The 55,319-nt window shown below is 60.2% G+C and carries 52 protein-coding genes, 4 tRNA genes and 3 rRNA genes; 41 read left to right on the forward strand and 18 right to left on the reverse strand.

Annotated elements, in window-relative coordinates; all coding sequences use genetic code 11:
- Nucleotides 1-200: 200 nt before the first annotated feature.
- The 6 genes from uppS to SZ63_RS03345 form a co-directional block, all read right to left on the reverse strand.
- Complete coding sequence (gene uppS, locus SZ63_RS03320) at nt 201-980, reverse strand: polyprenyl diphosphate synthase (RefSeq protein ID WP_048181179.1); 780 nt, start codon at nt 978-980, stop codon at nt 201-203.
- Complete coding sequence (locus SZ63_RS03325; RefSeq protein ID WP_048181182.1) at nt 980-2,005, reverse strand: radical SAM protein; 1,026 nt, start codon at nt 2,003-2,005, stop codon at nt 980-982. The genes uppS and SZ63_RS03325 overlap by 1 nt, the downstream gene beginning before the upstream one ends.
- 155 nt (nt 2,006-2,160) lie before the next feature.
- On the reverse strand, nt 2,161-3,321 hold the full coding sequence (locus SZ63_RS03330; RefSeq protein ID WP_048181185.1) for a KamA family radical SAM protein: 1,161 nt from the start codon (nt 3,319-3,321) through the stop codon (nt 2,161-2,163).
- A 281-nt stretch (nt 3,322-3,602) separates the two neighbouring features.
- Nucleotides 3,603-3,980 (reverse strand): Zn-ribbon domain-containing protein, encoded by a 378-nt coding sequence (locus SZ63_RS03335; RefSeq protein ID WP_048181189.1) that lies wholly within the window; start codon nt 3,978-3,980, stop codon nt 3,603-3,605.
- Between the two features lie 20 nt (nt 3,981-4,000).
- Entirely contained in the window at nt 4,001-4,369 is a 369-nt protein-coding gene (locus SZ63_RS03340) for a DUF2073 domain-containing protein (RefSeq protein WP_048183498.1), read from the reverse strand.
- Between the two features lie 5 nt (nt 4,370-4,374).
- Entirely contained in the window at nt 4,375-5,016 is a 642-nt protein-coding gene (locus SZ63_RS03345) for an Era-like GTP-binding protein (protein WP_048181192.1), read from the reverse strand.
- 210 nt (nt 5,017-5,226) lie between these two features.
- Between SZ63_RS03345 and SZ63_RS03350 the strand changes: the two genes are divergently transcribed.
- The 6 genes from SZ63_RS03350 (at nt 5,227) to SZ63_RS12875 (ending at nt 10,305) form a co-directional block, all read left to right on the forward strand.
- Nucleotides 5,227-5,790, forward strand: a complete 564-nt coding sequence (locus SZ63_RS03350) for a CBS domain-containing protein (protein WP_048181194.1) — start codon at nt 5,227-5,229, stop codon at nt 5,788-5,790.
- Nucleotides 5,787-6,542 (forward strand): CBS domain-containing protein, encoded by a 756-nt coding sequence (locus SZ63_RS03355; protein WP_048181196.1) that lies wholly within the window; start codon nt 5,787-5,789, stop codon nt 6,540-6,542. Before SZ63_RS03350 ends, SZ63_RS03355 begins: the two co-directional genes overlap by 4 nt.
- Nucleotides 6,543-6,581: 39 nt before the next feature.
- Nucleotides 6,582-7,529 carry a CBS domain-containing protein gene (locus SZ63_RS03360; protein WP_048181199.1) on the forward strand — a complete coding sequence of 316 codons (948 nt, stop codon included), beginning with the start codon at nt 6,582-6,584 and terminating at the stop codon, nt 7,527-7,529.
- 7 nt (nt 7,530-7,536) lie between these two features.
- The gene (locus SZ63_RS03365; protein ID WP_048181203.1) at nt 7,537-8,376 is read left to right on the forward strand and encodes a CBS domain-containing protein; all 840 of its coding nucleotides are present in this window, start codon (nt 7,537-7,539) and stop codon (nt 8,374-8,376) included.
- Complete coding sequence (locus SZ63_RS03370) at nt 8,373-9,155, forward strand: CBS domain-containing protein (protein ID WP_048181207.1); 783 nt, start codon at nt 8,373-8,375, stop codon at nt 9,153-9,155. Before SZ63_RS03365 ends, SZ63_RS03370 begins: the two co-directional genes overlap by 4 nt.
- A 520-nt stretch (nt 9,156-9,675) precedes the next feature.
- On the forward strand, nt 9,676-10,305 hold the full coding sequence (locus tag SZ63_RS12875) for a hypothetical protein (RefSeq protein ID WP_156168347.1): 630 nt from the start codon (nt 9,676-9,678) through the stop codon (nt 10,303-10,305).
- A 749-nt stretch (nt 10,306-11,054) separates the two neighbouring features.
- Here the strand turns inward: SZ63_RS12875 and SZ63_RS12880 are convergent.
- Complete coding sequence (locus SZ63_RS12880) at nt 11,055-12,110, reverse strand: hypothetical protein (RefSeq protein ID WP_156168349.1); 1,056 nt, start codon at nt 12,108-12,110, stop codon at nt 11,055-11,057.
- A 39-nt stretch (nt 12,111-12,149) separates the two neighbouring features.
- Between SZ63_RS12880 and SZ63_RS03380 the strand changes: the two genes are divergently transcribed.
- The 26 genes from SZ63_RS03380 (at nt 12,150) to SZ63_RS03500 (ending at nt 31,867) form a co-directional block, all read left to right on the forward strand.
- A complete protein-coding gene (locus tag SZ63_RS03380; protein ID WP_048181214.1) occupies nt 12,150-13,115 on the forward strand; it encodes a deoxyhypusine synthase in 966 nt (321 codons plus the stop codon).
- Nucleotides 13,116-13,229: 114 nt separating this feature from the next.
- Nucleotides 13,230-13,314, forward strand: a tRNA-Ser gene (locus SZ63_RS03385).
- 34 nt (nt 13,315-13,348) lie between these two features.
- On the forward strand, nt 13,349-13,798 hold the full coding sequence (locus SZ63_RS03390; RefSeq protein ID WP_048181217.1) for a 30S ribosomal protein S13: 450 nt from the start codon (nt 13,349-13,351) through the stop codon (nt 13,796-13,798).
- A gap of 11 nt (nt 13,799-13,809) precedes the next feature.
- Nucleotides 13,810-14,358, forward strand: coding sequence for a 30S ribosomal protein S4 (locus SZ63_RS03395; protein WP_048181220.1), 549 nt, complete (start codon nt 13,810-13,812; stop codon nt 14,356-14,358).
- A gap of 4 nt (nt 14,359-14,362) precedes the next feature.
- A complete protein-coding gene (locus tag SZ63_RS03400) occupies nt 14,363-14,752 on the forward strand; it encodes a 30S ribosomal protein S11 (RefSeq protein WP_011844637.1) in 390 nt (129 codons plus the stop codon).
- On the forward strand, nt 14,752-15,582 hold the full coding sequence (locus tag SZ63_RS03405) for a DNA-directed RNA polymerase subunit D (protein ID WP_048181225.1): 831 nt from the start codon (nt 14,752-14,754) through the stop codon (nt 15,580-15,582). Before SZ63_RS03400 ends, SZ63_RS03405 begins: the two co-directional genes overlap by 1 nt.
- Nucleotides 15,579-15,947, forward strand: a complete 369-nt coding sequence (locus SZ63_RS03410) for a 50S ribosomal protein L18e (protein WP_048181228.1) — start codon at nt 15,579-15,581, stop codon at nt 15,945-15,947. Before SZ63_RS03405 ends, SZ63_RS03410 begins: the two co-directional genes overlap by 4 nt.
- Nucleotides 15,948-15,952: 5 nt before the next feature.
- Nucleotides 15,953-16,375, forward strand: coding sequence for a 50S ribosomal protein L13 (locus SZ63_RS03415; protein ID WP_048181231.1), 423 nt, complete (start codon nt 15,953-15,955; stop codon nt 16,373-16,375).
- Between the two features lie 13 nt (nt 16,376-16,388).
- Entirely contained in the window at nt 16,389-16,790 is a 402-nt protein-coding gene (locus SZ63_RS03420) for a 30S ribosomal protein S9 (RefSeq protein WP_048181234.1), read from the forward strand.
- Between the two features lie 34 nt (nt 16,791-16,824).
- A complete protein-coding gene (locus SZ63_RS03425) occupies nt 16,825-17,013 on the forward strand; it encodes a DNA-directed RNA polymerase subunit N (RefSeq protein ID WP_048181237.1) in 189 nt (62 codons plus the stop codon).
- A tRNA-Pro gene (locus tag SZ63_RS03430) sits at nt 17,014-17,087 on the forward strand.
- A gap of 30 nt (nt 17,088-17,117) precedes the next feature.
- Nucleotides 17,118-17,285, forward strand: coding sequence for a DNA-directed RNA polymerase subunit K (locus SZ63_RS12605; RefSeq protein ID WP_082122632.1), 168 nt, complete (start codon nt 17,118-17,120; stop codon nt 17,283-17,285).
- A 7-nt stretch (nt 17,286-17,292) separates the two neighbouring features.
- Entirely contained in the window at nt 17,293-18,480 is a 1,188-nt protein-coding gene (gene eno, locus SZ63_RS03435; protein ID WP_048181240.1) for a phosphopyruvate hydratase, read from the forward strand.
- A gap of 1 nt (nt 18,481) precedes the next feature.
- Complete coding sequence (gene rpsB, locus SZ63_RS03440; RefSeq protein WP_082122633.1) at nt 18,482-19,090, forward strand: 30S ribosomal protein S2; 609 nt, start codon at nt 18,482-18,484, stop codon at nt 19,088-19,090.
- A 27-nt stretch (nt 19,091-19,117) separates the two neighbouring features.
- Complete coding sequence (gene amrB, locus SZ63_RS03445) at nt 19,118-19,906, forward strand: AmmeMemoRadiSam system protein B (RefSeq protein ID WP_048181243.1); 789 nt, start codon at nt 19,118-19,120, stop codon at nt 19,904-19,906.
- Nucleotides 19,907-20,776 (forward strand): mevalonate kinase, encoded by an 870-nt coding sequence (mvk, locus tag SZ63_RS03450; RefSeq protein WP_048181246.1) that lies wholly within the window; start codon nt 19,907-19,909, stop codon nt 20,774-20,776.
- Entirely contained in the window at nt 20,769-21,527 is a 759-nt protein-coding gene (locus tag SZ63_RS03455) for an isopentenyl phosphate kinase (RefSeq protein ID WP_048181249.1), read from the forward strand. Before mvk ends, SZ63_RS03455 begins: the two co-directional genes overlap by 8 nt.
- A 3-nt stretch (nt 21,528-21,530) precedes the next feature.
- Nucleotides 21,531-22,583 carry a type 2 isopentenyl-diphosphate Delta-isomerase gene (gene fni, locus SZ63_RS03460; RefSeq protein ID WP_048181252.1) on the forward strand — a complete coding sequence of 351 codons (1,053 nt, stop codon included), beginning with the start codon at nt 21,531-21,533 and terminating at the stop codon, nt 22,581-22,583.
- Nucleotides 22,584-22,615: 32 nt separating this feature from the next.
- Complete coding sequence (locus SZ63_RS03465) at nt 22,616-23,953, forward strand: RNase J family beta-CASP ribonuclease (protein WP_048181256.1); 1,338 nt, start codon at nt 22,616-22,618, stop codon at nt 23,951-23,953.
- A gap of 10 nt (nt 23,954-23,963) precedes the next feature.
- The gene (locus tag SZ63_RS03470; protein WP_048181261.1) at nt 23,964-24,929 is read left to right on the forward strand and encodes a polyprenyl synthetase family protein; all 966 of its coding nucleotides are present in this window, start codon (nt 23,964-23,966) and stop codon (nt 24,927-24,929) included.
- A gap of 4 nt (nt 24,930-24,933) precedes the next feature.
- Entirely contained in the window at nt 24,934-26,619 is a 1,686-nt protein-coding gene (locus tag SZ63_RS03475; RefSeq protein WP_048181266.1) for a glutamate--tRNA ligase, read from the forward strand.
- A 923-nt stretch (nt 26,620-27,542) separates the two neighbouring features.
- The gene (locus SZ63_RS03480; RefSeq protein WP_143706466.1) at nt 27,543-28,043 is read left to right on the forward strand and encodes a DUF2178 domain-containing protein; all 501 of its coding nucleotides are present in this window, start codon (nt 27,543-27,545) and stop codon (nt 28,041-28,043) included.
- A complete protein-coding gene (locus SZ63_RS03485; RefSeq protein ID WP_011844654.1) occupies nt 28,027-28,236 on the forward strand; it encodes a helix-turn-helix transcriptional regulator in 210 nt (69 codons plus the stop codon). Before SZ63_RS03480 ends, SZ63_RS03485 begins: the two co-directional genes overlap by 17 nt.
- A gap of 414 nt (nt 28,237-28,650) precedes the next feature.
- Nucleotides 28,651-29,943 carry a COG1361 S-layer family protein gene (locus SZ63_RS03490; RefSeq protein WP_048181275.1) on the forward strand — a complete coding sequence of 431 codons (1,293 nt, stop codon included), beginning with the start codon at nt 28,651-28,653 and terminating at the stop codon, nt 29,941-29,943.
- A 17-nt stretch (nt 29,944-29,960) separates the two neighbouring features.
- Nucleotides 29,961-30,632 (forward strand): ABC transporter ATP-binding protein, encoded by a 672-nt coding sequence (locus SZ63_RS03495; protein ID WP_011844656.1) that lies wholly within the window; start codon nt 29,961-29,963, stop codon nt 30,630-30,632.
- The gene (locus tag SZ63_RS03500; protein ID WP_048181283.1) at nt 30,629-31,867 is read left to right on the forward strand and encodes an ABC transporter permease; all 1,239 of its coding nucleotides are present in this window, start codon (nt 30,629-30,631) and stop codon (nt 31,865-31,867) included. Before SZ63_RS03495 ends, SZ63_RS03500 begins: the two co-directional genes overlap by 4 nt.
- A gap of 61 nt (nt 31,868-31,928) precedes the next feature.
- On the opposite strand, the gene SZ63_RS03505 is transcribed toward SZ63_RS03500, so the two are convergent.
- Nucleotides 31,929-32,570 (reverse strand): tetratricopeptide repeat protein, encoded by a 642-nt coding sequence (locus SZ63_RS03505; protein WP_048181287.1) that lies wholly within the window; start codon nt 32,568-32,570, stop codon nt 31,929-31,931.
- Between the two features lie 87 nt (nt 32,571-32,657).
- On the opposite strand from SZ63_RS03505, the gene SZ63_RS03510 reads away from it, so the two are divergent.
- Nucleotides 32,658-33,164 carry a flavodoxin domain-containing protein gene (locus SZ63_RS03510; RefSeq protein WP_048181293.1) on the forward strand — a complete coding sequence of 169 codons (507 nt, stop codon included), beginning with the start codon at nt 32,658-32,660 and terminating at the stop codon, nt 33,162-33,164.
- A 123-nt stretch (nt 33,165-33,287) separates the two neighbouring features.
- Nucleotides 33,288-34,805: an MBL fold metallo-hydrolase gene (locus SZ63_RS03515; RefSeq protein ID WP_048183512.1), complete on the forward strand. Its 1,518-nt coding sequence runs from the start codon at nt 33,288-33,290 to the stop codon at nt 34,803-34,805.
- On the opposite strand, the gene SZ63_RS03520 is transcribed toward SZ63_RS03515, so the two are convergent.
- Nucleotides 34,802-36,112: an APC family permease gene (locus tag SZ63_RS03520; RefSeq protein WP_048181298.1), complete on the reverse strand. Its 1,311-nt coding sequence runs from the start codon at nt 36,110-36,112 to the stop codon at nt 34,802-34,804. The two genes, SZ63_RS03515 and SZ63_RS03520, sit on opposite strands and share 4 nt — an antisense overlap.
- 192 nt (nt 36,113-36,304) lie before the next feature.
- Between SZ63_RS03520 and SZ63_RS03525 the strand changes: the two genes are divergently transcribed.
- The 3 genes from SZ63_RS03525 to SZ63_RS03535 all read left to right on the forward strand — a co-directional run bounded on the left by SZ63_RS03525 (nt 36,305) and on the right by SZ63_RS03535 (nt 39,214).
- A complete protein-coding gene (locus SZ63_RS03525) occupies nt 36,305-36,754 on the forward strand; it encodes a hemerythrin domain-containing protein (protein WP_048181301.1) in 450 nt (149 codons plus the stop codon).
- A 104-nt stretch (nt 36,755-36,858) separates the two neighbouring features.
- On the forward strand, nt 36,859-37,296 hold the full coding sequence (locus tag SZ63_RS03530) for a hemerythrin domain-containing protein (protein WP_048181304.1): 438 nt from the start codon (nt 36,859-36,861) through the stop codon (nt 37,294-37,296).
- A 154-nt stretch (nt 37,297-37,450) separates the two neighbouring features.
- A complete protein-coding gene (locus SZ63_RS03535) occupies nt 37,451-39,214 on the forward strand; it encodes a formylmethanofuran dehydrogenase subunit B (protein ID WP_048181307.1) in 1,764 nt (587 codons plus the stop codon).
- Between the two features lie 410 nt (nt 39,215-39,624).
- On the opposite strand, the gene rrf is transcribed toward SZ63_RS03535, so the two are convergent.
- The 8 genes from rrf to SZ63_RS03575 form a co-directional block, all read right to left on the reverse strand.
- Nucleotides 39,625-39,746, reverse strand: a 5S ribosomal RNA gene (rrf, locus tag SZ63_RS03540).
- Nucleotides 39,747-39,835: 89 nt separating this feature from the next.
- Nucleotides 39,836-39,907 (reverse strand) — tRNA-Cys (locus SZ63_RS03545).
- Nucleotides 39,908-40,015: 108 nt separating this feature from the next.
- Nucleotides 40,016-42,941: ribosomal RNA gene (locus tag SZ63_RS03550) — 23S ribosomal RNA — on the reverse strand.
- Nucleotides 42,942-43,065: 124 nt separating this feature from the next.
- Nucleotides 43,066-43,138, reverse strand: a tRNA-Ala gene (locus SZ63_RS03555).
- A gap of 68 nt (nt 43,139-43,206) precedes the next feature.
- Nucleotides 43,207-44,673 (reverse strand): 16S ribosomal RNA (locus SZ63_RS03560).
- The 16S, 23S and 5S rRNA genes sit together here with 2 tRNA genes alongside, the layout of an rRNA operon.
- Before the next feature lie 1,040 nt (nt 44,674-45,713).
- Nucleotides 45,714-46,466 (reverse strand): segregation/condensation protein A, encoded by a 753-nt coding sequence (locus SZ63_RS03565; protein ID WP_048181310.1) that lies wholly within the window; start codon nt 46,464-46,466, stop codon nt 45,714-45,716.
- The gene (smc, locus tag SZ63_RS03570) at nt 46,459-49,902 is read right to left on the reverse strand and encodes a chromosome segregation protein SMC (RefSeq protein WP_048181313.1); all 3,444 of its coding nucleotides are present in this window, start codon (nt 49,900-49,902) and stop codon (nt 46,459-46,461) included. Before smc ends, SZ63_RS03565 begins: the two co-directional genes overlap by 8 nt.
- Nucleotides 49,903-49,920: 18 nt before the next feature.
- Nucleotides 49,921-50,556 (reverse strand): DUF7518 family protein, encoded by a 636-nt coding sequence (locus SZ63_RS03575; protein WP_048181315.1) that lies wholly within the window; start codon nt 50,554-50,556, stop codon nt 49,921-49,923.
- Nucleotides 50,557-50,814: 258 nt separating this feature from the next.
- On the opposite strand from SZ63_RS03575, the gene glyA reads away from it, so the two are divergent.
- From glyA to cofE, 4 genes are read left to right on the forward strand one after another with little or no spacing between them, the layout of a single operon-like run.
- Nucleotides 50,815-52,086, forward strand: coding sequence for a serine hydroxymethyltransferase (glyA, locus tag SZ63_RS03580; RefSeq protein ID WP_048181318.1), 1,272 nt, complete (start codon nt 50,815-50,817; stop codon nt 52,084-52,086).
- Entirely contained in the window at nt 52,083-52,931 is an 849-nt protein-coding gene (gene folD / locus SZ63_RS03585; RefSeq protein ID WP_048181323.1) for a bifunctional methylenetetrahydrofolate dehydrogenase/methenyltetrahydrofolate cyclohydrolase FolD, read from the forward strand. The genes glyA and folD overlap by 4 nt, the downstream gene beginning before the upstream one ends.
- Nucleotides 52,910-53,722, forward strand: a complete 813-nt coding sequence (gene folP, locus SZ63_RS03590; protein ID WP_048181328.1) for a dihydropteroate synthase — start codon at nt 52,910-52,912, stop codon at nt 53,720-53,722. Before folD ends, folP begins: the two co-directional genes overlap by 22 nt.
- A complete protein-coding gene (cofE, locus tag SZ63_RS03595; RefSeq protein ID WP_048181332.1) occupies nt 53,719-54,525 on the forward strand; it encodes a coenzyme F420-0:L-glutamate ligase in 807 nt (268 codons plus the stop codon). The genes folP and cofE overlap by 4 nt, the downstream gene beginning before the upstream one ends.
- On the opposite strand, the gene cofC is transcribed toward cofE, so the two are convergent.
- Complete coding sequence (gene cofC, locus SZ63_RS03600) at nt 54,451-55,098, reverse strand: 2-phospho-L-lactate guanylyltransferase (RefSeq protein ID WP_048181338.1); 648 nt, start codon at nt 55,096-55,098, stop codon at nt 54,451-54,453. The two genes, cofE and cofC, sit on opposite strands and share 75 nt — an antisense overlap.
- Nucleotides 55,099-55,319: the final 221 nt, after the last annotated feature.

The following is a 55,319-nucleotide window of genomic DNA, read 5'->3' on the forward strand; positions in this document are numbered from 1 at the left end:
GCGACGTTCCCGCAGGGAAAGGAGTTCGAGCACCGTCAGGTGCGAGTAGCGACGTTCCCGCAGGGAAAGGAGTTCGAGCACCGTCAGGTGCAACCGGCCATGCGTGCCCCGCCAGGGGCAGGGAACTTGAGAAGCCGTCAGGCGCTGGGGCAGGAGCCTGCCTCAAATCGGCTCAAATAACCCAATTACACAGTTACCAATCAGCCCCGCCGGGCCACGCGCTCTTTCAGGCGCATGCGCTGGTCGTAGACCCGCATCGCCCGCAGAAGGTCGATCTTCCTGAACGCCGGCCAGAAGGGGGCGCAGAAATAGACGGCCGACTCGTGGCCGTTCGCGAGCCAGGGGAGGAAGTTCGAGGTCCGGTAATCGTTGCCGGTACGGATGATCAGGTCGACGGGGGGTATGGGCGCTCCCCGGTTGAGGTGGGCTTCGACGGTCGCGGGGTCGATGGCCCCCGGGTCGATGACACCCTGCCTGACCTCCCCGAGGAGCGACCGGGCGGCGTGCACGATCTCGTTCCGGCCGCCGTAGGCGAGCGCGATGTTGATGAAGTAGTCGCCGTAGTCCCGGGTCGCCTCCTCCGCCGCATCGATGGTCGCGAGAAGGTCCTCGGGGAGGAGGGAACGATCGCCGATCATCTGCACCCGAATGCGATTTCTGCGCACCCGTTCGTCTTTGAGGATCGCGGCGAACTTCTCCCGGAAGAGGAGAAAGAGCGACTCAAGCTCGGCGCTGTCTCTCCGGAAGTTCTCGGTGGAGAAGGTGTAGAGCGTAATGTGCTGCACGCCGAGCTCGCACGCCCAGTCGAGAACCTGCTCCGTCGCATCCGCCCCGAGCCGGTGGCCGATCGCCGTATCGAGCCCCTGCTCCCGGGCATACCGGCGGTTCCCGTCCTGGATCACCGCGACGTGCCGGGGAATGTGCTTCACCTGCCACTTCAGGTAATGCTCGTAGAGGGGTTCAATTCCCGATCGCAACATCAGAGCGGCGTCACCTCGACCACCATGCCGCCGTTCGGGTAACGCTCGACGACGTATTTCCTGCCCGGCAGCCCGGCACCGTGCTCGGCAAGCACCCACCACGCCATCTCGATCCGCCCCTCACAGACTGCATACTCATCTTCATCAAACTCCTCCAGGAACCCTTCGACGGCACCCTCCGGCTCGAGCACCCCGTATACGACGGTTCCGTCATCCGTCACCTCCTCGAACGGACGCGCAGTATTGGCAGCGATCCGCTTTAACCGTTCCCGTAACTGGACAGAGTCCTTGAAGACCGACGAACAGAAGTGGACTTTCGGGTCGCCGGCGAGTTTCTCCGCCCACTGGCGGGCACCCTTCACGGCGTTGTGCATTCCGTCGTCGAGTTCGAACCCGCGTTCGCGCATGGCGGCGGCGCAGGTCTCGCCCCACTCCAGCTCGTTGATGTTGAGGAAGTCGAGGAGCGGGAGGGCGGCGGCAAGGTCCTCGATTCCCGGGAGCGCCGGCACCTCGATGCCGATGAGGAAGCCCATCCGCCGGGCGAGGACGGCTGATTCGGCGAAGTCGGTCTCGGTGATTGAGGGCCAGACCTCATGGGGCGGGTGCAGCCGGAGCTCGTCGACCAGCCCCTGCAGGCGCCGGAGCACGGCTTCGTCCGGCGCAAGGCCAGTGTAGAGGTGGATCTGGTGATCCGGGCCGAAGTGCTCCTTGAGAGCGCGACAGTACTCCACCACCCGGTCGATCTCGAGCAGCGGTTCGCCACCGGTGACGCCGGTCCCGAGAGCGCTCATGCTCTCCGCAACCTCGATGGCTTCGGACGGCGACGAGACCTGCCGTTCGTTTGCAAACACCACGTCCCGGCCTTTTCGCTCACGCGAGAGCGGGCAGTACCAGCAGGTGCGGCGACACCGGCCGGTCACGAAAAGGACCATCTTTGCTCCCTGGTGGCAGAGGACGCATCCCGGAGAGAGGAACGGCCTGCCGGGGGATACTCCCGACTCCTGCGGCATAGCTGTAGTATTCATGGGATGGCGGAAGTGAAAAGGTTTGACGGTGGCGCCGGGGGGAAGAGGTGCAGATAACTCCCATCGGATCGCTGCGCCCGAATACAGCAGGAAATTGGTATCTCGCGAGACGGGGCACGGCGGTAGGAAGAAACAGGGTCGCCCCAAGAGCCTGTCTACGCCAGGTCCTGTGGCTCCCTCACCCTTCCTTCATCCACCAGTTCCGTGTAGTCGTCGAACCAGTAGGCCTCCGGGTTGCTCTTATAGACCATGAACCGCCCGAGATCCTCCGGATTTGCCGCCTGGTTGTACTTGAAGTAGGTGTACCTGTCCGTCTTCCCGAGAACCTCGATCTTCCCGGCCTCATGAGATATCACGAACCGGGCCCGCTTCGCAAGCCCCGAGCAGATCGTGCGGGCCTGCTCGAATATCCGGTAGGACTCCTCCACCGGCACCGCGAACGTCCTGTTGCCGATCGCCGGACGGCACTGGAAGACGTAGTAAGGGTTCGCGCCGATGAACGAAAGTTTGTCGAAGAGTGCGGCAAGCACCTCCGGGTCGTCGTTGATGCCGCGGATCAGGGGCGTCTGGTTCATCACGACCGCTCCGGCGTCCTGCAGGAGAGCAACCGCCCGGCATGCGGCATCGGTCAGTTCCCTCGGGTGGTTGAACTGCGCCATGATGTAGATCCGCTTCTCGTCCATGCTGTAGTCCCGGATCATGTCGAGCAGCGCAGGATCGTTGATGATCCGGAACGGATTGTATGCAGGCATCTTCGTGCCGATCCGGATGATCTCGACGTGCTCGATCTCCCGGATCTGCCGGACGATATCGAGCAGCCGGCCGGTCTCGAGAACCAGGGGATCGCCCCCCGTGAGAAGGACGTTCGTGATCTCCGGGTGATCCCGGATGTAGGCAAGCCCCGCGGAGATGTCCTTGTTCACCTCGCGCGCTTCCTCGATGAAGAGGCGCTTGCGGAAACAGTAGCGGCAGAGGCCGCCGCAGATGTCGCTCACGAGCAGGAGGGCGGTTTCGCGATATTTATGCTGCAGCCCCGGAGCCCGGGTATACCGGTGCTCCGACGACGGGTCGAGATGCCCCCAGGGTTCGAGTTCCTCGACGGTCGGCACGATCAGCCGACGGATAGGGTCGGCCGGGTCATCCCAGTCGATCAGCGAGAGGTAGTAGTCGTTCGCACGGAACGCGAAGAGATCGGTCACCTCCGCAAGGCGGGCGCGCTCCTCCGGACCGATGCCGGGAACCGAATCGAGCGATGTGACGTAGATCGGGTTTTTGGCGCTCCCGATCGTGTTTCGGATATCGTATGTCGTGTTCATGGAGTACCTCCCGGCCGACACTCTCCAGTGCAGGATACAATCCGCCAACTGTCGGGGACAGGTGCATGAGAGCAGAGATCGAGAATGAAATCCGATCTACGCAAAGGGTTCATGAGAGTTTCATGTTCTCATGCAGGAAACCGTCGCTCCGACATGTGTCATTGAGTGTCGGATTACGTGTTGTACCTCAAAAGGGTTCTTAGGATATTTATATCTTCGGTTGGGGGCGCAATGCTGCAAAGGCAGCGCTTGCTCCCCTATTAAAACCAATAGATCTCGTATCACTTCTTCTTCTTGGCCATGGAGAGGATATCCACAACGTATTTTCCTTCTTTTTCCAGTCCGACGACGACCTCGTCCGACCGGGCCAGTTTCTCGATATTCAGTTCGTACGAACCCGGGCCGAGGATACGGATGCTCTCGATACGTTCGAAGACCTCGATCTCCTCTTTTTTCCGTTGACCCTGCTTGACCTCGAGCACTTCCTCGCCCGTCTCCCGGGCGATCTCGTCGATGCTCTTCTCCTTCAGCACATCGTCGTGCCGTTCGGCCTCACGGATGTAGAGAAACTTCTTCCCGCCGCAGCTCGGGCATCCTTTCAGTATCTTCGTCGAACCGTCTTCGAACTCTCTGCCGCATTGTGTACACTTGTGAGGCATAAATCACCTCTGATACCCGTTCATCTCGACGAGGAGACCCATGCGCTGATGAGATCCTTCTCCTTCTTGAGCGTCTTGAGCTGGTTGGCGGGCCCGATCACGGTCAACCGGGTCTCGGAGCGTTTCCCCCCGAGAAGTTTCGCCAGGAACCCGTTTCCGGCATCCCTGATCGGATAGGTCTCCATCTCGATCCCGGAGAATCCGTCCGGCGCGATCTCCCGCATCGTGATCTCGATGAGCTTGCTCTGCTCGTCCGGCGCGAGCCCCTTCTCCAGGATAACGATGTTTCCTTCCATAACGTCATCGAGGATCAGGCGGATCTTCTCCATCGCGGTGAGACGATCGAGACGTTCCGCGGAAATCAGGTCGATTTGTACACCCTGTATCATCTCCATCACCCGAAATATGACGTCATCTGCTCGTACAACTCTTCCACGTTGTTTCCTTCGAGACCCGATATGGCAATCACGGGGTGCTGGGGAAACGCACTCTTGATCCGCGCGGGAGACGCGTCGGGAAGATCGTTTTTGTTTGCAACGATCAGGACCGGGAGTTTCCGGCTCTCGATGATCCCGACAAGCATGATGTTCACCTGCTGGAACGGGTCCAGCGTGGAGTCGAGCATGTAGATGACGCCGTCGATATCCTCGCGGAGCCAGTGCATCGCCTCGGCGACACCCTCGGTCGCCTCCCGTGCCCGCTTGACCGCCTCCTCCTTCTCGATGCCGAACTCGATGAACTCGTTGTAGTCGATCTTGGTCGTCACGCCCGGCGTATCGACGATATCGATGGTGATCGAACTGCCGTTCTGGCCCGTGATGGTGATATCCTCTTTGCGCCGGACACGCCGGGTTTCGTGAGGTACCTCGCTGACCGGGCCGACCGCATCGCCGACCCAATCCCGCACAATCCGGTTCGCAAGCGTCGTCTTGCCGGCGTTGGGAGGGCCGTATATCCCGATGCGGCAGGTCCGCTTCTTAAAGAGCGCCTTCAATAGCCCCGAGATCTTTCTTTTCGTACGAACTAAGAATGTCATTAAGCTCCCTCAGGTAGGCCGATTTGCCTATACTTAAGTGAGTTGTGGCACTCACAAATAAATATAATTATATGTTCCGTCAGGCGCATTCTCTCCATTTTGAAGACAAACAACATTCCCGGAGTGAGAGAATTCTTTTATACTGTTGAAACCTAGATAGACTTGCACCTGGAGAATTGGCTCTAATTGCGGCCAGATTAGGAGAATCCCATGATGAATAATAGCGATGCCATCCGCTTCGAGACACGCATACCAGTCAGGGAGGTCATGCAGAGCCATCCGACGACCATCGATGTTGGTGAGACTGTCGCCCGGGCGGCGCAGATCATGTGCCGCGATGAAGTCGGCAGTTGCATTGTGCTGCAGAACAACCTGCCCACCGGGATCGTCACGGAGGAGGATATCAACTGCAAAGTCGTGGCTAAAGACTTGAAGCCGGGTGATATTCACGTCAGCGAGATCATGAGCACGCCCCTGATCACAATCGGTGCCGACAAGCTGGTCGGGGATGCCGCGGCAATGATGGTGAAGCACCGTGTCCGCAGGCTCCCCGTCGTCGAAGACCAGATGGTCATCGGGATCGTGACTGTTCGGGACATCCTCACCGTCGCGGCCGAAGTGAACGAACTGCTGGCGGACCTCATAGAAATCAACCGCGAAGAGGAGTATGCCATGGGTGTCTGCGACCGGTGCGGGAACATCTCCGACGACTTATCAAGGGTCGACAACCTTATGCTCTGCCCCGCCTGTCGGGAGGAGGAGCAGTTGCTATGAAGGTTGCCTCGGACCTGATGGTGGAGATTCCCACCCTGCATTACGACGATTACGTCACAAAAGCACGGAGCATCCTCCGGGACGACGTCTTTCGCGAACTCTACATCGTGGACGAAAAGAACCGCCTGAGAGGGTATCTCGACATCTCCGACGTCCTGCGAGTCATGGACACCAAATCGAACGTCACGATCAAAGGGTTCGTCCGGGAGGCGGCCCGGGTCTCCCGGGATACCCCCCTTGCAGAGGTAGGCGTCGCTATAATGAATGCCCGCACAAACAGCGCTGCGGTAGTCAACGAAGACGGTGTATACCAGGGAGGGGTGCTCTTCTCCGAACTCTTCCCCGTCCTGATCTCCCGTCGCACCATCCCCGGCAGGGTCGAGGACGCCATGTCGCGAGAGCCCGTCACCTGCACACCGGACGAACCCATACACCGCATCTACAGCCTGATCATCGCGAGCGGATTTACCGCGTTTCCGGTGGTGCAGAAGAAAGAGACTATCGGCATAGTCTCCCGCCGGGATCTCCTGCGCGCCGGGAACGTCCGCATATCGGTGAAGAACCAGGCGGACACCACCGTCGAGCGGGTGATGACGACGCCCGTCATCTCGGTGACGCCGGACGACACGATAGCAGCGGCGAGCCGGCTGATGGTCGAACACGACGTCAGCATGCTCCCGGTAATCGGCGAGAAAAAGCGGCTCGTCGGCGTTATCGACCGTCATGACGTTCTCAGCGGCCGGTTGCCCTGAGAGCGGTTCCGGATACTACGATTCCAGAGGAGTGATATCATGCAACCGAACCCCAATAACTCGGATAAAAAACCGGCCGACAGGCTCCTGAAGATGCCGGGCAGACGCGAACGCGGGCCGGTCGATTTCAAGACAAAGATCGCCGGGTATGAAGGCGAGATCATGGCGATCGCCACGAGAGATGTCGTCGTGGCGCAGCAGACGACCACGATCATCCAGGCAGTCGGGATCATGACCCGGGAAGGGTTCCGCAGGCTGCCGGTCGTCGACGCGGGGACGCGCCATCTCCGGGGGATCGTAACCGTCGGCGACATCATCAACTTCATGGGCGGCGGCGACAAGTTCAACCTCGTTCAGGTGAAGCACGGAGGGAACTTCCTTGCGGCCATCAACGAGGGGCTCCGCGAGATCATGACCCCGCACCTGGTCACCATGCCCGTAACCGGCGCCATCGCCGACGCGGTCGAGATCATCGTCAACAAAAACATCGGCGGCATCCCCATCACCGACACCGACGGGGAACTGAAGGGTATCGTGACCGAGCGCGACGTGATGAAGGTGCTCACCACCGAGCACTCGGGCCGCAAGGCGGAGGATATTATGAAACCTTCGGTACGCGTCACCAGCCCCGACACCTCGATCGGCAATGTCTGCCGGGAGATGGTGCGATGCCGGTTCAGGCGCCTTCCGGTCGTTACAGACGACGTTCTCTGCGGGATCGTTACCGCCACCGATATCATGAGTTATCTCGGGAAGGGCAAGGCTTTCGAGCAACTGACGACTGGGGACTCCGCCGAGGTCATGGGAGCGCCGGTGCGGTCCCTCCTTTCAGGGGAACTTCACACCATCACGCCCGACCGGAACATCCACGACATTGCTCTCGAGATGATCCGGCGGCGTGTCGGGGCGCTCCCGGTCATAGAAGACTCGCACCTTGTCGGCCTCGTGACGGAATACGACCTTGTGAAAGCATTTTCTGAGGAGTGATGCGAAGATGCGTGCCATTGACGTGATGGCGTCTCCGGTGTACGTCGTTGCACCGGGGGATAACGTCGCCTATGCGCGAAACCTTATGCTCAAACACCGGGTGTCGAGGCTGCCCGTCATGGAAGGAGACGAACTCCGGGGCATCCTCACCAAGAAGGATATCGCTTACCGGCTCAGGCAGACGGAACCGATGTGGCGGCGGCGCCCGATCGACCGGATTCCGGTCAGCATCCTGATGGCACCGGAGCCGATCACGATCGCGCCGGAGACCAGCATCCGCGATATCGCGGCCATCATGCTCGATCGGGACATCTCCGGGATTCCCGTGGTCAACGAAGGAAAGGTGAGCGGCATCGTCACCAAACTGGATCTGATGCGTTCGGCCCATATCCGCGGGCTCACCGCAAAGGTCGACGAGATCATGGAGGATGCAGTCACGGTCAACCGGTATCACTCGCTCGACCACATCATCGACACGATAAAGGGAAAAAACGATAAACTTATTGTCGTAAACGACAATGGAAGCCTTGCCGGCATAATTACGGAGAGTAACCTCGCATTTTACGAGTATCTGGACGAGCGGATGAACCTGCCCAAAAAGGATGTTACTCACCTCAGAAAAGAGGGGCCGGCGGGGCAGAAACGCTTCAGATACGTCGTCGAGGTATCGGCAGTTGCGGAAGACATCATGAGCCGCCCGGTCATTACCGTATCCCCCGATGCATCCCTCCAGGATGCCGTCGGGCTGATGCTGGAGCACCAGATCAACAGCCTCGTCGTCGTGGAGAACGGTGATATCCGCGGTATGCTCAAGAGAGATGATATCATCAAGGAAGTGGCAAAATGAGCGACAGATTTCAAGTACTCGTCAAAGACGTGATGGCGAAACCGATCACCATCGCGAAGTCCGCCTTTGTCAGCGAAGCGCTCGATAAGATGCTTGGCGAAGGCGTCGATCCGCTTATCGTGACCAACAACGGCACGGTCATCGGAACGACGTCTCGCGCGGCAATCGCCGAGACGCTCGGGAGCAGGAAGACCCAGGCGCTGAAGGCCACATCCATTCATGTCGCGAACACGGTCGAAGAGAACTTCACCTCCGCGTATCCCGACCAGAGCATCGACGTTCTGGTGCCGCTGCTCCAGCACTACAAGCTGGTCGTGGTCTTTGATGCCGAGCACCGCCTGATCGGGCAGGTGACGGCGGGCGACCTCTTGAAGGTGCTCCGCCCGGCGGGCGGCATCCTCGACGTCATGGAACCGGCGCACACCATCCAGGGCGAGGAACGCGCCGTCCATCTCCGCCGCAGAATGCTCGACCACGAGATCGACCGGTTCATCGTAGAGGACGGGGACGCCGTCCTCGGCATCGTCACGGAGACCGACGTCGCAAAGGCGCTTCACGCGCTGAAGGATATCGTGGAGGGGACCCACCAGGACTACCGGATCAGAAATCTCCTCGTGCGGGATATCATGACCACGCCGCTCATCTCGGTGGACGCGGACACGGACGTCTCCGACGTCATCGACCTGATGCTCAAGAAGAACATCAGTTCCGTCCCGATCCGGCAGAACAACAGGATCACGGGCGTCGTGACCCGGAACTCACTCGTCCAGGGCCTGTGAAGCGGCCGGATACTACTACACTTTTTTTGCGGGCGGCGGGACGGCCGCGGGGATGTTTGATGTGAAGGCATAGACTTGCCGAGGGCTTGTTGGGACCCTGCTGACTGGGTAAGCGTGGTTCGCACCGAGTGAGGTTGGAATCCTCTTTCGGTCGGACTTATCCTTGCGCGGATTCATGATGAGTACGCTCTGAGCTGCGGGTCAGTTCCCCGTAAAGTGCTACATTCAAACCCCCAACCAAAGATTGGAAGTCTTCGCAAACTCTAGACGTCTCACCCCCCACACCCGCCCCCGGCCTCCTCCATTGCCAATGGGCAGGAAGCAGTACCTGGTGATATGCGAGGGTTTACAGAATCTGAGCAGGAACACCCAAGTGTGACCTGCAACGTTCTGGTAAGAACAGAGCACAATCGATGTCAGACGAATCGCCAAGTGAAATTGGCGACCTATACGGAAGGGGTCAAGGCTGGCGATCATCCCTACCCGAAGGCATGTCACAAAAACTTTTTCCGAGGCTGTCTTGAAATACCTCACAAAAGAGCAGGATGAGAGACTTCAACAAAAAAAGGCGCTTTCGTGCCCAGTCCAGATGCTAAACTTTCATTCCCACGTGAAAAACCTACCACTTTTGGATCTTCAAGGGATCCAATCAGGGTACGTCCCATGGACGGCAGAAGGTATATATGCGCTTACAATAACCGTGGACTTTATGAATAGGAAAAAATACTGCTCATATATCCTGCTTCTAGTTGCAGTAAGTACTATACTGTCTGCCGGGTGCATATCAGGCCCGAATGAGGCTCAAAACGACACAAATCTCTCTATATTCCCTACAGTAGCTCCAACAACTGACGTTATCTTCACAAACCCACCAGACACCATGTATACTCAACCAAAGTTTACTACCGGCAATGTCATTACAGACAACCCCTCAAACACGTGTATAGGACTTGTCGTGTTGAAACCGTCTCCGCCACAGGAGGCATACGTTTTGCGGGAGGCAAATAGATGCATGCCGAATAAATCTTCGTGGACATGGACTGGCGAACCATTCAGCAGATCTTATGCTGAGATCGATAATGCATATGTCGTGATGGACTACATCACTGACACCAGCACCGTCATAGGCCCAACACGGACAATACCATAATATCTTAATGTACTACGGGTAGTGCGACTCACAATAGTTAAGCCATCCAGATCCACCTGGTTAACATGTTGTGCCAACAGGTGGAACAACATTATCTCAGAAGATAAATAGTCTCCCGAAGCCATCTAGAACTTCACACGGATAAAGTTGTACGTCACCCAAATCCAGCATGTGGCCTGTATAGATTGATTAACAGCACCCTGGGTACCCTAGAGGATGTCCCAAAAAGCCTAGCCTCTATTATGGCCCGGGTAGCAGAAATTTTGTACATAGTGTTTCTGACCGAGGTACAGCAAAGATTCGTAAATCCTTTTGGGACGATCACTTAGATGCATCAGACACGATGTGAAAAAGTACGAGTACGTGCTGCCACATTATCAAGTCAATAGGGTATTCTACAGCGCTAAGAAGAACAAAGAACTTTGCGGACTAAAGCATCTCCTATTCGCGAAGATGGAGATTCACTCTTCGTTGAACTGTCACATAAAGAGGGTTCAAGGTGAAGAATCCTCAAACAAGGATATTCGCTATAGAAGTTGAAGAAGTTTGGGTATTACCGTGCGGGATCAGGAGAGGATGCCCCAATACTCCTCGACCCGAGAGGGGGACACTCCCTCTTGGCAGAGGAATTTTAGGACGACTTCTACACGGAGTCATCAGCAGTAAGGGCAAACTCCAATGTTTGTCATGAAAGACCTTTCAGATTCGGTGTCAGAATCAGGCCCTGTTCAAAAAAAAGAAAATATAATTTAAGCCCATTGAGTATCAGCATAAGACTCTGTTATGAGCTCCTGATTGTTTGCTCCGCCCCAGTAGTAGTTGATATGAACATATCTCATACCAGGCGTCTGTTGGAAATATTGCCATACCTCACGCGGTTTCTTCCAGTTACCAGCATCTTCCCGCACCCATTCGTCAATCACCGGGTACGTGAAAGCTTGAAACTGGCAGGCCAACGGTTCGGCACTGTCCAGACGAAATTCGCTCGACCCGCTTGCCCTTGTAAAGGTATCGCTCGAGTCATTTTGGTCATAATACACATAGTAAGGGAACCACTGCAGAGTATCCATATCTTCAAACGTTATGTAATATCTATTGTTAGATATTTCAACATGATACCCATATGCGTGTGGAAATGTCGTTTTTGGAAGAATAAGAACTCCATCTCCCGGATTTTCCCACTCCTCGATCGGTATAGGACCTTGTCCGTTGTCATATACTACCGGAAATAGCATGACATTTCCACTCTCATGGTTATCATTGTAGTTAATCACGACTTCGATAACATCCTGACCGCCATCCAAGTAGTATTCCCTTTCTTGGTATAGATCAAAGTGATCATTGCCGCTTGTAATCCAATAGGGTTGTGGCGTTATCTGACCAATGCAGTAATCATACCATTTCCCAGTATTTATCCGTTCAAAATGAGCCCATTCGTAGAACCAAGAACCACTATCGGTCAGGCATGCACTACTCGATTCAGATGGCTCATCGTTTATCTCCCGGTTCAATATCAGCGAATTCTGTAGTAAAGCATCATTCTCACTGGGAATAATTTCAAACGAGTCATTATCCCGGTGAACGTGAGAGGTAAGATCATCAACACCTGTTGCCCCCACCCACGAGGGGCGGGGGCAGTGCCTGGCGATAGCCGGTGAGAAGCCGTGCACGGTTCTTCTCCGGATTCTCCCCGTGTAGTGGATCGTGGGGGTATCGCCATTTGGAGAGGGGGGCGCCCCCGACCCGCCACAATGACAGCCCCAAAACCTCCATCCGCCCCGCTCCACCGGACCGGCACCAACCATTAATACGCCACAATCCGAAATGGATAACAGGATATTTCCATGAAACCAACGCAGCCAGTCAAACCGAACAGGGATGTAACGGCCCTCCTTGAGTCCATGAGCAGGACCGGCTTTCAGGGGAGAAAACTCGGAGAGTCGCTCGGCATCTGGACCAGAATGGTCTCGGATCCGGACTGCACGATATTCATGGGACTGTCGGGAGCGATGATCCCGGCAGGTATGCAGAACGTGCTCATCGAACTGGTCAAACACCGTTACGTCGACGTCATCGTCTCGACGGGCGCGAACATCTTCCACGACACCTGCGAGCACCTCGGCGTCCGGCACTACCTCGGCCACCACCACGCCGACGACGAGGCGCTCTTTGCGGAAGGGATCGACCGGATATACGACGTCTTCGCCTACGAAGAGGAGTTCCGGAGCATCGACGCGGAGATCGCCCGGTTTGCCGACACCATAGCGCCGTTCCGGGGTTCGTCACGGGAGTTCATCCGGCTCCTCGGGGACTGGCTCCGCGAGCAGAAGCCGGAAGGACGGTCGCTCGTCGCCACCTGCGCCGAGTACGGCGTCCCGATCTTCATCCCCGCCCTCTGCGACTCGTCGATCGGGATCGGCCTCGTGATGGCCCGCCGGCGCGGGGTCGACGTCGATGTCGACCAGCTCGCCGATACCGACGAGATCACCCGTATGGTCGAGGACGCGAAGAAGACCGGCGTCATCTACGTCGGCGGCGGCGTCCCGAAGAACTTCATCCAGCAGACCCAGGTCATCGCGTCGATCCACGACCAGAACCTCGGCGGGCACGCCTACGCCATCCAGTACACCACCGACGCGCCCCACTGGGGCGGGCTTTCCGGGTGCACGTTTGAAGAGGCGATCAGCTGGGGCAAGGAAGCGCCCGCGTGCCCGCGCGTCCAGTGCTTCTGCGACGCCACGATCGCGCTTCCCATCGTCGCATCGGGGCTGATCGGGAGCGGTATCGAGCGCGCTCGCCGGTCACCCTGACCACCACAACCATTATTAGGCCATCATACCAAAATTAGTAGGCACAAGTCATAGAATGCTGTGTCTGGAGCAACACATCGCGTGTTGCGAGTGTCGAAAGATGCGAAGTTCTATGTTGAGGTAGCCAAGCCTGGTATGGCGCAGGTTTGCTAAACCTGTGTCCCCCTGGGACTCGAGGGTTCAAATCCCTCCCTCAGCGCTTTCACCGACAACGTCGATGATGAGGCGATCACATGGATGAAGAAGAGATAAAGTACTTTGTTCGAGTCAGGAACACTGATCTCGACGGCACCAAGGCAGTGCACATCGCACTGACCGGGATCAAGGGCATCGGTCCGCACACGTCGCGCACCATCACCGCCCTTGCCGGCGTGGACCCGCATGCCATCCTCGGCAAACTCGACGACGGCTCGGTCGAGCGGATCGCAAACGCCGTCGACACGTATACCGAACAGGTGCCCGACTGGATGGTCAACCGTCCTAAGGACGTCTACACCGGAGAAGTCCGCCACCTCCTCGGGACGGACCTCTCCATGATGAACGACGACGACGTCAACCGCATGAGGAAGATGCGGAGTTACCGCGGCATCAGGCACGAGACCGGGCAGAAGGTTCGCGGCCAGCGCACCAAGTCCACCGGAAGAACCGGCACGACCGTCGGCGTCAAGAGGAAGAAAGACTGAACGGTGATTGAATGGGATATCCGGGAAAAAACCACAAGCAGTATGCGACGCCCAAGCGGCGGTTCGAGAAGACCAGACTTGAGGACGAAAAGCGGCTCATCATCGATTACGGCCTGCGGAACAAGCGCGAACTCTGGAAGGCCCAGAGCGTGCTGCGGAAATACCGCGCCGCCGCCCGTGAACTGGTGGCTCTGCGCTCGGGCGGGCTCAGCACGGAGGACTACCAGAAGAAGAGAGACCAGCTCGTCAACCACCTGCACCGCTACGGTCTCGTCGGCGAGAACGCCGATGTCGGTGACGTCCTCGCGCTCAAAGTCGAGCAGCAGCTCGACCGCCGGCTTCAGACGCTGGTCCTCCGCAGAGGGTTCGCACGGTCCCCCAAGCAGGCGCGCCAGTTCATCACCCACGGCCACATCGCGATTAAAGGCCGCCGCGTGACCATCCCGGGTTACCGGGTCGAGAGAGCCGAAGAAGCCGAGATCAGTTACTACGGCCCCTCTCCGCTCACGAACGAGGTTCACCCCGAGAGAAGCCGCATCGCCCGCGCAGGAGTGAGATAAAACCATGGCAGAAGAGAAATGGGGCATCGCGCACATCTTTGCCTCCTTTAACAACACCATCATCACCGTCACCGACCTCTCCGGAGCGGAGACGGTCACCAAGAGCAGCGGCGGAATGGTCGTAAAGCAGGACAGGAACGAGAGCTCGCCGTACGCTGCCATGCAGATGGCAATCCAGGTCGCGCAGAACGCACGGGACAAAGGGATCACCGGCGTCCACGTGAAAGTCCGCGCACCCGGCCGGGGCAAACAGCGGAGCCCGGGGCCCGGCGCCCAGGCAGCGATCCGCGCCCTTGCCCGTGCGGGGATGAGGATCGGCCGTATCGAAGACGTCACCCCGGTGCCTCACGACAGCATCCGCGGCAAGGGCGGCCGGAGAGGAAGGAGAGTGTAATGGAGATAGCGTTTTCTCGACTGGACGAGAGAGTCGCCAAATTCACTCTGATCGGCGTTTCAACGTCGTTCGCCAATATGCTTCGGCGGGCGATGATCAGCGAAGTGCCGACGCTCGCCATCGAAGATGTCCGCATCTACGACAATACAAGCGTTCTCTTCGATGAGATGCTGGCGCATCGCCTGGGGCTCATACCGCTCCGGACCGACCTGAAGCGCTATAAGCCGCGCAGCGAGTGCACCTGCGAAGACGCGGGATGTCCGGTCTGCACTGCGACCTATACGCTCTCCGTCGAGGGGCCGAAGACCGTCAGATCAAGCGACCTGATTCCGCAGGATCCCGACGCCGCACCGGCGGAAGAGGGCATCCCCATCATCGAACTCGCGCGGGACCAGAAGGTCGTGCTCGAAGCGCAGGCAATCGTCGGCACCGGAAAAGAGCATGCCAAGTGGCAGGCGACGACCGCCTGCGGTTACAAGAATTACCCGGTGATCGCCATCGATGAACGGTGCGACGGGTGCGGCATGTGTATCGACGAGTGCCCGAGGAACGTGCTTGAGACGGCACAGGGAAAAGTCCGGGTCATCGAAGAGCGGCAGGAACTCTGTTCCCTCTGCAGGCTCTGCGAACGGGCATGCCTTGCCGGCGGCATCGGCACCGAGCCGGCCATTCATATCGGCACCGATGCGGAGAGATTCATCTTCGTGGTGGAAGGCGACGGCTCGATACCCGTCCGCGAGATCATCGAGAGAGCGCTACAATACATCCAGAAATCATCAGACGACCTGGTAGACGTGATGAACGAGATAACGGGAGAGGGGACTGAATGAAGAAAACAACCGAGAACAAATCGAACCCCCGGCTGACCGCCCTCATCGTGACGCTCAAAGATGCGTCGCGCGTACATGAGGCGAACATCTGGCGCGAGATTGCAAAGAGGCTGGATGCACCCCGGAAGAACTACGCCGAGGTGAACCTCAGCAAGATCAACCGGTACGCGAATGAGGACGAGACGATCCTGGTGCCGGGCAAGGTGCTCGGCAGCGGCGCGCTCAACCTGCCGGTGAAGATCGCCGCACTGGACTTCTCCGAGGCGGCGGTGAGCAAGATCACCGGCGCAAACGGGACGTGCATGACTATCGAGGACCTCGTTCGGGACAACCCGAAGGGGAGCAGGGTACGGATCCTCAGGTGAGACGAATGGTTACAGTTATCGACGCAGACGGATTACTGCTCGGAAGGATGGCCAGCATCGTTGCGCAGCGTGCGCTTGCCGGTGAGGAGATCGCCATCGTGAACGTGGAAAAAGCAATCGTCTCCGGAAACAGGGCGCAGGTGCTCGCGAACTACACCACGAAGCGCGAGCGCGGATCCCGCGAGGGCGGCCCGTTCTTCCCGCGCAGGCCCGACCATATCGTCAAGCGCACCATCCGCGGGATGCTCCCGTACAAACGCGAGCGCGGTATCGCGGCATTCAAGCGGATCAAGACCTACGTCGGCGTTCCAATGGAGTTCGACGGGATGGAGACGGAGACGCTCGAAGCGGCCCACGTCGACCGGCTGGGCAGCACGAGATACGTGACGATCGGGGCGATAAGCAACAACCTCGGAGCAAAATACTAAATGAGGTGATGAAATGGCAAAGATCATCAATTCAAGCGGTAAGAGAAAGACGGCAATCGCCCGCGCGACCTTGAAGCCCGGCAGCGGTCGGGTCCGCATCAATTCCGTCCCCCTGGAGATCTACGGGACCGAGTTGATCCGCATGAAGATCGCCGAGCCGCTGCTGCTCGTCCCGAACGCGCTCGACGGCGTCGATGCGGCGATCGATGTTTCCGGCGGCGGTACGATGGGGCAGGCCGAGGCGGTTCGGACGGCGCTCGCGCGCGGCATCGTGGAGTGGCACAACGACCCCCAGATCAAGGACGCATTCCTTGCATACGACCGGACACTGCTCGTAAACGACTCGCGGCAGAAAGAGACCAAGAAACCGCACGGCCCCGGCGCACGGGCGAAGTTCCAGAAGTCCTACCGGTGAGCAAAAGAGATATAAGGGATGCTGGACCATTATTATGATACCCGTACGATGTTTTACATGCGGTAAGGTCGTCTCTACAGCCTGGAAGGAGTTCAAGGAGCGGAGGGATGCAGGCGAGGATCCAAAACGGATCCTCGACGATCTCGGCCTGGAGCGTTACTGTTGCAGGCGGATGCTGCTGACGCACAAGGAAGTAGTGGAGGACCTGAATCCGTACCAATGAGGGGTCGTGGGGTAGCCTGGCCATCCTATGGCGTTCGGGATGCTGTGACCTGAGTTCAAATCTCAGCGACCCCATTTTATCATTAATGATTTTGAGGCTGCACGATGGAATCATATACCCGGTATGAACGGGCGCGAATTATAGGGGCTCGTGCTCTCCAGATCTCGATGGGTGCACCTGTTCTGGTCAAAACACCAAAAACAGAGCCGCTCGAGATCGCACTTGAAGAGTTCGATCGAGACGTGATCCCTATAACGGTGAAGAGAAAGTAGTGATCTGATGACGACCATCGAACAGATTATCCTGAGAACGATCCTGGATAGCCGCGGAAACGAGACCGTCGAGGCTGAAATCTACACGGATTGCGGCTTTGGGCGGGCTGCGGCACCCAGTGGTGCCAGCACCGGAACCTATGAAGCAAAGGTGCGGCCGCCGCGCGAGGCTGTTGAAGACGCGCGGAAAAACCTGATTCCATCGCTCATCGGTGAAGACACCCGTGATCAGATCACGTTCGACGCACTGCTCAGAGAGAACGACGGAACACCCGACTTCAGCTCGATCGGCGCAAACGTCGCCGTAGCGCTCTCGCTTGCATGTGCAAAGGCGGCGGCGGCGTCTCTCGATCTCGAACTCTTCCGCTACCTGGGCGGCACATTTGCCGCCGATACGCCCCTGCCGCTCGGCAACGTCATCGGCGGAGGCGCGCACGCCCCCAACGCCACGTCCATCCAGGAATTCCTGGTGGTTCCCACCGGGGCTTGTGGCGCGACGGAAGGCGTCTTCGTGAACGCTGCCGTTCACAAGACCGTGAAGAAGATGCTGCAGGAGCAGGGCAAACTCTCCGGGAAAGGAGATGAAGGCGCCTGGGCACCCGCCGTATCAGACATTGAGGCGTTCGAGATCATCACCGACGCGATCAACACCGTCTCCGACGAGACGAACGTCGAGGTCAGGATGGGGATCGATGTGGCGGCAAGCGAACTCTGGAACGGCGAGCAGTACCGCTACAAGGAAGCGGCGCGGAGCCGGGAGGACCAGATCGCCTACATGGCGGATCTCGTCGACCGCTACAACCTCATCTACATCGAAGACCCCCTCTTCGAGGAGGACTTCGAGGCGTTTGCCGACCTGACCGAACAGGTCGGCGACCGGTGCCTGATCTGCGGCGACGACCTCTTCGTGACCAACGTCGAGCGGATCACGAAGGGGACCGAGATGAGCGCGGCAAACTGCGTTCTGATCAAACCTAACCAGATAGGGACCCTCACCGACACCTTCGAGGCGATACGCCTCGCTCAGGAGAACGGTATGGAGACCGTCATGAGCCACCGTTCCGGGGAGACGACCGACGCGACGATAGCACACCTTGCAACCGCGTTCGGGTGCATCTTCCTCAAGACCGGCGTGGTCGGCGGTGAACGGATAGCCAAACTGAACGAACTGATTCGCATAGAGGAGCTGATCTAATTTGACAGGAAACGAACTTGAGATTGAACTGAAAGAACCGCTGCTACCCGTTGAGGAATACCTCGCAGCAGGCGTGCACATCGGCACCCAGCAGAAGAGCAAGGACATGATGAAGTTCATCTACCGCGTGCGCGGAGACGGACTCTATATCCTGGACATCCAGGCGACCGACGAACGGATCAAGACTGCTGCGAAGTTCCTCGCACAGTACGAACCTTCGAAGATCCTGGTCGTCACCTCCCGGCAGTACGGCCAGTACCCGGCAAAGAAGTTCGCCGACGCCGTCGGCGGCATGGCCGTCATCGGCCGCTTCATCCCCGGGATGCTCACCAACCAGCGGCTGAACAAGTACATCGAGCCCGACGTCGTCGTCGTGACCGATCCCATCGGCGACTCCCAGGCGATCAACGAGGCCGTCCAGGCGGGCATCCCGATCGTCGCGCTCTGCGACACCAACAACATGACGAAGTACGTCGATGTGGTCATCCCGACGAACAACAAGGGGCGGAAAGCGCTCTCGGTGATCTACTACCTCCTGACAAAGGAACTGCTCCGCCTGCGCGGCGTGGCCACGTCGCTCACGCCCGAAGACTTTGAGACAGAGTTATAAGATCCGAAGCACAAGAGCTCAACCTTGATGGATATGCGCCCATGCAGTGTAGCGGGAATGTTCTATCCTGCCGAGCCCAGGCATCTGGAGCAACTGCTGGAGACATTCTTCCGGAAGAGGAGCCCGGGGATCCAATCCCGGGGCATCGTCTCCCCCCATGCAGGATACGTATACTCGGGGGAGACCGGAGCCTGTGCATTCTCTACCATACCACCTGATTTTGACGGCACGTTTCTGGTCATCGGCCCGAGTCACCGTGGATACATGACCTCTGCCTCTGCCGTACCGTGGGAGACGCCGCTCGGGATCGTCGATGTCGATACGGAGTTCATCGACGCGATGGACATCGAGATAGACGAAGCATCGCACCAAAACGAGCACTCGATCGAGGTGCAGATGCCGATCATAAAATACCGGTTCCCGAGAGCAAGGGCCGCACCCGTTCTCATGGGAGAACAGAGTTACGAGGCGGCGGAAAACCTCGCGGAGCACCTGCTCCGGGCAATCGAGCACACGAAACGGGACGTGCGGATCGTCGCCTCGAGCGACTTCTCCCATTACGTCCCGGACGAGGTGGCCCGGCGGCAGGACCTCTACGCGATCGACGCGCTCAAAAACCTGGACATACCCGAGTTTTACCGGCGGCTCCAGGAGACACGCGCCACGGTCTGCGGCTACGGCCCGATCGCGACCATGTGCATCGCATGCCGGTCGCTCGGTGCGACGAGAGGGGAACTCTTGCGGTATACGACAAGCGGCGATGTGACGGAGGATTACAATCAGGTAGTGGGGTATGCGGCGATAGCGGTGGTGTGATTGGCAACATGGAGCGCGCCGGGCAAGGTATTCCTGTTCGGCGAGCATGCAGTGGTCTACGGAAAACCGGGGGTCGCGATGGCGATCAAACCCCGTGTCTTCGTCACGGTGAGGAAAACCCGCAACCCGACCCGCCCGAAGTCGCCCTACATCGACGAGTGTTTCAGGATGATGGGTGTCCGGGGCAGCGTCTACGTCCACTCCCAGCTCCAGAGTTCGTCGGGGCTCGGGTCGTCGGCCGCGGTGACGGTGGCGACGCTCTCTGCGATCAACGATGAGTTCAATCTCGGGCACGCCCGGGAGTACATCGCCGAGACGGCGTTCGCCATCGAGAAGAAGGTTCAGAAAGGGCGGGCAAGCCCCACCGACACCTACGTCTGTGCGAACGGCGGCATGGTGCTCATCACCGGGAACTCCAAGCGGAGACTGCCGCCCGAGAACCTGCAGGTCGTCGTGGGGAACACCCTGGTGCCGCACAGCACCGCGAAGATGGTGGAACTGGTCGGAGCCCTGCAACGGAAGCACCCCGAAGTCGCGAACCCGATCCTGGACGCCATCGGGGCTCTGACGCTCGCAGCCCTCCATAACATCGGCAACCCGAAGGAACTCGGGCAGTATATGGACATGAACCACGCCCTCCTGGAAGCGCTCGGCGTGGGGCACCCGGTGAGCAGCAAACTCGTGCTTGCGGCACGGGCAAGCGGCGCCTACGGCGCGAAGATCACGGGGGCCGGAGGCGGCGGGTGCATCATCGCCCTCTGCCCGCGGCGTGCGAAAAGTCGGGTTGCCGGGGCGATCGAGGCCTGCGAAGGACGGGCAATCATCACGTCGATAGATACGGACGGCGCGAGAAAAGAGAAACATGACTGAGAGAGTGGTACTGAAACTGGGGGGGAGCGTGATCACCGACAAGTCGGGGGCATGTGCCATCGATCACGCCCGCCTGCGCGATATTGCGGAGGAACTCGCCGCACACCGAGAGACCGCTCTCGTGCTCGTCCACGGTGCGGGGTCGTGCGGGCATCCCGAGGCACGCCGCTACCGCATCAACGACGGCCTCACGGACGATAACGTCCCCGGGGTCTACGAGACGCATACCGCCGTCTCGAGCCTGAACGCGGCGGTCGTCGACGCCCTGCGGGACGCGGGGGTCGAGGCGATCGGCATCCACCCTCTCGACCTCGGCCTTGCCGAAGACGGACGTCTGGTCTCGTTCGAGACCCGCCACATCGCCGAAATGACGGAACACGGCATTGTGCCCGTGCTGCACGGCGACGTGGTGATGGACCGTCTCCGGGGCTCCTGCATCGTCTCGGGCGACCAGCTCGTGACCCGCCTTGCCGCCGCTCTCGGGAGCCGGCGCGTGGGCCTTGCAACCGATGTGACCGGGGTGCTGCAGAACGGCGCGGTCGTCCCGCGCATCGACCGGAGCACGATAGAATCGCTCGATGTCGGCGGATCGGGAAACACCGACGTGACCGGGGGCATGCGGGGCAAACTTGCAGAACTTCTGGCACTGGCCGATGCCGGCATCGATTCACATATCTTCCATGTCTCGAAGATCGGCCGGTTCCTGGACGACACCGGGCATGGCGGAACAACAATAACCGCAAAGGAGTAAACCATGAAGAAAGAGACCGCCACGTCCTCGAGAAAACGGGATCACCTGCAGATATGCTGCGAACAGCCCGTCGAGACCGGCGATGCCGGATTTAAGGACGTGCGCCTAGTTCATAACGCCCTTCCCGAGTGCGATATGGACGCGATCGAGACGAAGACGCGGTTCCTCGACAGAGCGCTTGGCTCTCCCCTCTTCATTGCAGCGATGACCGGAGGACATCCGGATACCCTCGAGGTGAACCGGCGGCTGGCACGTGCCGCCGAACGGTATAACCTCGGCATGGGTGTCGGTTCTCAGCGAGCGGCACTGGAAAAGCCCGAACTGGAGGGAAGTTTCACCGTCGTGCGGGAGGAAGCGCCACATGCGTTCCTCTGCGCGAACCTGGGAATCATCCAGCTCCGCGACCACGGCATCGAGTGGGCGGAGCGGGCTGTCGAGATGATCGATGCACAGGCGATCGCCATCCACGTCAATTCGCTTCAGGAAGCGATTCAGCCGGAAGGCGATCACAACGCAGAGGGGTGCATCGAAGCGCTGCGTGACCTCTGCAAAGAGTTCTCCTACCCCGTCATCGTGAAGGAGACGGGTTCCGGCATATCGGCCGGGACCGCAAGGGTTATCCGGGGCGCGGGAGCAAGCGCCATCGATATCGGCGGCTACGGAGGCACGTCGTGGGCGAAGATAGAACGCCTGCGGGCGAGCGGCTCCGAACTCGCCGATCTCGGGGAGGTATTCCTCTCGTGGGGCATACCGACGGTGGTGAGCCTCCGTGAGGTGCGGACGGCAGGAGGCCCGATCATCGCGACGGGCGGACTGCGGTCGGGGATCGATATCGCGAAAGCCGTTGCTCTCGGGGCGGACCTCGGGGGCATGGCGCTCCCCCTCTTAAAACCGGCCATGGAGAGCGATGATGCGCTCTCTCTGGCCGTCGAGGCGATGCACCGCGAACTTCGCGTGGCGATGTTCCTGACGGGATCCCGGTCAATAGCGGATCTCCGGCACGCCAGGACGTATATAACCGGCCTGACCCGGCAAATGATTGAAAACAGCGACTAACAACGGAAAAAACATCTCTACAAGGAGGCTACATGGATATTGAGATCATAGCAGTGGGCGGATATAACGAAGTCGGCAGAAATATGACTGCCGTCCGCTGCGGAAAAGAGATTGTCATCTTTGATATGGGTCTTAGGCTCGACCAGGTGATGATCCACGAGGATGCTGATATCGAGAATATGCATTCCCTGGACCTGATCGAGATGAAGGCCATTCCTGATGACACCATCATGAATGCGGTCGAGGGGAGCGTCAAGGCCATCGTCTGTTCGCACGGACACCTTGACCATATCGGCGCGATACCGAAACTGGCGCACCGCTACAATGCCCCGATCATCAGCACGCCCTACACCTCGGAACTGATCAGGCAGCAGATTGCGGGCGAACAGAAGTTCGGAGTGAACAACAAGCTCTTCGCCCTGAAAGCCGGGCAGCGCTACACTATCTCCCCGCACCTGACGCTCGAGTTCGTGCGTGCCCAGCACTCGATCATCGACACCGTCTTTCCGGTCCTGCACACGCCGCGTGGCGCGGTCGTCTACGCAAACGACTTCAAACTCGACCGGACGCCGGTGCTCGGTGAGCCGCCGGATTTCGCCCGGCTGCGGCAGATCGGGAAGGAGGGCGTCATCGCCCTCATCACGGAGAGCGTCAACATCGCCGACAACGGGCGCTGCCCGAGCGAGAAGATCGCACGGGATCTGGTCCGGGACACCATCACCAGTTACGAGGACGACAAGAGCGCGCTTTTCGTCTCGACGTTCTCGTCGCACATCTCCCGTGTGAAGACCATCGCCGAGTGCGCCCACGAGATCGGCAGAAAACCGGTCCTGCTCGGGCGCTCGATGGAGCGCTACAGCTCGGCGGCCGAACAGTTGAAACTGGTCGGGTTCCCCGAGTCCCTCTCGATGTTCGGCAACCGCCGGACCGTTGACAGGACGCTAAGGCGGATCATGAAGACCGGGAAGGACAAGTTCCTCCCGATCGTCACCGGCCACCAGGGAGAGTCGGGTGCCATCCTGACGAGGATCGTGATGGGGGATACCCCTTACAAGCTCGAGAAGGGCGACAAGATCCTCTTCTCGGCGAAGGTGATCCCGAACCCGATGAACTACGGGCAGCGCTACCTTGTCGAGGCCCGCGCCAAGATGGCGGGCGTGCGGATCTTCGACGAGCTGCACGTCTCCGGCCACGCCTACCGGGAGGACCACTACGAGTTCCTCCACCTCTTGAACCCCCAGCACGTCATCCCGTCGCACGGCGACATCGGGATGACCGGCGGCTACGCGAAGTTCGCGGAGGAGATCGGGTATACGCTCGGAAACGATCTCCACGTCATGAGGAACGGGAAGAGTATCCTGATAAAGTAGGAGTAAGTGCATGACGACGCTTGAAGACTACCTGGAGAAGAATGCTGACCGGATCGACAAGGCGCTTCACCGTTACTTCGGAGACGTCCACGGCGACCTCTTCCGGGCGAGCGCCCACCTGCTGCTTGCGGGCGGTAAACGCCTCCGCCCGGCGGTCGTCATCCTCGCTGCGGATGCGGTGAGAAAGGGGAGCTCCGACGACCTGCTCCCGGCAGCCCTTTCGCTCGAACTGACCCACAACTTCACCCTCATCCACGACGACATCATGGACGGCGACGCCGCACGGCGCGGCGTCCCGACGGTGCATACGGTCTGGGACGAGCCGACGGCGATCCTTGCCGGGGACGTGCTGTATGCGAAGGCGTTCGAGTTCATCTGCTTCTCGGACGCCGCGGACGCCGCCAAGATCCGGGCGGTGAAGATGCTTGCCCGGACGTGCACCGACATCTGCGACGGTCAGAGCATGGATATGGCGTTCGAGAAGCGCGACGACGTCACGGAGGTGGAGTACCTGGAGATGGTCAGCAAGAAGACCGGCGTCCTCTACGGGGCATCCGCCGCAATCGGCGGGATCCTTGCCGGGGCGAGTCCCGTCCAGGCCGACGCCCTCTACCAGTACGGGGTGAACAGCGGCATTGCTTTCCAGATCCAGGACGATCTCATCGATCTCATTGCGAGCAGTGAAACGAGCGGGAAGGACCGGGCGTCGGATATCCGGGAAGGGAAGCAGACCCTGATCGCTATCCGGGCACGCGAGAAGGGGATCGATCTCGCCCCGTACCGGAGGCAGCTCTCCGGTGCCGAGATCGACGGCCTGATCTCCAGACTCCAGGATGCGGGCGTCATCGACGAGGTCAGGGCGGTTGCCGTTGAGCGGGCCGCCGTCGCAAAACAGGCTCTCTCGGTCCTCCCGGACTCGGAGGAGAAGCGGCTTCTTGCGGATATCGCTGATTTCTTCATCGATCGAGGCAACTGATACCATGGACGCCGATATCGAGCACCTGCTCTTTATCTACGCTCTGCAGAACGCGGTGAAGCACGATAGCGCCCCGAAAAGCGGGACGGTCATCGGCACGGTGCTCGGCAAGCATCCCGAATTCCGGAGCCGTGCACGGGAGATCGGGCCGCTCGCGGGAAAGGCGGTCGCGGAGGTGGCGAAGATGAGCACGGCGGAGAGGAAAAGTCGGCTCGAAGAACTCGCGCCCGAACTTCTCACGGAACTCGCCGAGACGCACGAACACGTCCGGGAACTCCCCGCTCTCGAGGATGCGGAGAACGGCGTGGTGATGCGGTTCGCGCCGAACCCGAGCGGACCGCTGCACCTCGGGCATGCCCGCGCCTCCATCTTAAACGACTACTACGTCAAACGCTACGGCGGGCGGTACGTCCTCCGCGTCGAGGATACCGACCCGAAACGGGTCGATCCCGATGCATACGCGATGGTGCTCGAGGACGTCGAGTGGCTGGGGCTCGGAATCACCGATATCGTCTACCAGAGCGACCGCCTCGATATCTACTACGATCTCTGCAGGAAACTGATCGAACTCGGCGGCGCCTACGTCTGCGTCTGCGACTCCGAACGGTTCCGCGAACTCAAACTCAAGGGGAAGGCATGCCCCTGCCGGGAGCTGGAGGTGGAGGAGAACCTGGAACTCTGGCAGCAGATGCTCAACGGAGAGTTCTACGAGGGAGACGCGACAGTCCGGGTGAAGACGGATCTCGCCCACCCCGACCCGGCGATGCGGGACTACTCCGCGATGCGGATCGTGAACGCACCGCTCCACCCGCGGGTGGACGCCACGGTCTTTCCGCTGATGAACTTCTCGGTCGCGGTGGACGACCACCTGCTCGGGATCACCCACGTCATCCGCGGCAAGGACCATATCGCGAACACGCGACGCCAGCGCTACATCTTCGACTACTTCGGCTGGAAGCCGCCGGTCTACCGCCACTACGGGCGGATGGGGATATCGGGCGTCGTCCTCTCGACGTCGGGGATGCGCGAGGGGATTAAGAGCGGTCTCTACACCGGCTGGGACGACATCCACCTCGGGACGATGCGGGCGATCGCGCGCCGGGGCATCGAGCCGGAGGCCGTCCGGAACGCCATGGTCGATATCGGGATCGGGGAGACCGACATATCGTTCTCGTGGGAGAACCTCTATTCCCGGAACAAGGAGCTTGTCGACCCGAAGGCGAACCGCTACTTCTTCGTGCCCGACCCGATCGAAGTCGTCGTGGAGGGCGCCCCGCGGCACGAGGCTCACGCGGCCCTGCACCCGAACGACCCGTCCCGGGGTGTCCGCACCCTCGTCACCGCCGGAAGGGTGCTCCTCCCCCGGGCGGACATCGAAGGGAAGAGCATGGTCCGCTTAAAAGACCTCTACAACGTGAAGATCGCGTGGGACGGCGATACGCCGCGGGTATCCTACGCCGGCGACTCGCTCGAGGAGGCACGGAACGAGAAGGCGCCGATCATCCAGTGGCTGCCGGCGGACGCGAAACTTCCCTGCACGCTTCTGCGGCAGGACGGGAGCCTCGAAGGGTTCTGCGAGCCGCCGGTCGTGGGAGAGGCAGACCGCGTCGTCCAGTTCGAGCGGATCGGGTTTGCCCGGATCGACTCGGTGGAAGGCGGCCGGGTAAGCGCGTATTTTGCGCACCGGTGAAGCGGGTTCGCCGAAGCCGAGGGAGGAGGCAGGCAGGCCTCCCCTTCACGTGATCTTTTTTGGGACGGCCTGTGAAGGCCGACTCCGTAGCCCTTCTGCCTTGTTGGAACCCTTCTCTGGATAGTAGTCCCTGGAACAGGCCCGCACTTCAGATCGACCCTTGTCACGATTGCAATGAATCTATAGGGTGCGAGTGCTGACTGGCCGGGAGGGAAGCGCTCGGCATGGACGAGGAAAAAGCCCAGTACAGTGGACCATGGGGATATCGCAACGGGGGGTGGGAACAGGGGAGTGCGAGCGCAGCGAGCATGAGAAACTCGAAGAGTTTCTCAAGCTCCGTTCCTGTCGGAACGTCGCACCTCGCACCTGACGGTGGTCGAGCTCCGGTTCTTCGCACCTTCGGTGCTCACGCTCCGGTTCTAACGAACCGTCGCGCTTCGAACCATCGCACCTCGCACCTAACGGTGCTCACGCTCACTGCGTTCGCGCCTCGCACCTAACGGTGCTCACGCTCACTGCGTTCGCGCCTCGCACCTTCGGTGCTCACGCTCACTGCGTTCGCGCCTCGCACCTTCGGTGCTCACGCTCACTGCGTTCGCGCCTCGCACCTTCGGTGCTCACGCTCACTGCGTTCGCACCTCGCACCTAACGGTGCTCACGCTCACTGCGTTCGCGTCTCGCACCTAACGGTGGTCGAACTCCTGCCGTCCCGGCAGTCGCACTCCGGAGCGTCGTTCCCCCAATGCCGATATCCCCACGAAATCCGAGCCAGGTGTGACCGGAGGTCATTGCCGGACGCAAAGGTTCGGGAGTGTACGTTATCAGCACAGGGGGGAGCTTGAGCACCGTCAGGTGCGAAATGCCGTTCACCGGGGTAACCCATTAATAACAAAATGTTCAAGATCGTATACAAAGGCAGCAGTATGAAGCGAAACACGTTCTATCTTCTGGCCGGGATCGTTGCGCTCGCCGAAGTCGGCATCTTCTGGCTCGCGGTGCAGGTCGAGAGGCCGATCCTGATCCAGGTTGCGTTCGTCCTCGGCATCCTCCTGCTCTATCTCGCGCGGCGGAGGGTGGACGAGACGATAGAGGATGAACGGACGGCGATGATCACCCAGAAGGCAGCGCTCCGGACGCTGGAGGTCTCCTGGGTGGTTTTCTTCGTGATCAGCCTGGGGGGCGCGGTTGCTGCGTTCTCAAGGCCGCTCGGGCTGCGCCCGCCCCATCCGCCGGACCCGAACGTCACGCACATGGTGGTGATACGGCTGCAGGATCATCCCGACTTCCTTTCCTTCGACCTCTTCGGCAGATTTGCCATCGGCCAACTGGTACTCCTCTGCCTGATGATCTTCTTGTACGTCGGGTTCAGGATGTATTACGCCCGCAAGTACGGAGAATGGGATACCGATGAAGAACAGGATTAAGGTCTACCGGGCGATGCACGACCTGACCCAGGAAGGGCTCGCAAACGAGCTCGGGGTCACCCGGCAGACCATCCTCGCCATCGAGAAGGGGAAGTACGATCCGTCGCTCGAACTCGCCTTCAAGATCGCCGGGTTCTTCGGCGTCACGATCGAGGACATCTTCCTCTACGGCGATGCGGCAGAGCGGAAGTAATCCCAACCGGGGCCGCTGCCGCAGGCGTTTCCGGCCTCAGCTTCGACTCGCCATACCCCATAAAACGTCCTGCCGCCCGCCCATCACCTTCACTCTTCTATCCAGTATTTCGTGCGTCGTTTGATCGCTGATCCTGCATGGCCCACCATGCCGGTGCACGATCCGCGGGCACCGGTGGTCCGCGAGACGTACCCGTAGGCCGGAATCCTTTCACGGCAGATGTCCAGTCAACCCACCATTTTGTTCAAAAATTACGCCAATTAGTAAGAAATAAATAACAATATGTAAAATCTACCTTACATTGTCGCATAGCCCTTCCCGCAGTTTCCGGGGAGGGCGCGACATCAGAGCAGCAGAACCAGAGCGAAGTGAAAAGATCATGGAAACTGCCAGAACACTACCGGAACAGCACCGATGCCATGGAGGAGCCTCCATGCGACGGAGGCAGAGACGATGATGAAACACAACCTTTGCATCGTGCTTCTCCTCCTGTCGGCAATCGTGGGTGCCGCCGCCGCGGCCAATACGTCGTTAGAGGAACAGATTGCGGTCACCGGGGTCACCGTCAATCCCGACGCGCTCATGCGCGGAGATACGGGCACGGTGACGGTCGAGATCAAGAACACCGGGGAGACGGGCGTCGCCATCAGCAGGGCCGAACTTTATCCCAACGGCATCTCCGTCGTCAACGACAAGACCTACGATTCGGTGGGCACCATCGGCCCCGGGAACACCATGTCGTTCACGTTCACCGTGCGGGCCGATGCCTCGGACGGCATCTACTACCCGATCTTCTACCTGGACCTCAGGGACAGCGGGAGCATCCGCTACTCCGTCCCGGTGACGGTCGAAAGTACCGAGATCCAGGTCAATATCGTCGACGCCCCGAAAACCTTCCCGGCAAACAGCGAAGACACCATCGTTCTTTCCGTCGGTAACCCCCGCGGGAACAGCGTGAACGGCGTAACGGTCACCCCGACCGGCGAGGGCGTCGCAAGCACCCAGACAGCCGTCTTCCTTGGAGCCCTCTCGCCGGACGAGGAGAAGAACGCCTCGTTTCGGATCCAGGCATCGCAGTCGACCAAACTCACCTTCGACGTCTCCTACAGGAACGGTCTCAACGAACACCACGCCTCCCTGACCATCCCCGTCGAGATCGGCGAGCGGGCGGTCGAACCGGAAATGGTGGTCAACAACATCGAAGTCGCCCGGAGCGGCAGTACGGTCACGCTGACCGGCGACGTGACCAACGCCGGTCTGAAAGATGCCTACTCCGTCAAGGTCACCGTCGACGACCCCGCGACCCCGACCGACCCCTACCCGGTCTACGTCGTCGGCGGACTGGAGTCCGATGACTTCTCGAGTTTCGAGATCACGTGCCTCGCCCAGGGCGCATCTTCGATCCCGCTTCTTGTCCAGTACAAAGACGAGGACGGTGAAACCCACAGCGAGACCGTGACCGTCTCCCTATCCTCCACAGAGCAGACAGGTGCGGGCAACCAGGTCCAGACCGGCGGCTCGGGAGTGATTACACGGAGCGGCCCCCAGACAGTGACCAGGTCCGGGGGCATGGGCATGTCGTTCGGCGGCGGGTTTGCGCAGGTCCCGCTCCTTGAGATCGGCCTCGTGGCCGTCGGGGGCGTGGCCGTCGCCGTCGCGTGGCGGAAGGGTTACTTCGGGAAGATCCGTGACCGGATCCGGAAGTAACCCCGGGAGGACGATGCATGAGCATACCGGTTATCGAACTCGACGACGTCACGAAGGTCTATCCCCTCCCTGCAGGCGACGTCACGGCCCTCTCCGGGATATCTATCAGGATCGACGAGGGGGAGTTCGTCGCCATCATGGGGCCGTCGGGGTCGGGAAAATCAACCCTCCTCAACCAGATCGGGTGCCTCGACCGCCCCACCTCGGGCGACCTCTTCCTCGCAGGGAAGAACACCCGGGAGATGGACGACCGGGAGCTGACCAGTCTCCGGCTCTCGTCCATCGGCTACATCTTCCAGAAGTTCAACCTCATCCCGCTCCTCTCCGCCTACGAGAACGTCGAATACCCCTACATCATGAAGCACCGCAAAAACGACGACACCGGGAGGGTGCGGGACCTTCTCGCCCTGGTCGGAATCGACGAAAGCCTCTCGACCCATAAGCCGAACGAACTCTCCGGCGGTCAGCAGCAGCGCGTTGCAATCGCCCGGGCGCTCGTGAACGACCCGGCGATCCTCCTCTGCGACGAGCCGACCGGAAACCTGGACTCGCAGACCGGCACCCAGATCATGGAGGCGCTCTCGGAACTCCACAAAAAAGGCCGGACGATCGTCATGGTGACCCATGAATCCGAGATCGCGGCATATGCAGAACGGACGATCGTCATCCGGGACGGGAGGGTGGCATGATCGGAAACGACATCATCCTCGCACTCTCGGTAAGAAGCGTCCGGCTTCACTTCCTGCGATCGGTCCTCGCCGCCCTCGGCATCGTCATCGGCGTCGTCGCCATCGCCTCGATCGGGATGATGGGAGCGAACATGACGCTCTCGGTCACGGAGCAGCTCTCTGATATGGCAAACAAACTCACCGTCACCCCGTATACCGGGGGCGGGGGCGGCATGATGATGGGCGGGGGAGGAGGCGGCAGGGTCGTCATCAGTAGCGGCTCCTCTTCTGATGACGACGACGTGATCACCGAAAAACAGTTCAAGACGATTCAGCGCATCGTCGCGAAGTACGGAACCGCCTACACCGTCCGATCGGAATCCGATCGGATCGAGGTCGGGTCGGATACTGGGAGAGCGACCATCTACGGCCTCGATCCCGAGATCATGCGCGAGATCCTCACCGTCGAGGAAGGCGAGTACCCGAAGAGCACGACCTCGGTAGCGGTCGGGCCGACGCTTGCAGAAAGGCTCAACCTCAAGATCGGGAGCAAACTCAAGATCGGCGACCCCGACGAGGGGTCTACCACGACCGTCCGGGTCGTCGGCATCCTCGAGGAACGCGGCATGTCGATGGACCTCTCCACGGACATGGCGATTGTCGGGAGCGATAAACTCTTTGTCGGCATCTACGGCGGCGAGGGAGAGTACGACCAGGTCAACGTCGTCGTGAACGACATCAACAACGCTGATGTGGTCAAGACGGCGATCGAAGACGAACTCAACAGGAAGGAGGACACCGTCACCGTCCAGGACAGCAGCCGCATGATGGAGAGCATCACCTCGTCGCTCTCCACGATGACGACGTTCGTGATGGCGATTGCCGCGATCTCGCTCCTGGTTGCCGCGGTCTCGATCTTCAACGTGATGATGATGTCGGTGAACGAACGGGTGCGGGAGATCGGGATCCTCCGCTCCATCGGAACGCAGCGAACCGAGATCCTGCGAATGTTCATCTACGAAGCGGGGATCCTCGGGCTCGTCGGGGCGATCATCGGTGCCGTTATGAGCATCATCATCGGCTACATCGTCGTGGTCGGCATGGTCGGGACCGCCGAGTACTTCTTCGCGGCCGGGAGCATCAGCTACGTCCCGATGGCCATGGCCGTCGGCGCCGCGATATGCATCGTCACCGGGGTCTACCCGGCGTGGCGGGCCTCGAACCTCGACCCGATCGAGGCGTTGAGGGCGGAGTAGGAACAGGAAGAAGGATGGTTTCCATCCATCTCCCCAACCGGGCAGCACGTGGGGTGTACGATCACGGCCTCTGAACCACCGCCCTCTCCGCCCGCCCGACCAGTTCCCGGAGCACCGCCCGGGCGAGCCCGGCGTTGCCGTAGTCCCGCTCCCGGGCGACGTCCCGGATGCAGGCCGGCACTTCGATGGCCCGCTCGGCCTCCCGGATCTCGGACGCGAGCGCCGTGAGCTCACTCCTCTCCCGCATCCGGTTCCGGTGCCAGGCCGCGGACACCCGTTCCGGGTCGATTGCGAGGATTGCCTCGTAACAGTCCGCCGCCTCATCGTAGCGGCACATGGCCCCGAGCACCCAGCCCCGGCTCTGCCAGGCGAGGATATGCTCCGGATCCAGCATGAGCGCCCGGTCACAGCAGGCGACGGCGCTATCGTGCTCCCCGAGGTGCGCGAGAACGTAGCCCTTTCTCTGCCAGGCCGTCGCATCGTCGGGGTCGAGTGCGAGCGCCCGGTCAAAAGAGGCGGCCGCCTCCTCGTAGCGGCCGGCCCTGATAAGAGCAAACCCCTTCCGCCTCCAGTAGAGGGGATCGTCGGGAGAGAGTTCAAGGGCCTTATCGTAACAGGCGATCGCTTTGCTGTAGTCCCCGGTACTGCAGAGGCCCTGGCCCCTGTGGTACCATACCTCGGCACTCTCTTCTCTTGTCGCCATCGGACCTGAAAAGGAGACCAATCCATAAGAACCTAACCCGCTACCCCCGATAACGTTTAAGACCGGTCGAACAAGAAGTAACTGCTTATGGCAGATAGAATTCTTGTTGCCTACGCCACCCGCTACGGTTCGACGGCAGAAGTGGCGGAGGCGATCGGCGAAGAACTCCGCAAAGCGGGCGTTGAGGTCGATGTCACGCCGGTGGACGAAGTCCGGGATCTCTCCCCGTACCGGGCCGCCGTCATAGGAAGCCCGATATACATGGGGAAATGGCTTCCGGAACCGCAGGTCTTCATCGAGAAAAACCAGCAGCGCCTGCGCACCATCCCGGTCGCCTACTTCTCCGTGGGGCTCACGGTCACGGACAGAAGCCCCGAGATCCTCAGAAAAGCGGAAGCATCGATGGACGCGGTCAGGATGCTCGTTAATCCGGTGGAAGTCGGGATCTTTCCGGGCAAACTGGAGAGCAGCGGCCTGTCCTTCACCGACCGCACCATCGTTAAGATGATCCGGGCCAAGACGGGAGACTTCCGCGACTGGGAGATCGTACGTTCCTGGGCGCAGGCAGTACACAGGAAGCTCACAGCGGCGTGACCGGCCGCGACGTAACGGTGTGCAGACACAGGAACCGCCTCATTTCTCGTTCAGGCTGCCGCAACGCACGAAAAAGTGCTTATAGGACGGCCGCGCACCTATAAAAATCACAAGGTGAACCGGGTGAACAAATACTCTTTCGTAGCCAGAATGCCCGACAAACCGGGCGCGCTGCACCGCGCGGCCGAGATCGTCAAGTCATATTCGGGCAACATCATCCGCATCCAGTATGACCGCCGGATCGATCCCGCCACGGTCTTTTTCGAGGTGGCCGCAGTACCGGAAAGTTACTCCCGGATGAAGGAAGACCTTCACGCGATCGGCTACCTCCAGGAGTCGCTGCCCACGCTCGGGTTTCTCAAATTCTCCGTATACCTCCCTCACAAACCCGGATCCCTCTTCGAACTCCTCACCTACATCACCGGGGCGGGGGCGAACATCGCCTACATCGACTTCGATGACCGGCGGCACGATCCTGGCAGGGTCACCATCAGCCTGAATGTCGAGGAGACCGCGATCGTCGAGAGCCTGCTCGACCGGCTGAAGTCCCGCTACCGGCTCGAGATTCTCGAGTACGACACCACCGGCGAGAAGCTCGACGACACCGTCTTCTACGTCAGGTTCGCCCAGGCGGTGCGCGGGCTGATCGGGACGGCCGAGGACGAGTTCCTGCTCTCGCTCCTGCAGGACGTCAACCATATCGTCCAGGAACTCAACAGCCTCGGCCAGGACCCGAGAGAGGTCTTCGAGTCCATCCTGCTCACGGGCCGGACGCTCCGGGACACCACCGGTGACCGGTTTTACGCGGACGTCCAGCGCATCAGCCTCGCCGACGACGTCGAGGTCTTCTGCTTCCAGATGCCGGGCGGTGGGAACATCTTCCTGCTCCGGGCCCCGGGCGAGACCGTGATGATCGATACCGGATACGGGATATACCACGAGGACGCCGTGCGGATGTTCCGGCACTACGGGCTCGGGGATCCCGGGAATATCCGGAGGATCTACATCACCCATGCCGATGCCGACCACTGCGGGGCGGGCGGGCTTTTCGAGGCGAAAGCGTATACGCACACCGGGTCGCTCGAGATCATCCGCCGGGCGAACCGGGCATACGGATCGCGCAGCGAGTCCTCGATCCTCGAAGAGGTCTACACGACCGTCATCAACCTCTTCTCGCACTTCACCCCGCCCGGGGACCTCGAGGTCTTTCCGGCGGGGCGGATCGGCATGCGCTCGATCTTTCCTGTCCTCGCGCGCTTTACGGTCCACGACCTCGAGTTCGAGGTGCTGGAATCTCTCGGCGGGCACATGCACGGCCAGATCTACTTCTTCTGCCCCACGCACGGGATCATCTTCACCGCCGATACGCTGATCAACTTCGGGAGCCTCGATGAAGAGCGGAAACGCTACAATTCGCTCGCCGACTTCCTGGTGACCTCGGTCAACGTCGACAGCGACTGCGCCAGAAGAGAGAGGAAGGCGCTGCTCGAACTGATCCGAAACCTGGACGAGGAACTCGCCCCTTCCGGCCGCCGGTGCCTGGTCGCGTGCGGTCACGGCGCCATATCCGTCCTCTCGGACGGAAAACTGGAAGCGGTCGGGCGGATCGAACGCTACCGGGCAAAAGAGGGGCAGGATTAGGCGGCGGCCGGTTGCCACGTTCCGACCAGGGCAATCGCCGCACCGATAACGACCACGGCCCCGCCGATCAGCAGCACCAGGGGTTCCAGCTGGGCGAGGAGAAGGAGGGTCGAGGCGATGCCGACGGCCGGGATGACCGGGAACCTGCCGATGCTGCCCGGTATCCGGAACGGCCGGGCTGCATCCGGAGCACGGTAGCGGAGCAGGATCACGGCTGCGTTGATGACGACGAACGTCACGAAGAGCGTGAAGTTCGTGACGTTCGCGACGAAGTCGATCTCGCCGGCAAAGAGGAACGCGATGGAGGCGAGCAGAACGGCGACGATGGCCGTCCACGGCGTCCGTGTCCGGGGGTGCACCCGGGCGAGGATGGGCGGGAGCGAGAAGGAGGAGGCCATCCCGTAGATGATCCGGGACGACGCCATCATCATCAGGAGGGCGGTGTTTGCCGTGGCGAAGAGGGCGATGACGGAGATGAGGGTGAACGCCGCAGGGCCGAGAGCGACGGACGCGACGTCGGCGAAGGGCGCCCGGGACGAGGCGAGCTGCTCCCACCCGACGACCGACACGGCGGCGAGGGAGACCACAATGTAGAGGAGGACGGAGATGGCAAGCGCGATAATCAGGGCTATGGGGATGGTGCGCTCCGGGTTTCTGGTCTCCTCCGAGAGTTTCACCATCTCCTCGAATCCCATATAGGCAAAGAAGACGAGCGCGGACGCCTGCAGGAGGCCCGGAACTCCGAGAGGCATATCGAAATAGTCCACCCGCCCGAGGTGCGGAAGGCCGATCACGATGACCATGACGATCCCTCCTACCTCGATGAGGGTCATGGCGATGGCGGCCCGGGCGGTCTCCTTGATGCCGTAGAAAAGGATCCCGGCAAGGACGAGGAGGATCAGGACGGCGGAGGGAATGCGCGGGAAGCCGACGAGATCCGAGAAGTAGCCGGCAAACCCGAGCGAGACGGTTGCGGCCCCGAGGATGCCGGAGAAGATGATCAGCCACCCGACGACGAACGCAAGCCTCCTCCCGAAGGCGTTTCTGACGTACTCGAACTCGGCGCTCGCGCGGGGGAACATCGACGAGAGTTCGGCGTAGCCGAGTGCGCTGAACGCAGCGATGGCGGCGGCGACGGCGAACGTCAGCCAGACGGCGTTGCCGGCCATGCCGGCCGCTTCCCCGAGCAGGGCATAGATCCCGGCCCCGAGGATGATCCCGACGCCCGAGAGGGTGACCGCGGGCAGGCCGAGTTCGCGCCGGAGTTTCGTTCCGGGAGTCGGGGCGTCCCGATCCTCGTTTGGCATGTACAATCCTATGTGTCTGCAGCATTTATGGATATCCGGCGGCTGCTATCGGGCACCGGCACGATACGCCATACATCCGGATGCATTGTTGCCGGGGAGCAAGGAGAGGGCACGGGGCGGGGCTCCGCATAACGTATATATACCTGACTTGCCCCTCATGGCTTCCCTGCAAGAGTGGGGGGAAGTGAATCGATGGCACAGAGCGTTATCGATATACTGAAGCAGGAGCACGAGATGGTGCTCTCGCAGCTCTCGGAACTCTCGAGCACCGGCACGAGCAACCGGGAACAGAAGTACAACTCCTTGAAAGAGAACCTCATACCGCACATGATCGGGGAGGAGCAGGCCGTATATCCGAAACTCATGGATTCGGGGATGAAGGAGATAGCACTCGAGTCGATCGAGGAGCACAACGCGGTCAAATCGCTCTTATCCCAGCTCGACAGCGCGTCCACGTCGGAAGAGGACGTCTGGGTGGCGAAGATAAAGGTGATCAAGGAGAACGTGCAGCACCACGTCAGCGAGGAGGAAGAAGAGATCTTCCCCGAGATGCAGCAGAAGATGAGCAGCGACGAACTCTCGAGTCTCGGCAGCAGTTACGAAGAGGCAAAGAAGAGCGCGATGCCGATGGCGGCACGCTGAGCGATCGGGCGAAGGTCCCGACGCTCCTCATTTTTTGACAGAGATCGCCCGGGCGAAATCGTTAAGTTCCTCATTCCCTATTCTCCCCCGGATGGAGGACGTGTATGCCGCAGATTCTTGAATTGATCCGGGAGGATCACGATCTTATCAGGGCTCTTTTCGACGAACTCGAGAGCAATCCGGAGACACGGGACGTCCGGTGCATCACGCTTCGCCGGGAACTGCCGGGGCACATGTACGCAGAGGAGGTTACACTGTATGCGCACCTCCGGGACAGAGTTCCGGAGGAGATCCGGCGGTCGCTCGACGAACACACCGAGGTCAGGGAGACGCTCGTACGTTTCGAGAGAATCCCCCAGAGAGATGACGCCTGGATGCCGGCGCTCGCCGATCTCCGGGAGCGGGTCGAGGCTCACTTCGCCTCGGAAGAGAGCGAGGTCTTCGCCCGGGCGGAGGAGCACCTCGGCAGGAATGACCTGTTCGCGCTCAGTGAAACGTTTGAGCGGGAGAAGGTGGCAGCGGCGCGATACATTGCGGTGTGATGGGCTCCCGGGCATCTTCCGCATTACCGGGGTACCCGGCACCGCTTTTGTTCCCGTAAATGCCACCCACCAGGTAAAATAACACCCTTAATTTTACCCAATTGTAAATGGCTAACCATAAACATTATCGATGCGGAAGTCAGATTGACCTCCAATGAACGTTCTCATCACGAGCGGGAGGACAATCGCCCAGGGCAGGAAACTCTACTACAAAGACATGCCCGAATATTCCGACGAAACGGCACGCTGTTTCGTCAACCCGTTCGATCTCCTGGAACTCGGGGCCGCGCCGGGAGACTACCTCCTTCTCTCGACAGGGACGGGAAAAGAGGTGTTTGTCGCCACGCCCTGCGACGATCTCGTCTCCGGAACCGTGTTCATCCCCTGCGGACCGCACGCGAACGCAATCCTGCACGCGACAACGCGGGGAACCGGTGCTCCGGACTACAAATGGCTGGAAGGAACGGTGACGCGAACCGAGCTGCCCCCGAGATCGGGGTGGGATATCCTCGTCGAGGAAGGCGGCGCCGCATGCCCCCCGGTGCCGGTGCCCTCCGGGAAAGACGGCGGCGGTCCCGCAACCATCCGGGACGTTGCCTGCCCGCTCTGCGGGTGTCTCTGCGACGATCTTGTCGTGAGGGTCGAGGGCGGGGCCGTCAGGTCGGTCGATAACGCATGCTCGCTCGGCTCGGAAAAGTTCCTGTCGCAGAGCCGTCTCACGCTCCCGATCTCGAACGATAGAGGGGCCTGGAAAACCATCGGATTTGCGGAGGCCATCCGGTATGCTGCAGAGGTGCTCGCCGACGCCGAACGGCCGCTCCTCTTCGGGTGGAGCGGGACGTCCGCGGAAGCGCAGTGCATCGGCATCCAGATCGCCGAAACGATCGGGGGCGTGATCGACAACTGTTCGTCGATCTGTCACGGGCCCTCGATCATGGGCATCCAGGAGGCGGGCCATCCGGGATGCACGCTCGGCGCGGTGAAGAACCGGGCCGACGTCGTGATCTACTGGGGTTCGAACCCCATAGAGTCGCACCCGCGCCACCTCTCCCGGTATACGACGTTCGTCAACGGAAAGTACCGGGATAACGGGCACCACGACCGGACTCTCGTCGTCGTGGATATCAGAGAGACCGATACCGCGAAGATTGCCGATGAATTCATACGGATCAAGCCCGGTGGCGATTACGCCGCCTTTTCAGCCCTGCGGGCAATTATCAGGGGGCACGCGGATGCCCTTCCTGCAACCGTCGCAGGCGTCCCGCGGGAGAGGTTGATCTGGCTGGCGGACCTTTGCAGAAACGCCCGGTTCGGTGCGCTCTTCACGGGGATAGGCCTGACACAGTCTCGGGGCAGGTACAAAAACGTCAGGAACGCCATCCAGCTCGTCGACGAACTCAACCGGCATACGAAGTTCACCCTGACGCCCATGCGCGGGCACTGGAACGTCAACGGCACCAACCAGACGTTTTCGTTCCTCACGGGCTACCCATACGGCGTCGATTTCTCGCGCGGCACTCCGTATTACAACCCCGGCGAGACCACAGCGGTCGATCTGCTCCGCCGGGGCGAGGCCGATGCATGCCTCATCATCGGTGCCGACCCCGGGGCGCATCTGCCGAGGAGGTGCAACGAACACCTCGCGACGATCCCCACGATCGTCATCGATCCGTTTGTCTCGCTCAGCACCTCCTTTGCGGATCTCCATATCCCGGTCGCATGCGTGGGCATCGACTGCGAAGGAACGGGCTACAGGATGGATTCCGTCCCGATCCGGATGAAGAAGGTTCTCGACCTGGGCCTCCCGACCGACGAGGAAGTGCTGTCGCAGGTACTGCACCGGATACGGGAAGGACGCCAGCCTTACGGTGTGAACGTCCCGGAGACACTACCCCCGGAGGCACCGCCGGTATCATGAGAGGCATGCGGCCCGCAGAGTAAATGAGATTTGTTCGACCAGAAACAAAAGTTAAATAAACGATATCCTCCACAGATAGAATGGTGCCACCGCAACGGCGGCGCATCATTGAGATCCAATCTTTAAAGCCTCAATTCCATCAACCTAAAACCGCGGAACACCCGCAACTCCAGGAACGGGGAGGAGCCGAACCGGGCGTCGTGCCGGATGTCCCGGGAAGCGCTGCAAGCGAGTTTTAGCGGGGAGACAGAGATCGCTCCCCCTTCCCCAATCCGGTTCCGTGGCACTGAGGTTATTTTCTGGATAGTATTGATGTAAAGACGTGCGCTACGAAGAAGAAGGGACAATCGACAAAAACTACCGTTCGCACAGTAAAACACGATAAGAACAGTTTTCAGAGTAAAGGAAGGTAATAGCAGCGAGCCGTGCTTCCCGAGGGCTCGCGCACCTCAGTACCACATGGCACGTGAGAGGGCTTAACTGCTGGGTTCGGAATGGGTCCAGGTGTTTCCCCTCTGCTATGGCCGCTATTACCAGTTACGACCGGGTGTGATGCGTTTGGATGGAGTCGAAAATCCTTACGGATTTTCTCCCCGCCCAGCCGCTTCGCGCCCGGTCGGAAGCCAAGGCCCGGACTTGAACCGGGGTGTAGTTGATCTGCAGTCAACCGCGTGGCCGCTCCGCCACCTTGGCAAGCTGTGTTGCCTTACTATGTTGTCGCCCAACCTATTTAAGGGTTACACCCTTACCAGATTCGGCCGTAAGGCGTTTTTCGGTGCGTACTCCGGATTTCGTCTGAGTTCAGCGGAAGGCATCGGACGTTAGTATCCGCGGACTGAACACGTCGTTGCCTTCGTGCTTACATCCCGGACCTATCAAGCGGGTCTTTTACCCGTGTCCTCAACGGAGTCTCTTTTCGGGTCAGGTTTCAAGCTTAGATGCTTTCAGCTTTTATCCCTTATCGCGTAGCTGCTCGGCATTGCCCTGTCGGACAACCGATCGACCAGAGGCGACGACGGAAAGTTCCTCTCGTACTATTTCCATCTTACCTTCAGACTCCTTACACTCCAGATAGATAGTAACCGACCTGTCTCACGACGGTCTAAACCCAGCTCACGATCCCCTTTAATAGGCGAACAACCTCACCCTTGGCCGCTGCTGCACGGCCAGGATGGAAAGAACCGACATCGAGGTAGCAAGCCGCCGGGTCGATATGTGCTCTTGCCGGCGACGACTCTGTTATCCCCGGGGTAGCTTTTCTGTCGTTAATGGCCCTCATCAATAAGGCTCATTAGTTCGTTAGACCCGAGTTTCCTCTCGCGATTTCTTGCTATGCGAAATCGCGTCAGGCCAACTTATGCTCTTGACACTCTCCTGTGAGTTTCTGACTCACATGAGTTGACCATAGGGCACCCTTGATATTTTTTCGAGGGTGTGGCGCCCCACCCAAACTGCCTACCTATCGTTGTCCTCGGTTGAGTTAGTGTTACAGTAAACCAAGGATGGTGTCTCATTGTTGGCTCCCCACCCCCCGGAAGGGGTGGATCGACGCCTCCCATCTACGCTGCGCAAGGAATACCGTAACACAGCGACAGGCTGCAGTAAAGCTCCACGGGGTCTTCACTTCCCATCTGGAGTCCCTAGTCTCTGCACTAGGATAAAATGTTCAACGGCCTCGTGTTAGGGACAGTAGGGCTCTCGTTAATCCATTCATGCAAGTCGCCAATTAAGCGACAAGGTACTACGCTACCTTAAGAGGGTCATAGTTACCCCCGCCGTTTACGAGTCCTTCGTCCGGTTGAACCCGGTGTTCAGATACTCGCACTGGGCAGGAATCAGTGACTATACTAGTCGTTTCCGAGTTGCAGTCACCTATGTTGTTATTAGACAGTCAGAGCCCCCTGGTCACTGCGACCTGCCTGATCGCCAGGCAGGCACCCCTTCTCCCAAAGTTACGGGGCTAATTTGCCGAGTTCCCTTAACACGATTAAACCGACACGCCTTAGCCTTTTCAGCTAGGGGCACCTGTGTCAGATCTCGGTACGGACATTCATCCCCCTTTTCACGGGCTCCAGGAATTTGCCGAGTTACCCCATCACGCCTTCACTCGCTTCTCACCATGGCGGTACTCCACGAGTTTGAACGCTTGGACAGGGCGACGGCCCTGCCCGGCATATCCCGAAGCGTCAGGGCGAATTAACGCTACGGATGAATGGTACAGGAATATTAACCTGTTTCCCTTTCGATGTGCTCGAATTACGACACATCTTAGGACCGACTAACCCTCGGCTGACGAACATTGCCGAGGAAACCTAGCCCCTCCGGCGGTTGGGATTCTCACCCAACTTTGCTTCTACTAATGCCAGAATTCTCATTACTACCCGGTCCACAGGAGCTCACGCCCCTGCTTCTGCCCAGGCAGCACGCCTCTCTACGCCATCACACGTTGTGTGGTCCGTGGTATCTGTAGTAGGCTTTAGCCCCGTCCATTTTCAGTGCCCCAAACCTCGACTGGTAAGCTGTTACGCACTTTTTAAAGGATAGCTGCTTCTGAGCTCACCTTCCAGTTGTCTTTGGCCTGGGACGCCTTTCAGTGTTGACACTTAGCCTACATTGAGGGACATTAACCACGGTCTGGGTTGTCTCCCTTACGGACTACAAGCTTACCCCGTAGTCCGGACTGCCAGCCTTCTTCGACGACGGGGAATTTGGAGTTTGACAGGAGGGTGAGGGATTTCTCCCCCAGCTCCCCCAATCAGTGCTCTACCTCACCGTCTATCTCCAGCCAGGTCATGCTACGGCATGTTTCGAGAGGAACCAGCGGATGCCCAGCTCGATTAATCTTTCACTCCTATACGCAGGTCACACGAATGATTTGCATATCAAAACCGCTTGCGGTCCTCCACGCGCCTTTCGGCACGCTTCAACCTGCCCACGCATAGATCGCTAGGCTTCGGGTCTTATCCTGCAGACTCCACGCACTTTTAATACGTCGTCCCATGCCCGAAGGCTACGGACCTGTTGGTTTCCCTTCGGCTCCCCTTTTGGGTTAACCTTCGCCTACAGAATAAACTCTCTGGCCCGTTCTTCAAAACGTACGTTACGACACCGGCAACCACGCCCGTACTACCGCCTCGCGACGGGTTCCTTCACGTGGAAGATCCTTTCGCGCCGTAACTCACTATCACCTATCAGTTTCAGGCGCTTTTAACCACCTTTCAAGGGTTACTTTTCAGCCTTCGCTCACGCTACTAATACGCTATCGGTTTCGAGTAGTATTTAGTTTTGGAGGTTGATGACCCCCAGATTCCCGCGAGAATTCCGACCCGCGGTACTCAAGACACTACCAGGATACCTCGGCTTGCACGTACGGGGCTATCACCCTCTTTGGCACCTCATTCCAGAGGATTTCCGTTTGACCTTGGTATCCGGACGGTAGGCTTACTACACCACATCTCCCTTGCGGGATTCAGTTTGAACTCTGTCGTGTTCGATCGCCTCTACTAACGACATCTCGGTTGATTTCTCTTCCTCCCCCTACTAAGATGTTTCAATTCGGGGGGTTCCCGATCCTTACGGATCAACACCGAAGTGTTGGGATGTCCCATTAGGGAATCTCCGGATCGTAGACTCCATGCGTCTTCCCGGAGCTTATCGCAGCTTGGCACGCCCTTCTTCGGCACTCGAACCGAGCCATCCACTGATAGGCATATCACCATTCCGCTGAACTCATTTAACGTCCAGAGTACGCACCTATACACAGCTTCGTCAGGTCATAGACCTTCAGCCCTTCCCCGGTGATTCACATCTCCGGGTGCATTGTCGGGCAGGACTGTGACAGCCCTGCCGAGTGGACTCAGGGGGATTTGAACCCCCGGCCTCCGCCTCGCAAAGGCGGCGCTCTTCCAACTGAGCTATGAGCCCGGATTAATCCGTTGACATCGGCAATTTTACGTTTTGTTCAGCAACCGCTTGACCCAAGTAATTTCATTAGGAGGTGATCCAGCCGCAGATTCCCCTACGGCTACCTTGTTACGACTTAACCCCCCTTGCGGAACCTAGATTCGACTGCGGCAACGACCGCAGCCTCATCCAAACCCCACTCGGGTGGTTTGACGGGCGGTGTGTGCAAGGAGCAGGGACACATTCACCGCGTTATTTTGAAACGCGATTACTACAGATTCCAGCTTCATGTGGGCGAGTTACAGCCCACAATCCGAACTACGGACAGGTTTAGGAGATTGCCTCCACCTTTCGGTGTCGATACCCATTGTCCTGCCCATTGTAGCCCGCGTGTAGCCCGGATAATTCGGGGCATGCTGACCTACCGTTGCCCATTCCTTCCTCCTCTTTAGCAGAGGCGGTCCCAACAGTGTCCCCATCAATCCGGAGATCATGCTGGCAACTGTTGGCGTGGGTCTCGCTCGTTGCCTGACTTAACAGGATGCTTCACAGTACGAACTGACGACGGCCATGCACCTCCTCTCAGCTAGTCATGCAGAGTCTTCAGCCCGGCAATCATTCTGCTGTCCTATCCGGTGAGATTCCCGGCGTTGAGTCCAATTAAACCGCAGGCTCCACCTGTTGTGGTGCTCCCCCGCCAATTCCTTTAAGTTTCAGCCTTGCGACCGTACTTCCCAGGCGGCACGTTTCACGGTTTCCCTTCGGCACCTCGACGACTCGTGGTCGTCGATACACCTAACGCGCATCGTTTACGGCTGGGACTACCCGGGTATCTAATCCGGTTTGCTCCCCCAGCTTTCGTCCCTCACTGTCGAAGCCGTTCTGGTGAGGCGCCTTCGCCACAGGTGGTCCCTCGAGGATTACAGGATTTCACTCCTACCCCCGAAGTACCCCTCACCTCTCCCGGTTCCAAGACTGCCAGTATCTCTTAGACGCCCGACGGTTGAGCCGCCGGATTTCCCAAGAGACTTAACAACCCAGCTACGAACGCTTTAAGCCCAATAAAAGTGGCCACCACTCGAGCCGCCGGTATTACCGCGGCGGCTGGCACCGGTCTTGCCCGGCCCTTTCTTCAGGTGTTTTTTAGACACCTGGACAGCCTGCATATACAGGCACTCGAGGTTCCCTTATCACGGTTGCCCGCATTGTAAAGTTTTCGCGCCTGCTGCGCCCCGTAGGGCCTGGATTCGTGTCTCAGAATCCAACTCCGGGCTCTTGCTCCCACAACCCGTACCGATTACGGGCTTGTTGGGCCGTTACCCCAACAACAACCTAATCGGCCGCAGATCCATCCTAAGGCGCCGGAGCTTTGAGTTACAGAGCATTCCAGCATCTGTAACCTATAGGGTATTATCCCCAGTTTCCCGGGGTTATCCCCTTCCTTAGGGCAGGTTATCCACGTGTTACTGAGCAGTACGCCGAGGGCCGAACCCTCTCGACTCGCATGGCTTAATCGAACCCCGATAGCAGTGACCTCTGGCAGGATCAACCAGAATTTGGAAGTAATGCACACTACTAAACTTGGGAGGAATTAGCGGTTACTGAACAAATTTCCGCATTGCCAATGCCAACGTCAGAACCAACCCGCGTCACGGCGCGGTCGCGTTGATTCCCCATCAACAGGAAAACAATGTTTGTTTTACAAGTATTTAAACATGTGTTTCCTGCATCGGATTCGAGAATGGATCTCGAATCTTCATACCCTCTTGAATACAGGGAAACTTGACCCGAGACGGGTCGAGAACTTCACCTGCGCAGGAATTAACGTTTGTGCTTCAACACATATAAACGTTTTCATCCTGGCCCAGGATCCGTCCCGGAGATTCCGAAAGAATCTCCGGCCCAATCAAGGGATTCGCCCGGAATTACACGTTCCGGGTTCCCCGATATTTCACCTGTGCAGGAACTTATGTTTGTGATTTATCACATATAAACATTTGTTCCCGCCCAGGTTTCGAGCCGGAAACCAAACGCATATTCCCGACCCGATCGCCCCGAGCCATCCGCATCGCGGACGTTTAAGGGCGCCTTGTGAGAATATACGTTGAATCTCCAGGCATATAAACATTGTCACCCTGCATCAGACCCGAACGGATGCTCGGGCCCTCACAGCGGTTGAGGGGACACGGAATCAGACCACCCCTGAAGGGCTGCACGATCCGACGTCCTGACAACACAGCCTTACTATGTTGCCACCAATGCCATATAAACATTTCCCTGCTTCGTCGGATCCAAGCACACGGCTTTGACCCCCATAAACGTTGAGATCTCCGGACATTCTGCACGCATCGTGCAGAATTCACGCGGAATTTGCTCCCAACTTGACTATTACATGTTGATGCCGGAGGTATTTAAACATTTACCCCGGACCGGTTCAAAAAAGCGGAATTGCGTTGTGAAATTACCCGGTTTTATCGCAAAAAGACTTCATCGGATGTCCGGAGCGCAGGCAAAATTCCATGCGCGCAGCGCCACCGATCGCAAATCACGCAGAATTTTCACGGGAACAAAACAATCGGCCCCATTTAGTCGAGGATTATCCATCCTCGCCGACCTCTTCGGGATCATTCTCGGGGATCTGCTCCCCGACATAGATCTCGCCGAAAAACTCGTCCTGCCAGAGCGCGAGTTCCCCCTCGAGCATCAGGAAGAGGAGCGGGATGTAGACCTCGCGGCGACTCCGTCCCATGGCGTCGGACAGGTCGCCGAGCGTCAGGATATCACCGTTCTGGGCGGCGCGCCGGAATTCCTTCATGACGACCGCGACCGCACCCTGGTATCCTTCATCGTGCGCCACCGCCACCACGTCCCCGGCGCTGAGGTTGAGGTCCGGTTCCCTGGGCACGGGGACCCGTTTTCGCTGCCTGCGACGCTGCTCCTTCTCCGCCGTTTTGAGCTGCTTGATGAGTTCGTAGAGCGTGACCGGCGGGCGTTTCCGCAGATTCTTTCGTCCCAGCCGACGCTGGATCTCCCGCTCCAGGCGCCCCATCGGCTCGACCTCTCCGGCCGACTCGAAGTCGAACCCGAGATCCTCAAACGACTCGTCCTCATCGTCGGCAAACGAATCTTCGTCCTCTTCGTCACCCCAGCCATCGAGATAATCCGACTTCAGGCGCAGCAGGCACGCGGCATAAAAGAGCGTCCGTCCCGAGACGCGCAGGTCGAGCTCCTTCCTCCGATCGAGTTCGGCAAGGAACCGGTCGGTCACGTCCACGATATCGATGTTCCAGGGATCGACCTCTCCCCGCTCGGCCATGCCGACCAGGATCTCGACAGGCTCCTCATCCATTGTTCTGCACACCGGTCACGTAGGTGCTCTTGTCCGGGCGGATCGTCACGCCCACGATGCGATCGGCGCGCTCGATCATCGGCTTTCGTAACGAGACGATGATCGACTGCGCGTTCCCCGAGAGCTCGCTCATCATGGCGGCGATGCGGCCGACGTTGTTCCCGTCGAGGAACATATCCACTTCGTCGAGCGCGTAGAACGGCGCGGGCATGAACTGCTGGATGGAGAAGATGAACGCGAGCGTGGTGAGCGACTTCTCGCCCCCGGAGAGCGAAGAGAGGAGGTGAACCTTCTTGTCGCGCGGCTGAACCGCGAACGTCATGCCGCCGGAGAAAGGATCCTCTTCGTTGTCGAGGACGAGCCTCCCGCTCCCGTCGGTCAGGCGCGCGAAGATGTCGCGGAAGTTCTCGTCGATCGCGGTGAAAGCGGTCATGAAGGCGTCGTACTTCATCTTCTCGTACTTCTCGATCCGCTCGAGCAGCAGCATCCGCTCCCGCGAGAGCACCTCTTTCTTCTCCGTCCGCTCCTCGACACGGGCAGCGACCCGGTCGCACTCCTCGATCGCGAGCATGTTCACCGCGCCGATCTTCTTTAACGCCCGCTCGGCCTCCGCGATCCCGGTGTCGATGGCGCCGATATCGAGATCCGTCTCCACGTCGCCGGCCTGCTCCCGGAGCACCGCGAGTTCCGCGAGGAGCGACCGTTCCCGCTCCTCAAGGGCGCTGATCTGCATCCGGATGCGCTCCATCGCACCCGAGAGTTCGAGAGCCCGCTGGTCGAGCACCCGGATCTCCTCGAGGATCCGGTCGCGCCTCTCGTGCAGGCCCGCAAGTTCGTCGGAGAACTCCTTCTGGCGTGCCTCGAGTTGCACGATCAGGCGGCGCTGATCCCCGATCTGCTCCTCTGTAGCCGTGATCTCACCGTCGATCTCCTGGTTCTTCGTCTCCAGGCGGCTCCGTTCCGCGGCAAGTTCCTCGATACGGTTTGCGAAGTGCTGCCGTTCGCGTTTGGCGTCGGTGATGTCGGCGTCCTTGTTCCGGAGCCGCCGCTCGATATCCTCCACCATCTTGCGGATGCTCTCGTACCGCTCGGTGAGCACGGGAATCTCGGTGTCGTCGAGTTTCTTCTTGAGGTCGTCGACCTCCGCCGATACCTGCGCGATCTCACCGGTTATCCGCTCGAGATCCGCCTCGAGCCGCGCAAGTTCCTCGCCGCCGGTCTTCGCGGCATCGAGCATCTCGCGCAGGCTCTCTTCGAGCGTCCGTTTCTCGCCGGAAAGGACCTCGATCCGCTTCTGGAACTCGTCCACCAGCATGCGGTAGCGCGCAACCTGCTCGTCGATCGAACTCCGCTCCGCCCGCTTTGCCTCCGCGGCCACGGCAAAGCGACCGATGGATGCTTCGATCTCGCCCGCCTCCGCTTCGAGTTCGGCGAGCTTCGCGCGGACCCGCGCGACCTCGTCGTCGACCGCCACCCCGAACCCGCGAACCTTCTTCCCCTGTGAACCGCCGGTCATGGCGCCGCTCTTCTCGACGAAGTCACCCTCCAGGGTGACCATCTTGTAGCGGCCCATCAGCCGCCGCGCCCGCTCGAGGGTATCCACCACCACCGTCGCGCCGAAGACGACACGGAACGCGCGGTCGAACGCCGGGTCGAACTCCAGGAGATCGACCGCGTAGCCGACGATGCCCGGATCGGCCTCGAGCGGCGAGAGGATCGATGGCCGGAGCTTGTTGAGCGGCAGGAACGTGACCCGCCCGAGCCGGTTCTCCTTCAGGTAACGGATCGCATCGGACGCAACCGCGTCGGTATCGACGATGGCCCACCTGAGCCGGCCCATCGCCGCCACGTCGAGCGCGGTCGCGTACTCCGGCGGCGCCCGCCCGAGCTGCGCAACGGTGCCGTGGACACCCTCCATGCCGAGAACGACGTCCATCGCCTTCCCGCCGGCATCGCCGTGCGCCTGCTGCTGCGCCTCCAGGCGCATCAGGGTCTGCTCGTTCTCCCGGATCTCTTTCTTCAACCGATCAAGCGCCGACCGCCGCGCAAAGAGCGTGCTCTCCGCCTCGGAGAGATCCCGCTCGATCTGCCGCTTTTGTGCCTCGCAGTCGGCCATGCAGGAAGAGTACTCCGCGACCTGCTCCTGCTTGTTCGTGAGTTCCTCCTCGATCTGGGCGATACGCGCGTCCAGACGTTCCCGCTCCGACGTCCGCATCCGGCTCTTCTCGATGAAGATGTCCTGCTCGCGGAGAATCTTCGACCGGAGCTCCTTTTTGCTCTCGAGATCCTGCATCCGCTCGAAGAGCTGGTCTTTTACCCCTTCGACCTCCTTGCTCTCGCTTGCGATACGCTCCTCGACCGTCTTCATCTCGTCGCGTTGCGTCGCGAGTTCCATGGCAAGATTCGCCCGGTCGATCGAGAGGTTGCGGATCTGCGCGGCGCACTCCTCGACTTTCGCCTCGGCGCGTTTGCTGTCGAGGAAGACTCGCTGGACGGCCTCGGCATTCTCTTCCCGATTGACCTTCAGCCGCTCGATGGTCTTCTCGCCGAGCTTGATCGTGCTTCGCGCCTCTTCGAGCCGGCCGACGAGTTCGAGATACTCGGGACCGCTTTTGTGGTTTATCTCCTCTTCGACGGCATGCTGGCGTTCGCGCGCCTCCTCGATCTCTTTTTTGACGGCCTCGATCTCACCCTCGGTGCGTGCGATCGCCGCCTGCTGGTCGTGCGCGAGATCGTGAAGGGTGCCGATCTCCTGCTCTTTCTGCCGGACGAGCGCCGCTCCCCGGCACTGCCCGAGGTGCTCGAGCTCCTCCTGCCACCGCCGGTACTCCACTGCCTGCTCGCGCTCGTGCTGGAGCGCATCCAGCCGCGCCACGAGCTCGTTCAAGAGGAGTTCCTCGCGCTCGAGCCGCTCCCGCACCACCTCGAGCTCCGAGAACGCCTGTCCGCGCTTGTGGTCGAACTCGGCGACACCCGCAATCTCGTCGATGATCTTTCGCCGCTCGCCGTCGGTCATCTCCATGATCCGGGTGATGTCACCCTGCATCACGACGTTGTAGCCCTCCGGCTTGATCCCGATCTTTGCGAGGAACTCGATGACGTCGCCCTGTTTGCAGAGACGGTTGTTAAGGTAGTTGTAACTGTAGTAACCCGTCGGCGTCCGCTTGATCCGGCGGCGGATCGTCGTGCCATCCGAGAACGTGGCCGTCACCTCGGCGGTGTTCTTCCCGGAATTGACGTTGATGAGATCGGTCAGCTTCTCCGCCCGCAGCCCCCGCGCACCCGAGAGGGCCAGAACGAAGAGGATGCTGTCGATGATATTGCTCTTTCCGGAGCCGTTCGGGCCTGATACGACGGTAAATCCTTCGAAAAAAGGAATTTTTGTCTTTCTGGCGAAAGACTTGAAGTTGTCGATCTCAAGCTGCGTGATGTACAAGGACGGGGCTCCCTTTACCTATCGATCGAGGTCGACGGTGTCGTCCTCTTCGGCCTGGATGACATCATCAATCGGACGTTTCTTCTGCTCGACGAAGAGCTTGCGTTCGGCCGGTTTGCCGCCTTTTCCCCGGCCCTTTGCCGGGACGGCCCGGGAACCGGTGCTGGCGACGATGTACTCGGAGGATCTCCTCGGCTCCGGTTTCAGCGTCCCGTCGTTCTGCATGATAAGCTCGAGATCCCTGTCGTCGTCCGGAGCTGGCGCGGGCTGCCGCTGCTCCACCTGGCGCGCGGGAGGCCGCGTCCGCTCCGCGGCACGCACGGGCCGGGGTTTGGCCGCGGCGCGCGGTTCCGCCTGGAGCGTAGCCCCGACCTTCTTCTCCTCGGCCGGCGCCGGCGCCGGCGCCGGGGCTTTCCGGCGCTCGTCCACGTCCCGGGAGAGTTTCATCGCCACGGACTTGACGTCCAGGATCTCTTCCGTCAGGCCTTTCACCACGGCCTCAAGCTCCCGCACTTTCCGCTCGAGGTCACGCAGGCGCTCGTCTCCCGCCTCTGATACCGGCGGCTGTTCTCGCTCTCTCATTGTCTCCATCTCCTTCTCGCGCTCCGCAAGTTCACGCTCAAGAAATCGTATCCTCGCATCTTTCTGCGCCATTATCTCCCTCAAACTAATCCTTGATAATAATTACGTAATAATATTACTATAGATTCCCCGAATGAAGAAGTATTACATTTAATCCGGGGTGCAGTAGGGGAAATTCCGGCAGCCATCGCGGATGGCGCTGCAACCAACCTCCCGCCCGGGGGCACGCCCGCGTCTCCAGAGGCCGTACAAAGAACGCCTCCCGGGCAGTCGTAAACAGTCCCGTATAAAAGAAAGCATATTACCTCAACGGGGCAACCCTTTTTCTGCATGTCTAGTCTGGCAAACTTCGATCCCGAAGTCGCAGGCCTCATCGAGAAAGAGCGCCTGCGTCAGATCAACGGGTTGGAATTGATCGCCTCCGAAAATGTCGTGAGCAAGGCAGTCCTCGAGGCGATGGGTTCCATCATGACCAATAAATATGCCGAGGGCTACCCCGGCAAGCGCTATTACGGCGGCTGCGAATTCCACGATGTCGTAGAGAACCTGGCGCGCGACCGCCTCTGCAAACTCTTCGGGGCCGAGCACGCGAACGTCCAGCCCCACTCGGGGAGCCAGGCGAACCAGGCGGTCTACTTCGCCTACCTCGGCTACAAGGACAGGATCATGAGCCAGAGCCTCACCCAGGGCGGCCACCTCTCCCACGGCTCGCCGGTCAACATCACCGGGCGCTGGTACTCCATCTTCCACTACGGTGTCGATCACGAGTCCGAGACGCTCGATTACGCGGCAATCGAGGACCTGGCACGGACGGTGAAACCGCAGATGATCGTCTGCGGCGCGAGCGCCTACCCGCGCGAGATCGATTTCAAGGCCTTCCAGGAAGTTGCCGATGCCGTCGGCGCGAGGTGCATGGCCGATATCGCCCATATCGCCGGCCTCTGCGCGACCGGACACCACAACTCCCCGGTCGGGGTCGTCGACATCGTGACGACGACGACGCACAAGACCCTGCGCGGCCCCCGCGGCGGCGCCATCATGTGCGGTAAGGAGGATGCCCAGGCGATCGACAAATCCATCTTCCCGGGGATGCAGGGCGGCCCGCTGATGCACACGATTGCGGCGAAGGCGGTCTGCTTCAAGGAAGCCCTGACCCCCGCGTACAAAGACTACTGCGGTCAGGTCGTCAAGAACGCAAAGACGCTGGCCGACGTCCTCGCGAGCGAAGGGCTCGACCTCGTCTCCGGCGGCACCGACAACCATCTCATCCTGCTCGACCTGACCGGGGTCTCCACGAACGGCGAGCACCTCACGGGTCTTGCGGCCGAGACCGCGCTCGGCGAGGCGGGGATCACCGTGAACAAGAACACCATCCCCCGCGAACAGCTCAGCCCCTTCGTGACGAGCGGTCTTAGGATCGGCACGCCTGCCGTCACCTCGCGCGGCATGAAAGAGGAGGAGATGAAGCAGATCGCCCACTGGATCGCCCGGGTCGTCAAGGACATCGCGAAGGATAAGACCTCCAAGAAGGCGATCACTGAAGTGAGAGAAGAGGTTATTGCCCTCGCGAGCAAGTATCCCCTTTACCCTGACGTAGCATGATACTCGACGGCAAAGCGGTCTCGGAGAAGAGGCTCGAGATCCTCAAGGAGGAGATAGAAGAGTCCGGGCTCTACCCGCGCCTCGCGACCGTCATCGTGGGCGAAGATCCCGCCTCGCAGATGTACGTCCGGATGAAGCACCGGGCGTGCGAGCGCGTCGGGATCGGGTCGGTCGGGATCGAACTCCCGGCGGACGCCACGACGGAGCGGGTGCTCGAGGCGGTCGTGCGCCTCAACAACGACCCGGACATCAACGGTATCCTGGTCCAGCTGCCGCTCCCGGACGGGGTGGACACCACCCGCGTCATCGACGCGGTCGCACCCGAAAAGGACGTGGACGGGTTCCATCCCTGCAGCCTCGGCAGGCTGCTTGCCGGAACCCCGGTCTTTGCGCCCTGCACTCCGCAGGGGATCATGACGATCCTCGATGAATACAATATCCCGATCCGCGGCAGGCGGGCGGTCGTCGTCGGCCGGAGCATCGACGTGGGGAGGCCCATGGCCGTCCTGCTCCTGAACGCCGACGCGACCGTCACCATATGCCACTCGAAGACCGAGAACCTTGAAGAGGAGATGCGGAGAGCCGATATACTGGTCAGCGCGGTCGGAAAAGCGAAGTTTGTCGGACCGGAGATGGTCAAGGAGGGCGCGACGGTCATCGACGTCGGGATCAACCAGGACGAGCAGGGCAAACTCTGCGGCGACGTCGATTTCGAGGCGGTAAAAGACCGGGCGGGGGCGATAACCCCGGTTCCCGGAGGCGTCGGCCCCATGACCATCGCGACGCTGATGGAGAACACGTTCAGGGCGGCCAAGTTGAGGACATGCGACAACACTGTACGGTAAACCGTCTCCGGATCGGCGGCGACGCCCCTGTCCGCCTGATGGGCGTCATCAACTGCAGCCCCGAGTCGTTCTACCGGGGCTCCTACATCCCGGCCGGAAAGGTATACGACCGCGCCCTCGCCATGACGGCGGCGGGCGCCGATATGATCGATCTCGGGGCGCGGAGCACGGCCCCGGGCTCTTCTCCCATCACTGTAGCCGAAGAGGCGGCGCGGGTGGACGCGGCCCTCTCGGAACTCGACGGAACCGGGATCACCCTCTCGGTGGACACCCGGCACCCGGAGGTGCTCGATGTCAGCCTCCGCCACGACGTCCATGCAGTGAACGACATCTCCGGGCTTGCCGACGGGCGCTACGCGCGGGCGGTCGCCGACTCCGGGCTCCCGGTCTTCGCGATGGCAAGTCTCCGGGAGCCCGGCGACGCTGCCGGGCTTGCCGCCACGCGGGATGCCCTCGAAGCGGTCGTGAAGAGGTGCGCGCTTCTCGGGATCGAGGAGTACGTCCTCGATCCCGCCGTCGGGCGATGGGTTCCCGAACGGACGAGCGAAGACGACTGGGAACTCTGCCGGAATTTCTCCTCGTTCCTGGAGTTCGGCCGCCCGGTGCTTGCCGCGGTCTCGAGGAAGACGTTCATCGGCGACCTGCTCGGCCGCCAGCCCGAGGACCGGCTCGCCGGCACCCTCGCGGTCACGACGATGCTCGTCGACGCCGGCGCGGCCGTCGTGCGGAGCCACGACGTCGCCGAGACCGCCGACCTCCTGCAGGTCCATGCAAAGATGAGGCAGATATGACGACACCTTCATTCTCGGTATACGGTCTTGCGACCCCCCTGCTCCGCCCCGGCGACGACGTCGCGGCGCACCTTCTTGCGTCCGTCGAACGTTCGGCCGCCCGGAAGTTCGAGGCGGGCGACGTCGTGGTCGTGGCGGAGTCAGCTCTCGCCACCGCCGAAGGCCGGGTCGTGCAGCTCGCCGATGTCGAGCCGTCGGCGGAGGCCCTCCGGCTCGCCGACGAATACCATATGGATCCCCGGCACGCCGAGGTTGTGCTCAGGGAGAGCGACCGGGTCGTCGGGGGTATCCCGGGGTTCCTGCTCTGCATGAAGAACGGGACGCTTCTCCCGAACGCCGGGATAGACGCCTCGAACGCCCCGGCGGGCTCGCTCGTCCTCCTCCCCCTCGATCCGGACGCGTCCGCGGCGCGGATACGTGCCGCGATCGCGGAACGGTCGAGTGCGGACGTCGGTGTCATCGTCGTCGATTCCCGGACGCACGCGATGCGCCTCGGGTGTTCCGGGGTCGCGATCGGGTGTTCGGGCATCCCCTCGGTGATCGACGAGCGCGGAAAAAAAGATCTCTTCGGCCGCGAGCTCGAGGTCACGAAGCGGGCGGTGGCGGACTGCATCGCGTCCGCCGCAGAACTCGTGATGGGAGAGGCGGGCGAGTGCGTCCCCGCGGCCGTGGTGCGGGGGGTCGGGCTTCCCGTCGGCGATTACGCCGGGGTCGACACCATCGACGCTTCAGAGTGCCTCTTCATGGGGGTCGCGCTGCACGCCGACCCGTCCCTTCTCGTCAAGGACGATAGAGAATCCTGAGCTCTCCAGGTATTCCCTGCTCTTTCTCCCTTTTCCGTGGATGAGGATCTCGACCAGGTCCTCCTTCTCGTCGATATCGGTCGACATCCGGAACGAGTCGATCACCTCGACGGAGAAGCCGCACTCCTCCGCAATCCGCATGTGGTCGAGGAAACTCGCGCCGTAGTAGTCGGCGCGGAAGCACCGCGGCTTTTTGAGAAATATGATATTCGTCCCGCCGCCCCGGCCCGGCACGATGGACATGTCCTTCTCGGTCCGGATCAGCCGCTGGATATCCCCGGCCGTCACCAGGGGGATATCGGCCATGATGATGAGCGCCGGGCAGTGGAACTGGCCGAGCGCCCAGTTGATGGCGTCGTTCAATGGCTCCGTCCGGACGGCGACGAGAGCGTTCTCGTGTTTGAAGGAATGGGTGCAGAGGAGGGTGGCGCTGCACCCGGACTTCTGCACGGCGGCGATCACGTCTTCAAGCATCGCCCGGGCGAACGCTTCCCGCTCCTCCTGGGTGAGGATACAGGAGAGGCGCGTCTTGGGGTTCACCGGCTTGAAGGGGATGAGCGCGTGGAAGTACATCGAGAAACGGTTGTCGGGGCTGCATCAAAAAGGCATCGTTTCCAGTGCGGCGGAGACAGGCCGGCCGGGGTTAAATCGAAAACTCTGTTTATACCTACCGGTGCTCACGCTCCTGTCCTTCGGCCCATCGCACCCTACAGACAGTCGCACCCTTCGGAACGTCGCCCTTCACACCTCGCACACTCGGTGCTCAAACTCCTTCCCCTTCGGGGAAGTCGCCC

Origin of the sequence: Methanoculleus sediminis (assembly GCF_001017125.1) — an archaeon.
Lineage (GTDB): Archaea > Halobacteriota > Methanomicrobia > Methanomicrobiales > Methanoculleaceae > Methanoculleus > Methanoculleus sediminis.

Bases quoted from the DNA above. Each gene is read 5' to 3' on its own strand.
- uppS (WP_048181179.1), bottom strand. From the start codon at position 980: ATGTTGCGATCGGGAATTGAACCCCTCTACGAGCATTACCTGAAGTGG.
- SZ63_RS03325 (WP_048181182.1), bottom strand. From the start codon at position 2,005: ATGAATACTACAGCTATGCCGCAGGAGTCGGGAGTATCCCCCGGCAGG.
- SZ63_RS03330 (WP_048181185.1), bottom strand. From the start codon at position 3,321: ATGAACACGACATACGATATCCGAAACACGATCGGGAGCGCCAAAAAC.
- SZ63_RS03335 (WP_048181189.1), bottom strand. From the start codon at position 3,980: ATGCCTCACAAGTGTACACAATGCGGCAGAGAGTTCGAAGACGGTTCG.
- SZ63_RS03340 (WP_048183498.1), bottom strand. From the start codon at position 4,369: ATGATACAGGGTGTACAAATCGACCTGATTTCCGCGGAACGTCTCGAT.
- SZ63_RS03345 (WP_048181192.1), bottom strand. From the start codon at position 5,016: ATGACATTCTTAGTTCGTACGAAAAGAAAGATCTCGGGGCTATTGAAG.
- SZ63_RS03350 (WP_048181194.1), top strand. From the start codon at position 5,227: ATGATGAATAATAGCGATGCCATCCGCTTCGAGACACGCATACCAGTC.
- SZ63_RS03355 (WP_048181196.1), top strand. From the start codon at position 5,787: ATGAAGGTTGCCTCGGACCTGATGGTGGAGATTCCCACCCTGCATTAC.
- SZ63_RS03360 (WP_048181199.1), top strand. From the start codon at position 6,582: ATGCAACCGAACCCCAATAACTCGGATAAAAAACCGGCCGACAGGCTC.
- SZ63_RS03365 (WP_048181203.1), top strand. From the start codon at position 7,537: ATGCGTGCCATTGACGTGATGGCGTCTCCGGTGTACGTCGTTGCACCG.
- SZ63_RS03370 (WP_048181207.1), top strand. From the start codon at position 8,373: ATGAGCGACAGATTTCAAGTACTCGTCAAAGACGTGATGGCGAAACCG.
- SZ63_RS12880 (WP_156168349.1), bottom strand. From the start codon at position 12,110: ATGGTTGGTGCCGGTCCGGTGGAGCGGGGCGGATGGAGGTTTTGGGGC.
- SZ63_RS03380 (WP_048181214.1), top strand. From the start codon at position 12,150: ATGAAACCAACGCAGCCAGTCAAACCGAACAGGGATGTAACGGCCCTC.
- SZ63_RS03390 (WP_048181217.1), top strand. From the start codon at position 13,349: ATGGATGAAGAAGAGATAAAGTACTTTGTTCGAGTCAGGAACACTGAT.
- SZ63_RS03395 (WP_048181220.1), top strand. From the start codon at position 13,810: ATGGGATATCCGGGAAAAAACCACAAGCAGTATGCGACGCCCAAGCGG.
- SZ63_RS03400 (WP_011844637.1), top strand. From the start codon at position 14,363: ATGGCAGAAGAGAAATGGGGCATCGCGCACATCTTTGCCTCCTTTAAC.
- SZ63_RS03405 (WP_048181225.1), top strand. From the start codon at position 14,752: ATGGAGATAGCGTTTTCTCGACTGGACGAGAGAGTCGCCAAATTCACT.
- SZ63_RS03410 (WP_048181228.1), top strand. From the start codon at position 15,579: ATGAAGAAAACAACCGAGAACAAATCGAACCCCCGGCTGACCGCCCTC.
- SZ63_RS03415 (WP_048181231.1), top strand. From the start codon at position 15,953: ATGGTTACAGTTATCGACGCAGACGGATTACTGCTCGGAAGGATGGCC.
- SZ63_RS03420 (WP_048181234.1), top strand. From the start codon at position 16,389: ATGGCAAAGATCATCAATTCAAGCGGTAAGAGAAAGACGGCAATCGCC.
- SZ63_RS03425 (WP_048181237.1), top strand. From the start codon at position 16,825: ATGATACCCGTACGATGTTTTACATGCGGTAAGGTCGTCTCTACAGCC.
- SZ63_RS12605 (WP_082122632.1), top strand. From the start codon at position 17,118: ATGGAATCATATACCCGGTATGAACGGGCGCGAATTATAGGGGCTCGT.
- eno (WP_048181240.1), top strand. From the start codon at position 17,293: ATGACGACCATCGAACAGATTATCCTGAGAACGATCCTGGATAGCCGC.
- amrB (WP_048181243.1), top strand. From the start codon at position 19,118: ATGGATATGCGCCCATGCAGTGTAGCGGGAATGTTCTATCCTGCCGAG.
- SZ63_RS03455 (WP_048181249.1), top strand. From the start codon at position 20,769: ATGACTGAGAGAGTGGTACTGAAACTGGGGGGGAGCGTGATCACCGAC.
- fni (WP_048181252.1), top strand. From the start codon at position 21,531: ATGAAGAAAGAGACCGCCACGTCCTCGAGAAAACGGGATCACCTGCAG.
- SZ63_RS03465 (WP_048181256.1), top strand. From the start codon at position 22,616: ATGGATATTGAGATCATAGCAGTGGGCGGATATAACGAAGTCGGCAGA.
- SZ63_RS03470 (WP_048181261.1), top strand. From the start codon at position 23,964: ATGACGACGCTTGAAGACTACCTGGAGAAGAATGCTGACCGGATCGAC.
- SZ63_RS03475 (WP_048181266.1), top strand. From the start codon at position 24,934: ATGGACGCCGATATCGAGCACCTGCTCTTTATCTACGCTCTGCAGAAC.
- SZ63_RS03480 (WP_143706466.1), top strand. From the start codon at position 27,543: ATGAAGCGAAACACGTTCTATCTTCTGGCCGGGATCGTTGCGCTCGCC.
- SZ63_RS03485 (WP_011844654.1), top strand. From the start codon at position 28,027: ATGAAGAACAGGATTAAGGTCTACCGGGCGATGCACGACCTGACCCAG.
- SZ63_RS03490 (WP_048181275.1), top strand. From the start codon at position 28,651: ATGCCATGGAGGAGCCTCCATGCGACGGAGGCAGAGACGATGATGAAA.
- SZ63_RS03495 (WP_011844656.1), top strand. From the start codon at position 29,961: ATGAGCATACCGGTTATCGAACTCGACGACGTCACGAAGGTCTATCCC.
- SZ63_RS03500 (WP_048181283.1), top strand. From the start codon at position 30,629: ATGATCGGAAACGACATCATCCTCGCACTCTCGGTAAGAAGCGTCCGG.
- SZ63_RS03505 (WP_048181287.1), bottom strand. From the start codon at position 32,570: ATGGCGACAAGAGAAGAGAGTGCCGAGGTATGGTACCACAGGGGCCAG.
- SZ63_RS03510 (WP_048181293.1), top strand. From the start codon at position 32,658: ATGGCAGATAGAATTCTTGTTGCCTACGCCACCCGCTACGGTTCGACG.
- SZ63_RS03520 (WP_048181298.1), bottom strand. From the start codon at position 36,112: ATGCCAAACGAGGATCGGGACGCCCCGACTCCCGGAACGAAACTCCGG.
- SZ63_RS03525 (WP_048181301.1), top strand. From the start codon at position 36,305: ATGGCACAGAGCGTTATCGATATACTGAAGCAGGAGCACGAGATGGTG.
- SZ63_RS03530 (WP_048181304.1), top strand. From the start codon at position 36,859: ATGCCGCAGATTCTTGAATTGATCCGGGAGGATCACGATCTTATCAGG.
- SZ63_RS03535 (WP_048181307.1), top strand. From the start codon at position 37,451: ATGAACGTTCTCATCACGAGCGGGAGGACAATCGCCCAGGGCAGGAAA.
- SZ63_RS03565 (WP_048181310.1), bottom strand. From the start codon at position 46,466: ATGGATGAGGAGCCTGTCGAGATCCTGGTCGGCATGGCCGAGCGGGGA.
- SZ63_RS03575 (WP_048181315.1), bottom strand. From the start codon at position 50,556: ATGGCGCAGAAAGATGCGAGGATACGATTTCTTGAGCGTGAACTTGCG.
- glyA (WP_048181318.1), top strand. From the start codon at position 50,815: ATGTCTAGTCTGGCAAACTTCGATCCCGAAGTCGCAGGCCTCATCGAG.
- folD (WP_048181323.1), top strand. From the start codon at position 52,083: ATGATACTCGACGGCAAAGCGGTCTCGGAGAAGAGGCTCGAGATCCTC.
- folP (WP_048181328.1), top strand. From the start codon at position 52,910: ATGCGACAACACTGTACGGTAAACCGTCTCCGGATCGGCGGCGACGCC.
- cofE (WP_048181332.1), top strand. From the start codon at position 53,719: ATGACGACACCTTCATTCTCGGTATACGGTCTTGCGACCCCCCTGCTC.
- cofC (WP_048181338.1), bottom strand. From the start codon at position 55,098: ATGTACTTCCACGCGCTCATCCCCTTCAAGCCGGTGAACCCCAAGACG.